This is a genomic window from Alkalilacustris brevis (genome assembly GCF_003350345.1).
In the GTDB taxonomy this organism is placed as follows: domain Bacteria; phylum Pseudomonadota; class Alphaproteobacteria; order Rhodobacterales; family Rhodobacteraceae; genus Alkalilacustris; species Alkalilacustris brevis.
Window position 1 is genome coordinate 1 of the sequence record NZ_QNVJ01000026.1, and the last position, 47,695, is coordinate 47,695.

44 protein-coding genes are annotated in these 47,695 nt (G+C 68.2%); 13 read left to right on the forward strand and 31 right to left on the reverse strand.

Translation table 11 applies throughout. The features are described from left to right. Positions 1 to 194 precede the first annotated feature (194 nt). The gene (locus DQ229_RS03655) at positions 195 to 914 is read right to left on the reverse strand and encodes an alanyl-tRNA editing protein (RefSeq protein ID WP_114964922.1); all 720 of its coding nucleotides are present in this window, start codon (positions 912 to 914) and stop codon (positions 195 to 197) included. Between the two features lie 83 nt (positions 915 to 997). Next, on the reverse strand, positions 998 to 2,029 hold the full coding sequence (locus tag DQ229_RS03660) for a cysteine synthase A (RefSeq protein ID WP_114964923.1): 1,032 nt from the start codon (positions 2,027 to 2,029) through the stop codon (positions 998 to 1,000). 249 nt (positions 2,030 to 2,278) lie between these two features. Here DQ229_RS03660 and radA point away from each other — a divergent pair, with 249 nt between their 5' ends. From radA to purF, 3 genes are all read left to right on the forward strand, one after another. Further along, the gene (radA, locus tag DQ229_RS03665; protein ID WP_114964924.1) at positions 2,279 to 3,637 is read left to right on the forward strand and encodes a DNA repair protein RadA; all 1,359 of its coding nucleotides are present in this window, start codon (positions 2,279 to 2,281) and stop codon (positions 3,635 to 3,637) included. Positions 3,638 to 3,654: 17 nt separating this feature from the next. After that, a complete protein-coding gene (locus DQ229_RS03670; RefSeq protein ID WP_114964925.1) occupies positions 3,655 to 4,215 on the forward strand; it encodes a CvpA family protein in 561 nt (186 codons plus the stop codon). A 141-nt stretch (positions 4,216 to 4,356) separates the two neighbouring features. Further along, positions 4,357 to 5,838: an amidophosphoribosyltransferase gene (purF, locus tag DQ229_RS03675; protein ID WP_114964926.1), complete on the forward strand. Its 1,482-nt coding sequence runs from the start codon at positions 4,357 to 4,359 to the stop codon at positions 5,836 to 5,838. A 262-nt stretch (positions 5,839 to 6,100) separates the two neighbouring features. Here purF and DQ229_RS03680 read toward each other — a convergent pair whose 3' ends face one another. After that, positions 6,101 to 6,718 (reverse strand): TetR family transcriptional regulator C-terminal domain-containing protein, encoded by a 618-nt coding sequence (locus DQ229_RS03680; RefSeq protein ID WP_114964927.1) that lies wholly within the window; start codon positions 6,716 to 6,718, stop codon positions 6,101 to 6,103. Further along, on the reverse strand, positions 6,715 to 7,404 hold the full coding sequence (locus tag DQ229_RS03685; protein ID WP_114964928.1) for a TetR/AcrR family transcriptional regulator: 690 nt from the start codon (positions 7,402 to 7,404) through the stop codon (positions 6,715 to 6,717). Before DQ229_RS03685 ends, DQ229_RS03680 begins: the two co-directional genes overlap by 4 nt. A 155-nt stretch (positions 7,405 to 7,559) precedes the next feature. Here DQ229_RS03685 and aptA point away from each other — a divergent pair, with 155 nt between their 5' ends. The 7 genes from aptA to DQ229_RS03720 all read left to right on the forward strand — a co-directional run bounded on the left by aptA (position 7,560) and on the right by DQ229_RS03720 (position 15,765). Further along, positions 7,560 to 8,885, forward strand: coding sequence for an omega-aminotransferase AptA (gene aptA, locus DQ229_RS03690; RefSeq protein WP_114964929.1), 1,326 nt, complete (start codon positions 7,560 to 7,562; stop codon positions 8,883 to 8,885). Between the two features lie 79 nt (positions 8,886 to 8,964). Then, a complete protein-coding gene (locus tag DQ229_RS03695) occupies positions 8,965 to 10,215 on the forward strand; it encodes a Zn-dependent hydrolase (protein ID WP_114964930.1) in 1,251 nt (416 codons plus the stop codon). Positions 10,216 to 10,324: 109 nt separating this feature from the next. Then, a complete protein-coding gene (gene hydA, locus DQ229_RS03700; RefSeq protein WP_114964931.1) occupies positions 10,325 to 11,776 on the forward strand; it encodes a dihydropyrimidinase in 1,452 nt (483 codons plus the stop codon). A gap of 65 nt (positions 11,777 to 11,841) precedes the next feature. Then, positions 11,842 to 12,639, forward strand: a complete 798-nt coding sequence (locus DQ229_RS03705; RefSeq protein WP_114964932.1) for an ABC transporter ATP-binding protein — start codon at positions 11,842 to 11,844, stop codon at positions 12,637 to 12,639. 57 nt (positions 12,640 to 12,696) lie between these two features. Beyond that, positions 12,697 to 13,596 carry an ABC transporter permease gene (locus DQ229_RS03710; protein WP_114964933.1) on the forward strand — a complete coding sequence of 300 codons (900 nt, stop codon included), beginning with the start codon at positions 12,697 to 12,699 and terminating at the stop codon, positions 13,594 to 13,596. A 296-nt stretch (positions 13,597 to 13,892) separates the two neighbouring features. After that, positions 13,893 to 14,732 carry an ABC transporter permease gene (locus DQ229_RS03715; RefSeq protein WP_114964960.1) on the forward strand — a complete coding sequence of 280 codons (840 nt, stop codon included), beginning with the start codon at positions 13,893 to 13,895 and terminating at the stop codon, positions 14,730 to 14,732. A 43-nt stretch (positions 14,733 to 14,775) separates the two neighbouring features. Then, positions 14,776 to 15,765 (forward strand): ABC transporter substrate-binding protein, encoded by a 990-nt coding sequence (locus DQ229_RS03720; protein ID WP_202909499.1) that lies wholly within the window; start codon positions 14,776 to 14,778, stop codon positions 15,763 to 15,765. A 308-nt stretch (positions 15,766 to 16,073) separates the two neighbouring features. Here DQ229_RS03720 and DQ229_RS03725 read toward each other — a convergent pair whose 3' ends face one another. The 27 genes from DQ229_RS03725 to DQ229_RS03855 all read right to left on the reverse strand — a co-directional run bounded on the left by DQ229_RS03725 (position 16,074) and on the right by DQ229_RS03855 (position 43,737). After that, positions 16,074 to 16,406: a DUF7742 family protein gene (locus tag DQ229_RS03725; RefSeq protein ID WP_114964934.1), complete on the reverse strand. Its 333-nt coding sequence runs from the start codon at positions 16,404 to 16,406 to the stop codon at positions 16,074 to 16,076. 1 nt (position 16,407) lies between these two features. Continuing rightward, entirely contained in the window at positions 16,408 to 17,118 is a 711-nt protein-coding gene (locus DQ229_RS03730) for a DUF2793 domain-containing protein (RefSeq protein ID WP_114964935.1), read from the reverse strand. Further along, positions 17,111 to 21,049, reverse strand: coding sequence for a baseplate multidomain protein megatron (locus DQ229_RS03735; protein WP_114964936.1), 3,939 nt, complete (start codon positions 21,047 to 21,049; stop codon positions 17,111 to 17,113). The genes DQ229_RS03730 and DQ229_RS03735 overlap by 8 nt, the downstream gene beginning before the upstream one ends. A gap of 25 nt (positions 21,050 to 21,074) precedes the next feature. Then, positions 21,075 to 21,521 (reverse strand): C40 family peptidase, encoded by a 447-nt coding sequence (locus tag DQ229_RS03740; protein ID WP_114964937.1) that lies wholly within the window; start codon positions 21,519 to 21,521, stop codon positions 21,075 to 21,077. Continuing rightward, positions 21,518 to 22,405 (reverse strand): DUF2163 domain-containing protein, encoded by an 888-nt coding sequence (locus tag DQ229_RS03745; protein ID WP_114964938.1) that lies wholly within the window; start codon positions 22,403 to 22,405, stop codon positions 21,518 to 21,520. Before DQ229_RS03745 ends, DQ229_RS03740 begins: the two co-directional genes overlap by 4 nt. Further along, entirely contained in the window at positions 22,402 to 23,034 is a 633-nt protein-coding gene (locus DQ229_RS03750; RefSeq protein WP_114964939.1) for a DUF2460 domain-containing protein, read from the reverse strand. The genes DQ229_RS03745 and DQ229_RS03750 overlap by 4 nt, the downstream gene beginning before the upstream one ends. Before the next feature lie 7 nt (positions 23,035 to 23,041). After that, positions 23,042 to 23,704, reverse strand: a complete 663-nt coding sequence (locus DQ229_RS03755) for a phage tail tape measure protein (RefSeq protein ID WP_114964940.1) — start codon at positions 23,702 to 23,704, stop codon at positions 23,042 to 23,044. Beyond that, entirely contained in the window at positions 23,619 to 23,918 is a 300-nt protein-coding gene (locus tag DQ229_RS03760) for a rcc01693 family protein (protein ID WP_114964941.1), read from the reverse strand. The genes DQ229_RS03755 and DQ229_RS03760 overlap by 86 nt, the downstream gene beginning before the upstream one ends. Beyond that, positions 23,915 to 24,235, reverse strand: coding sequence for a gene transfer agent family protein (locus DQ229_RS03765; RefSeq protein WP_114964942.1), 321 nt, complete (start codon positions 24,233 to 24,235; stop codon positions 23,915 to 23,917). The genes DQ229_RS03760 and DQ229_RS03765 overlap by 4 nt, the downstream gene beginning before the upstream one ends. Next, positions 24,235 to 24,648, reverse strand: a complete 414-nt coding sequence (locus DQ229_RS03770) for a phage major tail protein, TP901-1 family (protein ID WP_114964943.1) — start codon at positions 24,646 to 24,648, stop codon at positions 24,235 to 24,237. The genes DQ229_RS03765 and DQ229_RS03770 overlap by 1 nt, the downstream gene beginning before the upstream one ends. A 66-nt stretch (positions 24,649 to 24,714) precedes the next feature. Next, complete coding sequence (locus DQ229_RS03775) at positions 24,715 to 25,122, reverse strand: DUF3168 domain-containing protein (RefSeq protein WP_114964944.1); 408 nt, start codon at positions 25,120 to 25,122, stop codon at positions 24,715 to 24,717. Continuing rightward, positions 25,119 to 25,460, reverse strand: coding sequence for a head-tail adaptor protein (locus tag DQ229_RS03780; RefSeq protein WP_114964945.1), 342 nt, complete (start codon positions 25,458 to 25,460; stop codon positions 25,119 to 25,121). Before DQ229_RS03780 ends, DQ229_RS03775 begins: the two co-directional genes overlap by 4 nt. Further along, positions 25,457 to 26,059 (reverse strand): head-tail connector protein, encoded by a 603-nt coding sequence (locus tag DQ229_RS03785; protein WP_114964946.1) that lies wholly within the window; start codon positions 26,057 to 26,059, stop codon positions 25,457 to 25,459. Before DQ229_RS03785 ends, DQ229_RS03780 begins: the two co-directional genes overlap by 4 nt. Positions 26,060 to 26,232: 173 nt before the next feature. After that, positions 26,233 to 27,450 carry a phage major capsid protein gene (locus DQ229_RS03790; protein ID WP_114964947.1) on the reverse strand — a complete coding sequence of 406 codons (1,218 nt, stop codon included), beginning with the start codon at positions 27,448 to 27,450 and terminating at the stop codon, positions 26,233 to 26,235. Positions 27,451 to 27,502: 52 nt separating this feature from the next. Further along, positions 27,503 to 28,084 carry an HK97 family phage prohead protease gene (locus DQ229_RS03795; RefSeq protein WP_420796851.1) on the reverse strand — a complete coding sequence of 194 codons (582 nt, stop codon included), beginning with the start codon at positions 28,082 to 28,084 and terminating at the stop codon, positions 27,503 to 27,505. A gap of 34 nt (positions 28,085 to 28,118) precedes the next feature. After that, entirely contained in the window at positions 28,119 to 28,367 is a 249-nt protein-coding gene (locus tag DQ229_RS03800) for a GTA head formation protein, RCAP_rcc01685 family (protein ID WP_114964948.1), read from the reverse strand. Next, entirely contained in the window at positions 28,364 to 29,569 is a 1,206-nt protein-coding gene (locus DQ229_RS03805) for a phage portal protein (protein ID WP_114964949.1), read from the reverse strand. Before DQ229_RS03805 ends, DQ229_RS03800 begins: the two co-directional genes overlap by 4 nt. Before the next feature lie 317 nt (positions 29,570 to 29,886). Then, entirely contained in the window at positions 29,887 to 31,230 is a 1,344-nt protein-coding gene (locus tag DQ229_RS03810) for a DNA-packaging protein (RefSeq protein WP_114964950.1), read from the reverse strand. Continuing rightward, positions 31,157 to 31,513 carry a hypothetical protein gene (locus DQ229_RS03815; protein WP_114964951.1) on the reverse strand — a complete coding sequence of 119 codons (357 nt, stop codon included), beginning with the start codon at positions 31,511 to 31,513 and terminating at the stop codon, positions 31,157 to 31,159. The genes DQ229_RS03810 and DQ229_RS03815 overlap by 74 nt, the downstream gene beginning before the upstream one ends. 442 nt (positions 31,514 to 31,955) lie before the next feature. Continuing rightward, positions 31,956 to 33,116 carry an endolytic transglycosylase MltG gene (gene mltG / locus DQ229_RS03820; protein WP_114964952.1) on the reverse strand — a complete coding sequence of 387 codons (1,161 nt, stop codon included), beginning with the start codon at positions 33,114 to 33,116 and terminating at the stop codon, positions 31,956 to 31,958. Beyond that, on the reverse strand, positions 33,116 to 34,378 hold the full coding sequence (fabF, locus tag DQ229_RS03825; RefSeq protein WP_114964953.1) for a beta-ketoacyl-ACP synthase II: 1,263 nt from the start codon (positions 34,376 to 34,378) through the stop codon (positions 33,116 to 33,118). Before fabF ends, mltG begins: the two co-directional genes overlap by 1 nt. Before the next feature lie 119 nt (positions 34,379 to 34,497). Then, positions 34,498 to 35,844: a phosphoglucosamine mutase gene (glmM, locus tag DQ229_RS03830; protein WP_114964963.1), complete on the reverse strand. Its 1,347-nt coding sequence runs from the start codon at positions 35,842 to 35,844 to the stop codon at positions 34,498 to 34,500. Positions 35,845 to 35,866: 22 nt separating this feature from the next. Beyond that, positions 35,867 to 36,886, reverse strand: coding sequence for a dihydropteroate synthase (folP, locus tag DQ229_RS03835; RefSeq protein ID WP_114964954.1), 1,020 nt, complete (start codon positions 36,884 to 36,886; stop codon positions 35,867 to 35,869). Positions 36,887 to 37,234: 348 nt separating this feature from the next. After that, entirely contained in the window at positions 37,235 to 38,161 is a 927-nt protein-coding gene (locus tag DQ229_RS03840) for a dihydroneopterin aldolase (RefSeq protein WP_114964955.1), read from the reverse strand. A gap of 134 nt (positions 38,162 to 38,295) precedes the next feature. Continuing rightward, complete coding sequence (locus DQ229_RS03845) at positions 38,296 to 38,958, reverse strand: cell wall hydrolase (protein ID WP_238380950.1); 663 nt, start codon at positions 38,956 to 38,958, stop codon at positions 38,296 to 38,298. Positions 38,959 to 39,218: 260 nt separating this feature from the next. Then, positions 39,219 to 41,876, reverse strand: coding sequence for a putative PEP-binding protein (locus DQ229_RS03850; RefSeq protein WP_114964956.1), 2,658 nt, complete (start codon positions 41,874 to 41,876; stop codon positions 39,219 to 39,221). A gap of 97 nt (positions 41,877 to 41,973) precedes the next feature. Then, positions 41,974 to 43,737 carry a serine protease gene (locus tag DQ229_RS03855; protein ID WP_114964957.1) on the reverse strand — a complete coding sequence of 588 codons (1,764 nt, stop codon included), beginning with the start codon at positions 43,735 to 43,737 and terminating at the stop codon, positions 41,974 to 41,976. Between the two features lie 143 nt (positions 43,738 to 43,880). Between DQ229_RS03855 and DQ229_RS03860 the strand changes: the two genes are divergently transcribed. From DQ229_RS03860 to glyS, 3 genes are read left to right on the forward strand one after another with little or no spacing between them, the layout of a single operon-like run. Next, on the forward strand, positions 43,881 to 44,810 hold the full coding sequence (locus DQ229_RS03860) for a glycine--tRNA ligase subunit alpha (protein ID WP_114964958.1): 930 nt from the start codon (positions 43,881 to 43,883) through the stop codon (positions 44,808 to 44,810). Further along, complete coding sequence (locus DQ229_RS03865; protein ID WP_338014142.1) at positions 44,807 to 45,313, forward strand: DUF6446 family protein; 507 nt, start codon at positions 44,807 to 44,809, stop codon at positions 45,311 to 45,313. The genes DQ229_RS03860 and DQ229_RS03865 overlap by 4 nt, the downstream gene beginning before the upstream one ends. A 12-nt stretch (positions 45,314 to 45,325) precedes the next feature. Further along, on the forward strand, positions 45,326 to 47,575 hold the full coding sequence (gene glyS / locus DQ229_RS03870) for a glycine--tRNA ligase subunit beta (protein WP_114964959.1): 2,250 nt from the start codon (positions 45,326 to 45,328) through the stop codon (positions 47,573 to 47,575). Positions 47,576 to 47,695 lie beyond the last annotated feature (120 nt).

Sequence of the window (47,695 nt, forward strand, 5' to 3'; positions counted from 1 at the left end):
TCCCGGCAGGCGCTTCAGACGCTTCACATCTTGGAACGTAGACAGTTTCTTGAGCGCCGCGCCGGTGGCGACGTCAGGCACTGGCGCCTACCCAGGCAGGCGCTGCCCTCGGGTCTCCTCTCAAGCCGGGTTATGTAGAGGGCTCTCAATGCGATACCCCTGTGCGACCGGGCGGCAGCCAGATGCCTGCGGCGTCAGTCTTCCAGATGCAGGGTGACGCGGCGGTTCTGGCGGCCCTTCTTCTCGATCTTGCCCAGCCGCACGGCGCCTATCTCGCCGGTGCGGGCCACATGGGTGCCGCCGCAGGGCTGCAGGTCGACCTGCCCGGCGCCGCTGCCGATCCGCACCAGCCGCACCCGGCCCTGCCCCATTGGCGGCTTGACCGCCATGGTTTTCACCATCTCGGGGTTCGCGGCCAGTTCCTCATCCGTGATCCAGTCTTCGGTGACCGCAAGATCACGCGCGATCAGGTCATTGAGTGCAACCTCCAGCGCGCCCTTGTCCTCGGGCGCCTCGGGCATGTCGAAATCGAGCCGCCCCTTGCCATCGCCGATCTGCCCGCCGGTGACCGGCAGCGGGATCACCACCGAAAGCAGATGCAACGCAGTGTGCACCCGCATCAGCCGGTGCCGGCGCGCCCAGTCGAGCCGCTGCACCACTCGCGCGCCCACCGCGGGCACCGCCTGCGGCGCGGATGGCACCAGCACGATCGCGCCCTCCTCGCCCTTGACGGTGGTACCGATGCCCAGCGCGCCGCCCTCCCAGTCGAGCACGCCGGAATCGCCCGGCTGGCCGCCGCCGGTCGGGTAGAAGATGCAGCGATCGAGCACCACGCCCCCGTCGGCGGTCAGCCCGGTGACGCGCGCCTCAAGCTCGCGCTCATAGGGGGCGGAACGAAAGACAGGTTCAGTCATGCGGGGCTCCTTGCCTGATGGGTCTGGGCTGGTGGGGCTGGTGGTTCGGGCGGCAATGCCACGGGCGGGGGCTGCGCGGGTCCTCAGTCGGTGAAGACGCTGGGCAGATCGCGCGGCGCACGCGCAAGCCATTCGGGCGCGGGCAGCCCTTTCTCGCGCAGGAACTCGGGGTTGAACAGCTTGGACTGATAGCGATTCCCATAATCGCACAGCACCGTGACGATGGTGTGCCCCGGCCCCATTTCGCGTGCCATGCGCATCGCGCCGGCGATGTTGATGCCGGTCGAGCCGCCCATGCACAGCCCCTCGTGCTGCAACAGGTCGAAGACGATCGGCAGCGCCTCGCTGTCGGGGATGCAATAGCTGAAATCGGGCTTGAGCCCCTCCAGATTGGCAGTGATGCGCCCCTGCCCGATGCCCTCGGTGATCGAGCTGCCCTCGGCCTTCAGCTCGCCGGTGGTGTAGAAGCTGTGCAGCGCCGCGCCCTCCGGGTCGGCCAGGCCCATCTTCACGCCTTTGGGCTGAAGCGCCTCGGCCACGCCCGCAAGCGTGCCGCCCGAGCCCACCGCGCAGATGAAGCCATCGACCTTGCCGCAGGTCTGCTCCCAGATTTCGGGGCCGGTGGTATCGACATGGGCCTGCCGGTTGGCCACATTGTCGAACTGGTTGGCCCAGATCGCGCCATGCGGCTCCGATTTCGCCAGCGCCTCGGCCAGCCGGCCCGAATAACGCACGTAATTGTTGGGGTTACGGTAGGGCACCGCGGGCACCTGCACCAGCTCGGCACCGGCAAGGCGCAGCATGTCCTTCTTTTCCTGGCTCTGGGTCTCGGGAATCACGATCACCGTGCGATAGCCCAGCGCCGCCCCCACCAGCGCCAGCCCGATGCCGGTGTTGCCCGCCGTGCCCTCGACGATGGTGCCGCCCGGCTCCAGCAGGCCGCGCTTTTCAGCATCGCGGATGATCCAGAGCGCGGCGCGGTCCTTGACCGACTGGCCGGGGTTGAGAAACTCGGCCTTGCCCAGAATCTCGCAGCCCGTTGCCTCGCTGGCCGCCTTCAGGCGGATCAGCGGCGTGTTGCCGACGGCATCGGGAAGATCCTTGTAAACACGCATCGCACGCCCTCCTTGCTACTGCTTCCTGATAGGGGGGCACGCGCCGGAACTCAAGCGCCCTGCCCGCGCCGGTGCCCGGCTTTTCACGATCACCGCCCCTGCCGCTCACCCTGCCGCCCGTCGCACCGCCAGCCCTTCACTGTGAGAAAAATATCCCCGCCGGAGGCACCGGCGCGGGGCCAAGGGCCGCAGGCCCGCCGCGCCACCGCGCCGCTTGCCCCCGCCCGCGCGCTGGGGCACAACAGCCGCATGGCAAAACCCGGCCCCGGCTTCACCTGCTCTGCCTGCGGCGCCCCCCATCGCAAATGGGTGGGGCGCTGCGATGCCTGCGGCGCCTGGGACAGCGTGATCGAGGAGGCACCGCTGAGCACCGCGCCGCGTGCCCTTTCCGGCAAGGGCCGGCGGGTCGCGCTGAGCTCGCTTGCCGCAACCACCCCGCCGCCGCCGCGCACCGGATCGGGCATGGCCGAGCTTGACCGCGTGCTGGGCGGCGGGCTGGTCCCGGCCTCGGCCATCCTGGTGGGCGGCGATCCGGGCATCGGCAAATCCACGCTGCTGCTGCAGGCCGCCGCCAGTTTCGCGCGCGCCGGCCTCAAATGCCTGTATGTTTCCGGCGAGGAGGCCGCCGACCAGGTGCGGATGCGCGCCCGGCGGCTGGACCTTGCACAAGCGCCGGTCATGCTGGCCGCCGAGACCAACCTGCGCGACATCCTCACCACCATGGATGCCGAGCGCCCCGATCTGGTGATCATCGACTCGATCCAGACCATGTGGCTGGATACTGTGGAAAGCGCGCCGGGCTCGGTCGCGCAGGTGCGCGGTGCCGCGCATGATCTGGTCAGCTTCGCCAAGCGGCGCGGCACGGCGGTGGTGCTGGTGGGCCATGTCACCAAGGACGGCCAGATCGCCGGCCCCCGCGTGGTCGAGCACATGGTCGATTGCGTACTCTATTTCGAGGGCGAGCGCGGGCATCAGTTCCGCATCCTGCGCGCAGTCAAGAACCGCTTCGGCCCGGCAGGCGAGATCGGCGTCTTCGAGATGACCGGCGACGGCCTGGCCGAGGTGGCCAACCCCTCGGCGCTGTTTCTGTCGGAACGCGACCACCCCGCGCCCGGCTCGGTGGTGTTCGCCGGGATGGAGGGCACGCGCCCGATGCTGACCGAGATCCAGGCGCTGGTCGCCGCCTCGCCACTGGGAACGCCGCGGCGCACGGTGGTCGGGCTGGACAGTGCGCGGCTTTCCACCATCCTTGCCGTGCTCGAGGCCCGCTGCGGCATTCCCTTCGCCGGGCTTGACGTGTTTCTCAATGTCGCGGGCGGGATGCGGGTGGGCGAACCCGCCGCCGATCTGGCCGTGGCCGCCGCGCTCTTGTCGGCGCGCGAGGACATCGCGGTGCCAAACAAAACCGTGATCTTCGGCGAAATCAGCCTCTCGGGCGCGCTTCGGCCGGTGGGCCAGACAGAAAACAGGTTGAAAGAAGCCCAAAAACTTGGTTTCTCACATGCCATCGTGCCCGCGCGCAGCAAGACCGGCGACAAGGACGCCCTGCGGGTGCGCCAGATGCCCGACCTGACGGCGTTCGTGGGCGAGATGTTCGGAGCAGGCTGACCGGAGGGCGGGGCCGCATGGAAGGGTTCACATTGGTCGATGGCATCGTGGCCGGGGTCGTGCTCGTTTCGGGCATACTGGCCTATGCGCGTGGCCTTGTGCGCGAGATCATGGCGATCATGGGCTGGGTCGCGGCGGCGGCGCTGGCGTTTTTCCTGGCCCCCTCGGTCGAGCCGTTGATGCGTGAAATCCCCGTGGTCGGCGGGTTTCTTGCCGATAGCTGTGAGTTGAGCGTGATGGCAGGCTTCGCGCTTGTCTTTGCGCTGGGTCTGGTGCTGGCGGCACTGTTCACGCCGCTGTTTTCCTCTGCGGTGCGGCGCTCGGCGCTGGGCGGGGTGGACATGAGCCTGGGCTTTCTCTTCGGCGTGGCGCGCGGCGTGCTGCTGGTGGTGGTGGCGCTGATCGTCTACGAGCGCGCGATGGCGCCCGGCTCCATGCCCACGGTGGAAAGCAGCCGCTCGGCCGCGGTGCTGGGGCGGCTTCAGGGCAGCATAGAAGAAGGCGTGCCCGACGACGTGCCCAACTGGATCGTGCGCCGCTATGAGGACATGGTCGCCGGCTGCACCCCCCCGAGTTGATCCCGCCCGGCCCCGCCGCGCCCGACCGGCGCCCGCATACCGCAATCTGTCGTGACAGAGTGCAACAGCGGGGTGACATGGGGCACGCACTGGGCTAAAGGGACGCCGAACACCGCGACTGCGCGAAAGGACCAGGACGCAATGCGTCAGCTGCCCAGCCACCCGTTCGACGATGACAAGCTCAAGGAGGAATGCGGCGTATTCGGCGTGATCGGCGTGACCGACGCGGCGAATTTCGTGGCCCTCGGCCTGCACGCGCTCCAGCACCGCGGGCAGGAAGCCGGCGGCATCATCACCCATTACCCCGAAACCGGCTTTCACTCGGCGCATCGATTCGGGCTGGTGCGCGACACCTTCACCAAGACCAGCGTGATGGAAACGCTGCCCGGCTCGATCGGAATCGGGCATGTGCGCTATTCCACCGCCGGATCGAAAGGCGCCACGGCGATTCGCGACGTGCAGCCCTTCTTCGGCGAATTCGCCATGGGCGGCGCAGCGATCGCGCATAACGGCAACATCACCAACGCGGTGGCGCTCAGACGCGAGCTGATCGAACGCGGCTCGATCTTCCAGTCGAATTCCGACAGCGAATGCATCATCCACCTGATGGCCCGCTCGATCCAGAAGAACATCCCCGAGCGGATGAAAGACGCGCTGCGCCGGGTGGAAGGCGCGTTTTCGATCGTCGCGATGACGCGCACCAAGCTGATCGGCGTGCGCGACGCGCTGGGGGTGCGGCCGCTGGTGCTGGGGCAGCTTGGCGACGGCTGGGTGCTCAGCTCCGAGACCTGCGCGCTCGATATCATCGGCGCCGAATTCGTGCGCGAGGTCGAACCGGGCGAAATGGTCGTCATCAGCGCCCGGAACGGCGTCGAGAGCAGCCGCCCCTTCGAACAGAAGCGCCCGCGCTTCTGCATCTTCGAACATGTCTATTTCTCGCGCCCCGATTCGATCCTGAGCGGGCGCTCGGTTTACGAGACCCGCCGCGCCATCGGCGTGGAACTGGCGCGCGAGGCCCCCGCCGAAGCCGACATCGTCTGCCCGGTGCCCGATTCGGGCACGCCGGCGGCGATCGGCTACAGCCAGCAATCGGGCATCCCCTATGCCATGGGGATCATCCGCAACCAGTACATGGGCCGCACCTTCATCGAACCCTCTGAGCAGATCCGCAACATGGGCGTGCGCCTCAAGCTCAACGTCAACCGCGCGCTGATCCGGGGCAAGCGTGTGGTGCTGGTCGATGACAGCGTGGTGCGCGGCACCACCAGCCTGAAGATCAAGGAAATGATCCTCGACGCGGGCGCGGCCGAGGTGCATTTCCGCATCGCTTCCCCGCCGACCACCTGGCCCTGTTTCTACGGCGTCGACACGCCCGAGCGCGAAAAGCTGCTGGCCGCGACCATGACCACCGAGGAAATGCGCACCTATATCGGCGTGGACAGCCTGGCCTTCATCTCGCTCGACGGGCTTTACCGCGCCGTGGGCGAGGCGAAAGGCCGCAACAACGCCGCCCCGCAATATTGCGACGCCTGCTTCTCGGGCGAATATCCCGTCCGCCCCAGCGACATGATCGAGGCAGGCCGCATCCGCCTCAAGGAAGATCCGGTCCCCGCCGGGGAATGACGCACTCCCGGAACAACCCCGGCGAGTCCTTCCGCGGCCGGCTCAACGCTCAATTCAAGACCCGGACCGGCAGGAAGCCCGCCGCGCGCCCCTTGCCTGCGGGGGCCTCCGGCGGGGATATTTTACTCACAGTGAATTTGCGGGTGTGCGCGCCGTCTCTTCACTGTGAAGGAAATATCCGCGCCGCAGGCATCGGTGCGGCGCAGCCGCGCCGAAACCTCGGGCTCGTGCCGGGGCGGCGCGGCTTCGACTTCGGCCGCATTCACACGGCCAGAAGGCGCGAGAACAGCGTCTCCAGATAGTCTTCGGCACCGTCAAAGGGGTCGCTGTGCGGGCCGCGCACCATGCGCATCTGGGCCTCGAAATCGGCATAGTTCTGCGTCAGCGCCCAGATCGAGAAGATCAGGTGCATCGGGTCCACATCGGCGATCCGCCCGGCCTGCGCCCAGCCCCGGATCACCGCGGCCTTTTCGGCGACCAGCGCGCGCAACTCGGTGCGGATGAAGCCCTCGATCCGCGGCGCGCCCTGCAGGATCTCATTGGCGAAGAGCCGGCTTTCGCGCGGAAAGTCGCGCGACATCTGTATCTTGCGCCGCACATAAGCCAGGATTTCCGCGCGCGGCTCGCCGTCGGGGTCGATCGCGCGCAAGGGGGCAAGCCAGCTGTCCAGCAGATCGCCCAGCAGGCTGCGGTGGATGGCCTCCTTGTTGTCGAAGTAATAGAGCAGATTGGGCTTGGACAGCCCGGCCTCGGCGGCGATCTGGTCGAGCGTGGCGCCGCGGAACCCATGCTGCGAGAACACCTCGAGCGCGGCTTCCAGGATCAGTTTGCGATTGCGGCGCTGGATTCGGGTGAGCGGCGCGGCGCTGGCGGTGTTCATGGCGCGCCCTCCGCCCTGTCCCTCCCGGCGGCCTCCGGCGCCGGCGGCTCGAGCCCGATGCCGCGCAAGATGATGCCGCAGACCGTTTCGGTCGCGTCCTGCCATTGCGCATCCGACAGCGGGTGCCCGCCGTTGAGGGTTTCGATCTGGTGGGCGAAATCGGCGTAATGCTGGGTGGTTGCCCAGATCATGTAGAGAAGCCAGCGCGGCTCCACCGGGCGGATCAGCCCGGCATCGATCCAGCGCCGGATCACCGCGATGCGTGTCTCGGTCCAGTCGCGCAGCGTCACCTCGAGATAATCCTGGATGATCGGCGCGCCCTGCATCACCTCGTTGGCCCAGACTTTCGAGCCAAAGCGGTAATCGCGCGACATCTGCATCTTGCGCGCGATGTAGCGGCTGAGCGCGCGCTCGGGCGTGGCCGAGGTCTCGAAGGAATCCGCGGCCTCCAGCCAGATGTTGAAGATACGTTCGACCACGCGGCGGTAGAGCACCTCCTTGGAGGACAGGTAGTAATGCAGATTCGCCTTGGGCAGCCCGGCCTTGTCGGCGATCAGCTGCATGGTCGCGCCCCCGAAGCCGCGTTCGGCAAAGACCTGTTCGGCTGCAGCGAGGATACGGCGCTCATTCTCTTCGCGGATATCCGTCCTGCTGCCGGTTTTCGCGGCACTTTCGGTTTGGGTCATTCGGTGTCCGGTCTGCCTTGACAATCATTCTTGACTGATTGGTCAACTCTGGTAGCGTCAAGCTCGCTGCATTTCAACAGACGAAAATCCGGCACCACCGTCAAGCCTGACGCGCACAGATATGACCCAGCCGGTGCAACAGTGGAGAAACCGCCATGGCACTTGATCGCCCCAAGGTTCCGAACGACCTGAACGCGTTCTGGATGCCCTTTACCGCCAACCGGCAGTTCAAGAAGACGCCGCGCATGTTCGTGGCGGCCGAGGGGATGCACTATACCACCGCCGACGGCCGGCAGGTGCTCGATGGCACGGCGGGGCTGTGGTGCTGCAATGCCGGGCACTGCCGCCCGCGCATCACCGAGGCGATCCAGAAACAGGCGGCCCAGCTGGATTATGCCCCGGCCTTCCAGATGGGCCACCCGCTGGCCTTCGAGCTGGCCAACCGGCTGGTCGACATGGCCCCTGAGGGGATGAAGCACGCCTTCTTCACCAACTCCGGCTCCGAAAGCGTGGATACCGCGCTCAAGATCGCGCTGGCCTATCACCGCGCGCGTGGCGAAGGCAGCCGCACCCGCCTGATCGGGCGCGAGCGCGGCTATCATGGGGTGAATTTCGGCGGCATCTCGGTGGGCGGGATCGTAAACAACCGGCGCATGTTCGGCACGCTGCTGGCCGGCGTCGACCACCTGCCCCACACCCATCTGCCCGACAATGCCTGGACCCGCGGCCAGCCCGAACATGGCGCCTGGCTGGCCGAGGACCTGGAGCGCATCGTCGCGCTGCACGGGGCCGAGACCATCGCCGCCGTGATCGTGGAGCCGATGGCGGGCTCGACCGGGGTGATCCTGCCGCCAAAGGGGTATCTGGAGCGGCTGCGCGAAATCTGCACGAAGCACGGGATCCTTTTGATCTTCGACGAGGTGATCACCGGCTTCGGGCGGCTCGGGTCAAGCTTCGCGGCGGAACAATTCGGCGTGCAGCCCGACCTGATCACCCTTGCCAAGGGCTTGACCAACGGGGTCATCCCGATGGGCGCGGTGCTGGCCACCGGCGAGATACACGACGCCTTCATGCAGGGCCCCGAGCATGTGATCGAACTGTTCCACGGCTACACCTATTCGGGCAACCCGATTGCCTCGGCCGCCGGGATCGCCACGCTGGAAACCTATCGCGAGGAGGGACTGTTCGAGCGCGCGGCCGAACTCGCCCCCTATTGGGAGGACGCGCTGCACAGCCTCAAGGGCACGCGGCACGTCATCGACATCCGCAACATGGGCCTGATCGGCGCGATCGAGCTTGACCCGATTGCGGGCGCGCCCACCAAGCGCGCCTTCTCGGCCTTCCTGAAGGCTTACGAGAAGGGCGTGCTGATCCGCACCACCGGCGACATCATCGCCATGTCGCCGCCGCTGATCATCGAGAAGGAACACATCGACCAGCTTGTCGGCACGCTCAGGGACGTGCTGGAAGGGCTGGACTGAGAACGGGCGGCGCGAGAGCCGCACGACACCGGAAGGAAGGGGCCGCCAAAGAGCCCGACACAACAGCAGGAGAGTTGCCATGACGGCCCCCGCCGCCAACATGAAGATCAACGCCGACCGCCTGTGGGACGCGATCCATGAAATGGCCGAGATCGGCCCCGGTGTGGCGGGCGGCAACAACCGCCAGACGCTGACCGACGAAGACGGCATCGCCCGCGCGCTATTCCAGAAATGGTGCGAAGAGGCCGGCGGCACCATCGGCGTGGATGAAATGGGCACCATGTTCGCCCGCTTCGAGGGCACCGACGCGGCGGCCGACCCGGTCTATGTGGGCAGTCATCTCGACACCCAGCCCACCGGCGGGCGCTATGACGGGGTGCTGGGGGTGCTCGCGGGGCTGGAAATCATCCGCACGATGCGTGACCTGGGCATCAAGACCCGCCGGCCCATCGTGGTGGTCAACTGGACCAACGAGGAAGGCACGCGCTTTGCGCCTGCGATGCTGGCCTCGGGTGTCTTCGCCGGGGCGCTGGAGCGCGACTGGGCCTATGACCGCCGCGACGCCGAGGGCAAGCGCTTCGGCGACGAGCTGGAGCGCATCGGCTGGAAGGGCGACGAAAAGGTGGGCGCGCGCAAGATGCACGCCTTTTTCGAGCTGCATATCGAACAGGGCCCGATCCTTGAGGCCGAGGGCAAGGAAGTGGGCATCGTCACCCACGGCCAGGGCCTGCGCTGGGTGCAGTGCACCGTCACCGGCAAGGGCCAGCACACGGGCTCGACGCCGATGTACATGCGCCGCAATGCCGGGCGCGCGCTGGCGCGGGTGACCGAGCTGGTGCACGAGATCGCGATCGACCGCCAGCCCAACGCGGTGGGCGCGATCGGGCATATCGATGTCTATCCCAACTCGCGCAACGTGATCCCCGAGAAGGTGGTCTTCACCGTCGATTTCCGCAGCCATGTGCTGGAGACGCTGGAAGACATGGTCGAGGAGCTGCTGGAGACCGCGCCGGGCATCTGCGCCGATATCGGCGTGAAGTTCGAGGCGGAAATCGTGGGCCAGTTCGACCCGCCCGCCTTCGATGAGACCCTGCTCGCCCGCCTGCGCGACGCCGCCGGGCGGCTGGGGCTGAGCCACCGCGACCTGATCTCGGGCGCCGGCCACGATGCCTGCTGGATCAACCGCGTGGCCCCCACCGCCATGGTGATGACCCCCTGCGTCGACGGGCTGAGCCATAACGAGGCCGAGGAGATCAGCAAGGAATGGGCTGAAGCCGGCGCCAATGTGCTGATGCACGCGGTTCTGGAGACGGCGGAGGTGGTGGGGTGAATGGCATGGCGGGGGGCCAGCCCCCCGCGCCCCCCGGGATACTTCCGCCAAGAAGAAAGCAGGAGTGTGGCGCGCATCGCACTCCGTGAACTCAGGGAGATACAAGACCATGAGCACCGTTATCCGCAACGGCACCATCGTCACCCATGACCTGACATACAAGGCCGATGTAAAGGTCGAGGATGGCAAGATCGTCGAGATCGGCGCGAACCTGAAGGGCGCGCGCGAGCTTGACGCCTCGGGCTGCTATGTGATGCCCGGCGGGATCGACCCGCATACCCATCTGGAGATGCCCTTCATGGGCACCTATTCCTCGGATGATTTCGACAGCGGCACCCGCGCGGCGCTGGCCGGCGGCACCACCATGGTGATCGATTTCGCCCTGCCCCAGCCCGGCCAGGGGCTGCTCGATGCGCTGCAGATGTGGCACAACAAGTCCACCCGCGCGCATTGCGACTACAGCTACCACATGGCGGTGACATGGTGGAGCGAGCAGGTCTTTGACGAAATGGCGCAGGTGATCGGCAAGGGCATCACCAGTTTCAAGCATTTCCTCGCCTACAAGGGCGCGCTGATGGTCAATGACGACGAGCTGTTTTCCAGCTTCCGCCGGGTGGCCGAGCTGGGCGGCATCGCCATGGTCCATGCCGAGAATGGCGACGTGGTGGCCGAGCTTTCGGCGAAACTGCTGGCCGAAGGCAATGTGGGCCCCGAGGCGCATGCCTATTCGCGCCCCTCCCAGGTGGAGGGCGAGGCCACCAACCGCGCGATCATGCTGGCCGACATGGCGGGCGTGCCGCTATACGTGGTGCACACCTCCTGCGAGGAAAGCCACGAGGCCATTCGCCGCGCCCGCCAACTGGGCAAGCGGGTCTGGGGCGAGCCGCTGATCCAGCATCTGACGCTCGATGAGAGCGAGTATTTCAACCCCGACTGGGACCATGCCGCGCGGCGCGTGATGTCGCCCCCCTTCCGCAACAAGGCGCACCAGGACAGCCTGTGGAACGGGCTTCAGGCGGGGTCGCTTTCGGTGGTGGCCACGGACCACTGCGCCTTCACCACCGAGCAGAAGCGCTATGGCCTGGGCGATTTCACCAAGATCCCCAACGGCACCGGCGGGCTGGAGGACCGGATGCCGATGCTCTGGACCTATGGCGTGGGCACCGGTCGCATCACCATGAACGAATTCGTGGCGCTGACATCGACCAATGTTGCCAAGATCTTCGGCATGTATCCGAGGAAAGGCGCCATCAGTGTGGGGGCGGATGCCGATATCGTGGTCTGGGACCCTGAGGCGGAAAAGACGATCACGGCGACCGCGCAGACCTCGGCCATCGATTACAATGTCTTCGAGGGAAAGCATGTGAAGGGGCTGCCGCGCCATGTGCTCACCCGCGGGCGGCTGGCGATTGACGGTGGCGCGGCGCAACCGCAGGAAGGTCACGGCCAGTTCGTCGCGCGCGAGGCGAACGGCCCCGTCAACAAGGCCCTGTCAAGATGGAAGGCCCTGACCGCCCCGCGCCCGGTGGAACGCAAGGGCATTCCCGCATCAGGGGTCTGACCCCGGACGCCACGCCAGGCAAGCCCCGACGGGGCTTTCCCCGCCCAGCAGGAAAACGAGACGCGATGAAAGACACCCAGCCCTCCTCCGCCCCGGTCATCGAGGCCCGTGACCTCAACCTGACATTCGAGACCGCCGATGGCCCGATCCACGCCCTGCGCGATGTGAACCTGACCGTCGGAAGAGGCGATTTCGTCAGCTTCATCGGCCCGTCGGGCTGCGGCAAGACGACCTTCCTGCGGGTGATCGCCGATCTTGAGCAGCCCAGCTCGGGCGAGATCGAGGTCAACGGCATGACCCCCGATGCCGCCCGCCGCGCCCGCGCCTATGGCTATGTGTTCCAGGCTGCCGGGCTTTACCCGTGGCGCACCATCGCGGGCAATGTGAAGCTGCCGCTGGAGATCATGGGCTATTCGCGCGCCGAGCAGGAAAAGCGCGTGGCGCAGGTGCTGGAACTGGTGGAGTTGTCGGGGTTCGAGAAGAAATTTCCCTGGCAGCTTTCGGGGGGGATGCAGCAGCGCGCCTCGATCGCGCGGGCGCTGGCGTTCGATGCCGAACTTCTGCTGATGGACGAACCCTTCGGCGCTTTGGACGAGATCGTGCGCGACCGCCTGAACGAGGAGTTGCTGCGCCTCTGGGCGCGCACGCAGAAGACCATCTGTTTCGTGACCCACTCGATCCCCGAGGCGGTGTATCTTTCCACCCGGATCGTGGTGATGTCGCCGCGCCCCGGGCGGATCACCGATGTGATCGAAAGCCCGCTGCCGCGCGAGCGCCCGCTCGATATCCGCGACACGCCGGAATTCATCGAGGTGGCCCACCGCGTGCGCGAGGGCCTGCGCGAAGGGCATGGCGATGACTGAACCCGCCATTTTCGCAACCGCACGACCGGGGCATGACAGCCGGGGGGCGCGGGTCGCATGAGACAGTCGTTCTTTCCGGTTCTGACTGTCGTCGCGGTGATCGTGGCGCTCTGGTACGCGGCCTGCGTGCCGATGAACGGCCAATGGGCGCGCGACCAGGCGCAGCGCGCCGGGGTCGAACTCAGCTTTGGCGAGCTGGTGGCCGACACGCTCAGCCAGCAGCGGCCGCGCCTGCCCGCCCCGCACCAGGTGGCGGTGGAATTGTGGAATTCCACCATCGTCGAAGAGGCCACCGGGCGGCGCGGCCTGTGGAACACCGGCAGCCTGTCGAACCGCTCGCTGATCTATCACGGCTGGATCACGCTTTCGGCCACGCTGCTAGGCTTTGCCATCGGCACCGGGCTGGGGATCGTGCTGGCCATCGGCATCGTGCACAACCGCGCGATGGACCAGTCGGTCATGCCCTGGGCGATTGCCAGCCAGACCATCCCGATCCTCGCCATCGCGCCGATGATCATCGTGGTGATGAATGCCATCGGCATCACCGGGCTGATCCCCAAGGCCATCATCTCGGCCTATCTGTCGTTCTTTCCCGTGGTGGTGGGCATGGTGAAAGGGTTGCGCGCCCCCGACGGGATGCAGCTCGACCTGCTGAAAACCTATAACGCCACGCGGGCCGAGACCTTTGCCAAGCTGCGCTGGCCCTCGTCGATGCCCTATCTCTTCGCCTCGCTCAAGGTGGGCATCGCCGCCGCCATCGTCGGCGCCATCGTGGCCGAGTTGCCCACCGGTGCGGTGGCGGGGCTGGGCGCGCGGCTGCTGTCGGGCAGCTATTACGGGCAGACGATCCAGATCTGGTCAGCGCTGTTTGCCGCGGCGATCCTGGCGGCTTCGCTTGTGGCGCTGATCGGGCTGGCCCAACGCATCACGCTTGGACGCATGGGGATGGACCGATGAGCAGCACGAGCGCCCCCCTTCCCGCCACCCCGCAAGTGCGCGCCGGTCGGATGCAGTTCTGGGGCATGGCGCTGTGCACCCTGCTGGCTGCCGCACTGGCCCCGGCAGCCGCCGGCACAGCGCCGCCCTTCACCGCCATCAGCGGGCTGATCCTGGCCGCTGTCGCCGCCTTCATGGGCAGCCGCCGCCTGCCCCTGGCCCCGGCGCTGGCGCTTGCGGGCGCCGGACTGATCCTGGCCATGGCCAGCCTTGTGCTCGCGGCCGCGCCGCCCGCCAGCGCGCCCTTCTGGCTGGCCATGGCGGCCACCTGGCTGGGGCTGTGGATGTATGTGGCCTGGCTGGCCGATCTGAACCTGCGCGCCCCGGCACTGGCGCGCGCGCGCAGCCTTGCCACGCCCGCGATCTTCGGCGCGACGCTTCTGTGGCTGTGGGAGGTGGGCGTGAGTGCCGGCGGCGTGGCGCGGGTGATCCTGCCCGCGCCCAGCGTGATCGCCGAGCGCTTCGCCCGCTCCACCGACATCCTTTGGATCGATTTCGTGCAGACCATCGTCAAGGGCGCCTTTTCAGGCTTCGCCATCGGCGTGGGCGCGGCGCTGGTCTTCGCGGTGTTCGTCGACCGCTCGCCGTTTCTCAAGCGCGGGCTGCTGCCGGTGGGCAATTTCGTGGCCGCCCTGCCGATCATCGGCACCGCTCCGATCATGGTGATGTGGTTCGGCTTTGACTGGCCGTCCAAGGCCGCGGTGGTGGTGGCGATGGTGTTCTTTCCGATGCTGGTCAACACCGTGCAGGGCCTCGCCGCTTCGGGGGCCATGCAACGCGACCTGATGCGCACCTGGTCGGCCAGCTACTGGCAGAGCCTGTGGCACCTGCGGTTGCCCGCCGCGATGCCCTTCATCTTCAACGGGCTCAAGATCTGTTCGACTCTGGCCATGATCGGGGCCATCGTTGCCGAGTTCTTCGGCTCCCCGACCCGTGGCATGGGCTTCCGCATCTCGACCGAAGTCGGGCGCTTGCAACTCGACATGGTCTGGGCGGAAATAACCGTGGCGGCGATCGCCGGATCGGCGTTCTACGGTCTTTGGGCCGTGCTCGAAAAACGGGTGACATTCTGGCACCCCTCGCAGCGCGGACGATAATCAAGCAGCCCGTATCCAGGGCATCAACAAGGAGGTCATTGAAATGAACACGAAACGGATCGGAGGGCTGGCACTCGCCAGCACGATGCTGGCCGGCACGGCCTGGGCCGATGACGTGACCCTGCAGCTCAAATGGGTCACGCAGGCGCAGTTCGCGGGCTACTATGTCGCGCTCGAGAACGGCTATTTCGACGACGAGGGCCTCAATGTCACGATCCGCCCCGGCGGACCCGACATCGCACCCCCACAGGTGATCGCCGGCGGCGGCGCCGATGTGATCGTCGAATGGATGCCCGCGGCGCTGGCCGCGCGCGAGGCCGGGCTGCCGCTGGTCAACATCGCGCAGCCGTTCAAATCCTCGGGCATGATGCTCACCTGTCTGCGCGACACCGGCGTCACCGGGCCAGAGGATTTCCCCGGCCGCACCCTGGGCGTGTGGTTCTTCGGCAATGAATACCCGTTCCTGAGCTGGATGAGCACACTGGGCATCCCGACCGAGGGCGGAGCCGACGGCGTGGAGGTGCTGCGCCAGGGCTTCAACGTCGATCCGCTGTTGCAGCGCCAGGCCGACTGCATCAGCACCATGACCTATAACGAATACTGGCAGGTGATCGACGCCGGCATCGCCGAAGACGAACTGATCAACTTCAAGTATGAGGATCAGGGCGTGGCGACGCTGGAGGATGGGCTCTGGGTTCTGGAGGACAACCTCGAGGATCCCAATTTCGTCGATCGCATGGCCCGCTTCGTGCGCGCCTCCATGCGCGGCTGGGACTGGGCCGCCGAGAACCCCGAGGAAGCCGCGCTCATCGTGCTCGACTACGATGAAACCGGCGCCCAGCAGGAGCACCACCAGATCCGCATGATGGGCGAGGTCGCGCTGCTGACCCAAGGCTCCAACGGCAGCCTCGACCCCGACGACTACGAGCGCACCGTGCAGACCCTGCTCGGTGGCGGTTCTGATCCGGTCATCACCGCGCATCCCGGCGACGCCGCCTGGACCAGCGCCGTCACCGACCAGGCCTTCCAGTAAGGAAACCGCACTCAGGGCCGGTCATCATGGCCGGCCCTGTTCTGCCCCTCGGGCGGGGCCTCTGTCCCCCTTGCCAGGGCGCTTGAATTTGGAGTCTGAACACCTCGAAAGGAGGTCAAAGGCTTCTGCATGACACGGCACCTTGCCCACCGGCCCGCCCGGCGGCAACGCCGGGCAGCGCCTGCCTGCCCCCCGGCAGGCGCTTCAGACGCTTCACATTTTGTAACGTAGATAGTTTCTTGAGCGCCGCGCCGATGGCGCCGTCAGGCACTGGCGCCTACCCAGGCAGGCGCTGCCCTCGGTCCTTTTCACGGTGCCGTGTCATGCAGAGGCCTCTCAAATGCGATAGCCCTGCCGCCCTTGCGCCGCGCCTCCAGCAGCCCCTCGATCACATCGCGCAGACAGGCCAGATATTCGGCATCCTCGGGCAACGGCTCGGGCGCCTGCGGCTGGCGGCTTGCGGCGTCCATCAGGCTGCCATTGCCGTAAAGCGGATGCGCCCGCCCGCACCGCAACCGGTGGGCATCCGCCAGCCGCGCCGCCGCGATCAGAACCTGAATACGCTCGCGCCGCGCCGCACGGGGCAGCCGCAGCAGCACCCGCGCCGCCGCCACGATATCGCCATGCAGCACCGGGCGCATGTCACATACCCGGCAGGCCGGGCTCGTAGAAATGCACTGCCAGCCGCACGCGCCCGCCAGTGAACTCGCCGCCCAGCGCGCTCAGCACCAGCGGCGCGGGCGCGTAATAGGCCATCGGCGCGCCCAGCAACCCGCGCGCGAAAGACCCTTCCTCAATCCCCAGCCCGCTGCCGAAACGGTCGCTCGCGCCGGGGTTGCCCAATTCCCAGCCTGTCGCGGTGCCGGTGATCTCCTCGACCACGCGTGCGGTGACGGCAAACACCATCACATTGGCCGGGATCGGCACCCCCGACTCCGAGACAGGCCCCGCCTCCACCTCATGCTCAAGGCTCAGCACCCGAAAGAACGACCCCGCGCCATAATCCCCCAGCGCGAGCAGACTGCCGCGCCAGGCATTGCCGTCATGCACGGCCTCGACCCCCTCGTCGGCGATCCAGGCCCGCCACCCGGCGCGCGGCGTGACGAACACCCAGCCGCCATTGGCGAAGACGGCAACCTTGCCTGCCTGCCCGCCCCAGTCGTTCACCGCGCCGCCGGGCACCGCATAGACCAGCCCTTCGCTTTGTGTGGGCGGCGGCGTCGCGGTGCTGCGCGATTGCAGCACAAGCTGGGCCAGGGCATCCAGCCGCGCGAAGGACTCGTTCACCGTCACATGCTTTTGCGCCTGCGCGGGCTGCACCAGGGGCAGCGCGAAATTCGTCGTCTCACTCATCGATCTCTATCTCCGTGAAGGGTCCTGCGCCGAAACGCTGCGATACCTGCGCCACCGCGATGCGGAACGGCGCGACAGCCCCGTCGCTGGCCTGCAAGGCGGCGCCATAGCTCCAGAAGGGCGCGGAAAGATCCACCTCGCGCAGCACCGCCTGCCCCGAAAGCACACGCAGCAGATAGCGCTCGCTTTCCTCGCCCAGCGGCACATCCACCCCTTCCCAGCTGTCGCCGTCGATCCGCGTGCGCCGCAGCCAGGCCACATCCAGCGGCCCGCCCGGCACCCGCCGCGCGCGCAGATGCACCGGCGCATAGGGCCGCAGCCCGATCCCCGCGAATGCCTCGCTGCGCTCCACATAGCTGGCATCGTCCAGCGGCCGCAGCGCCGGCCCGATCCGATAGCTGCGCGCCAGCCCCCGCGCCGAGGCGGGCAGCGCAACCTGCGCCAGCGCCGCATCCACGCGCACCACGATACTGCCGGGCCGCCAGAGATCGGGCATGGCGGCATCGCTGCCCAACTGCCCGCGCAGCCGCAGCCGCAGATCATAGCGATCCAGCCCCACCATCTCGGCCTCGGCAAACTGGAAAAGCTCCCAGTTGCCGCTGCTGCCATCGCCAATGGCCATCAGGTTGGCGCCCTGCAACACCTCGCCCATGCTGCGCGAGACCAGCGCCGCACCGCTCATCCGCACCCGCAGCGCAGGGCCCCTGTCCCAGCGGCCAGGCCGCGCACGCACCAGCGCCGTCTCGCTTACCCCGATGGCCGCGCGCCGCTCGATCACTCCGTTGAGCGTGAAATCCCCGCCCGCAGCCGCCTCGAACACCGCAACCGATCCCGGCCAGGGCGAGGCCGTCACCGCCAGATGCGGCGCATGCGCCACCTCGTCGCCCGTCATCAGCGGCAGGTCCAGAAACACCGGAAAGACCGGCACAGGCGGCTGGAAGGGGCGCAGCGCAACGCGGTCGCCGCCCTGATCTGCGCGCCGGTAAAGCCCGGGTTCCACTCGCAGAGCCTCGGCCTCGCGCGCCTCGCCCAGGTCCAGCCGGTCGATCCGCCAGAGCCGCCGCTGCGCCCCCGCCCCCAGCGCCACCACATCGCCCGCGCCCAGCGGCGATGAAGGCGGCAGGGCAAACCGCGCCGTGTCCCGCGCCACTCGCGCCTCGGCCAGCCAGCGCTCGACGATCCCGCGCGCCTCGCTGCGCAGGAACACCATCGGCAGCTCGCTCTGCGCCACGCTGACGGTATCCTCGTCGGGAAACACCGCCTCGATGGCGCGGATGTCGAAATCCGCCTCGGCCTCCACATGCAGCAGCCGCACGCGGCCCGCCACCTCGGCCTGCGGCGCGCGCACAAGCTCCAGCGCGCCGCCCTCGCCGCGCGCCACCAACTCGCCCGCAGGCACGGCGCCCGCCTCGCGCCCGTCGCGCTTGACAAAGCGCAGCACGCCGCCGCGCTCAACAGCCTCGAACCCATGCGCCAGCATCAGCCCCTGCAACTTGCCGCGCCCGGTCTCCATGCTGTTGGCCGCATAACCGCGCACCAGCCCGTGCAGCCCAGATACATCGTAATGCGCCACGCCGGCACGCGCGCAGATCTCGGCCACCACGTTGTCCAGCGGCTGCGCCGCGCTGCGCCCGGTGATCCAGTGCCCGCGCGCCCAGTTTCCGCCGTCGCTCCACAATTCCTCAAGCGCCGGAAAATGCGGAAAAGGCCGCGCATCCCAGGCCCAGACATGCGCGCGCGCCATGTCCACCATCGGCCCGGCGTAGAGGTCCGATTCAGGGTTGTTCGCCGGACCACCCCAATAGGCGATCATCGCGCGGTGGTACTGAAGCTGGATCAGATCGTCGCGCCGGCCATCCGAATAAACAGGCAGGCGCGACTCCGAAGACTTCGGGTCAAGGAACTTGTTCGGCTCGTTCGTGCCCTTGTCGATCGCCGCGCACCCCAGTTCGGTGAACCAGAAGGGTTTTGATCGCGGCACCCACGCCGTTGGCTCCTCCACGCGCGCGCCGTCGATCCGGTCATGGTGCAGGTTCTCCCACCAGCCGCGCAAATCCTTGTAGCGCCAGACCCAGTGCTCGCCATAAGCGCCGTCATTGATCGGCGTGCGCCGCTGCGCATCGCGATCGGCCTGGCTGGCGTAATACCAGTCATACCCCTCACCGCCGGCGACATTGGCCTTGAGGTAATCGAGGCAGTAAATCGCCCCCCAATGGGCATCGAGATGCCCCTCACCATCGCGCCAGTCGGAAAGCGGCATGTAATTGTCGATGCCGATGAAATCGACATTCTCATCCGCCCAGAACGGATCGAGATGGAAATACCGGTTCCCTTCCGGGCTTTGATACCCGAAATACTCCGACCAGTCGGCGGCATAGCTGATCTTGACCTCGGGCCCCAGAATGCCGCGCACATCCGCAGCAAGTGCGCGCAGCGCGGCCACCACCGGAAAGCTGTCAGCCGCGCCGCGCAACTGCGTCAGCCCGCGCATCTCCGAGCCCACGCAAAACGCACCGACTCCGCCTGCGGCCTTGGCCAGCCAGGCGTAATGCAGGATGAAGCGGCGATAGCTCCACTCATCCGGGCCGGCATAGACGACCTCGCCCCCCGACAGCGCGAAATCCCCCGGCTGGGCGGTGCCGAAAAACGCTGCGACCTCGGCCTCCACCGCTGCACTACGGTCCGGCGAACCCTCCCGCCCCGGCGCGACCGAGGCGGTGATCCGCCCCCGCCAGGGCAGCACCGGCTGCCCCTCGGCCCCTGTCCACGGGTCGAGCAGCGTGTTGCCGGCCATCTGCTCCATCAGGATGAACGGGTAGAACAGCACCGCCTGTCCGGCCTCGCGCAGTGCGATGATCGCCTCGATCACCGACTGGTCGGTCGGCGTGCCGCCGTAGACCGGGCGGCCGTCCAGCTTCGCGATTTCCTCGGCCCCCGCGCGTGCCAGGCCCGAGACCCGCCAGGGCATCTCCGCCGCGTCATGGTCGCGCGATTCCACCTTGGGCCGCAGGCTGCACATCCCACAGCGCAGATCATCCCCGAACCAAGACACCACCAGCGCGACCGAACCGCAGTTGGGCAATTCCGTCCCCAGCGCCTCCACCGACAGCGCCATGTCGCTGCGCCCCGAGGCCGTGTTGGCGTTGATCGTGGCGGCCTCGCCCAGCCCGGCAGGCACCGGCGCCTCTGCCCCCGGCAGCCCGTAGCGCAGCGTCACCGGAGTCGTGGCCAGCGCATATTCACCCGTGCCCGGCATCAGCGCCACGGCGCGCACGCCCTGGCTCAGATCGGGCGCCGGGCCCGCAGATGCCGGGCGCATGACCTCGAAGGTGAATTGCGGCACCCGGTTGCCAAAGCGCCCCAGGTCCAGATCCTCGAACACCACATAGGCAATGCCGCGATAGGCCGGCACCTGCCCCGCACCTTCCACGGCCTCGATTTTGGGGTCGGGCAACTGCCCCTCGCCGCCGCGATAGACGCGCATCTCAAGCGTATCGCGGGCAATCTCCTCGCCATCGGCCCAGATGCGCCCCACTCCCGCGATCTCGCCCTCGCACAGCGCCACCGCCAGGCTGATCGAATAGCTGTAATCGCGCACCCGCGTGCTGGGCGCGCCCTTGCCGCCCCCCCCCACGCGCCGGGTCGAGACCTGCTCCAGAAAGCGCGACGCCCAGATCACCTGCCCGCCAATGCGCATCCGGCCCCAGACCTGCGGCACCGCGCCCCCCTCGCCCGCGCCGGTCAGGCGCAGCCGGTCCAGCCGCGGGCCGTCCACCACCTCCGAGCCCGAGCCAAGCAGCCGCTGGTCGATTACGCGGCCCAGCGTTGCGCCAACGGCGCGGCCGATCACCGCCCCCGACAGCCCCAGCACCGCGCCGCCAAAGCCCGAGCCGATCGCCGCGCCCACGGCCCCAAGCACGATCGTTGCCATTCCATCCCTCCCCGCTGGGAAAACTTCAGTTCAGTGGAAAGCGAAACCGCGCCGCCACCCGGCGCCGCCAGGGCGCGGAAAGCGCGTTTTCCACCACCCCATGCCGCGAATAGGCATGGATGAATGTCGGCGCGGTGCCGACTCGGCTCTGCACCCCCAGATGCCCCGCAGGCGCCCCCGCCCGCATCCGGAACACCAGCAGATCGCCCGGCGCCTCGCCCGTAGCGGGCCGGAAATGCCGCGCCAGCGCATCCAGCAGCAGCTCGCCCTGCGCACCCTCGGCCCAGCCCGGCCCGTAGGGCGGCACGGCGGCAGGCTCCGCCCCCAGCAACTCGCGCCAGAGCCCCCGCACCAGCCCCAGGCAATCGCACCCCGCCCCGCGCAGCGCCGCCTGATGCCGATAGGGCGTGCCGATCCAGCGCCGCGCGGCCTCGGCCACATGCGCGCCCGCATGTATCCGCTCCGGCGTCATCGCTTGCGGCTGCCGCCGTCATTGCCGCCATCCTCGCGCGGCACGGCAAGCAGCCAGTCCTCACCCGGGATGTCTGGAAATCCGCGGAAGTTCAGAAAGTTGGCGAATTTCAGACGGCAGGTTTCGGCGCGCTTGTCACAGCCGGCCTCAAGGCGCAGCCGATCCCCCGGCGACAAGGGCGCGGCAAATTCCTGCCAAAGGGTGATCTCGCGCAACCCGTCAGGCCCCGCGCCCTCGGGATCGGCCTTGACCAGCCCGACCAGCCCCTCCGCTTCGCCGCACAGCACCGTCACACGGCCCTTCTCGAACCAGCGCGCATCGAACCCCGCCAGCCCGCTGAGCCGCAGCACCGCGGGCCTGGGCAGCGTGACCAGTTCGGCCTCTGCGCTGAACCCCGATTGCGTCGTGTCGAACCGGCAGCCCGCATCGCCCAGCACTGCCGTGCACTCGGCCTGAAAGATGCGCCCGACCGGCTGGCCCAGCGGCTCGGTCAACCCGCGCAACTCGGCGCGGAACGCGCCCCCGCTGCGCGCCACCTCGCCAAGGCTGCCCCGGAACACAAGCGCGCGCTGCGCCACGTCGGCCCAGTTCACCTGCCAGATGCACAACCCGGCCCCGTCATAGCGCCCGGCCAGCAGATCGGCCTCGGTCAGGGCGGCAGAACTCAGCGCGCCCAGCGCCTCGGAATTGTCCACCGCCAGCCCGGTGGATTGCTGCAGCGCCCGCGCCGTCAAACCGCTGTCGGCGCGAAAGGTGATGCCCTCAAAGACCAGATCGCGGTCATGGTCGGTAAACCCCTGCACCGTCCCGTCGCGCCGCGTGATCGCCCAGGCCCGTGCCGTGGTCGTGGCCCCGCCCGCAAGATGTTCCTGCAAATCGTTCATACCCGTATCTCCACCACCGGCACGCGCGGCACCTCGCCAGCCTGGAAATTCGCCACCGAAACCTGGATGGCATCCGTGTCGAACCGCACCGGCACGTCGAACTCGAACCCCGCCGTCACTTCTGCACCCGGCGCGGGCGCGGTGGTGAAAATCACCTCGCCCCGCGTCGCATCCACAGTGTAATGCACGCCCTCAGCCAGCGGATCGCCCGCCAGCGCCACCTGCACACTGCCCGCCACCGGCTTGGCGATGGGCCGGTGATAGACCTGCCCGCCCGAAACATAGGCCTTGCGCAGCGCGAACACTCGCCGCACCCCGTCACCCAACCCCAGCGACTGATCCTCCGGCGTGACCGGGCGCGAGGCCGGGGCCGAGCGATAATCAGCCCAGTCCTTCCAGCGAAACCCGTGCAGCTGGCCCGCGCGTGCCTCGAAGAAGGCAATCAATGCCTCCACATCATCAAGGCTGCGCAACCCCATGCCTGCGTCATAGCGCCTGCGCGCATCGGCCCAGGGGGTGTTGCGCTCCTCAAAGCCGTTGGCCAGCGTCACAATCTCGGTGCGCCGCTCGGGCCCGCCCAGGCTGCCGAAACTCAGCGAGGCGGGAAATCTGACTTCGTGAAATGCCATGTCTGCCTCACCTGTTGCGCTGGCCGCGTGCCAGCAACCGGCCCATCTGCGCCGCTATCTGCGCCTCCGAGCGACGGAAGCCCTCCACACCCGGGGTGCTCACGTTGATCACCACGCTCACCGGCCGCGCCGCGCCCCCGCCATCGGCGCGCACGCCCAGCCGCCCGTCGGGGCCGCGCGCCAGCGGCATGATCGCCTCTGGCCCGGCCTCGCCCATCAGCCCGGTGCGCCCGCCCCGCATCGGAAAGGCCACCGGCCCGCTGACAACCCCGCCCTGGGCAAAGGGCATGACCCGGCCTTGCGCGAAACCGCCGCCCTGGCCGAAAGGCACCAGCGCCGAGACCGCCCCCTGCACGCCCTGGGCCAGTGCTCCGCCCACCGCGTTTTGCACCGGGCGCATGGCGACGGCGTAGAAGGACTCGCTCATCGCCCGCGCCACCTGGCGCAGCGCATCCGACAGGCGCATCCCGTCAAAGGCCACCCCGTCAAAGGCCCGGCGCAAACTACCGCCGAGTGACTGCGAAAGCGTGCCCACCTCACGCCCGGTCAGAACCAGACTGCGGCCCATGCGCTGCAACTCGCCGTCAAAGGCCGCCGCCATCCCCTGCGCTCCGGCGAGGCTGGTCTCCAGCGCCGCGATCCGCTCGCCCAGATCCTCCAGATCCGCCATGCTCCGCTCCTTTCAGTGTATCGGGAAACCGCGCCGCCAGTTCTTCCAGCCGCCGGCGCGACAGGGGCAGCGGCCCCGCCTCAAGCCCCAGCATCAGCCGCAACTCGGCCGGGCTCAGCGCCCAGAAATCGCGCGGCGCCAGCCCCAGACGCCCGACCCCTGCCCGCATCAGGCCCGCCCAGTCGAAACACTCCGTATCGGGACCGCCGCTCATGCCTCGCCCGGCAAGGCAAAGGCCCGCGCCAGCAGCAGCGCAGCCACCCGCGCAGCTTCCACCGGGCCGCCCCTGATCTCGGCGCAGCGCAGATCCTCAGCCGTGCCATCCCAGCCGCCACCGCGCAGCCCCGCCACGATCAGCGCCAGCACATCGCGGGTCGAGAACCGCCCCGCCTCGAACCGCTCGACCAGCGCCACCAGCGTGTCGGCCTCGAGCGCGGCCTCCAGCTCGGCCAGCGCGCCCAGCGTCAGCTTCAGCACATGGCGCCGGCCATCGAGCCACAGCGCCACCTCGCCTGCATGGGGATTGGCCATCACAGCGCCACGAAGCTCAGCGCGCCAGCCGAAGCCAGGCTCAGCTCATAGCTGGCCTCGCCGTTATGGCTGCCCGCATATTCCAACCCGGTGATCTGGAACGGCCCCTCGATGGTGCCGAAATCGGGGATCACCACCTGGCACAGCGGCACCTCGCCATCGAAGAACGCCTGCCGCGCGCGCTCATCCGTGCCCGCGTCGCGAAACACGCCCGAGCCCGAGATCGCCGCGCTCTTCACGCCGGCCCCGCCCAGCAGTTCGCGCCAGCCGCCCTGGCTTTCCAGACTGGTCACATCCACCGTCTCGGCGTTGAAACTGATGCGCGTGGCGCGCAGCCCCGCGATGGTCACGAACTGCCCCGTGCCGTTCATGTCCATCTTGACCAGAAGGTCCTTGCCGCTCTGAACACTCATGTCTGCCTCTCTCCATCCTCATAGCGCCGCCTTGCGCGCCACGCCTGTTGTCACCGCCTCGCGCGGTCAATCCTCGACCCGCGCCCGAAAGGTCATGTCGATACGCCGCACCTCGCCCTGCGCCGCCTGCCGCGCGGTGGCGCGCAGAAAGCCCAGGCTCACCAGCCGCCCGCGCATCAATGTCAGCGGCGCATCGACCAGCGCGTCCGACACCGCTGCCGCGATCGCCTTGGCCGCCAGGAAACCGCTGGCATCGGTGACCACGCTCACCGTGAACCGATGCTCGGCCCCGCCGCCCGATATGTCCGCGCGGTCGAACGCCTCTTCGGGACCCAGCAGCACAAAGGTGCCAGGCGGCGTGCCAGGCGGCACCGCGTCATGGATCGCCCCGCCCACCAGCGCGTCCAGCGCGGCATCCTGCACCAACCGCTGAAACACCGCCGCCTGAAGCGCGGCCGTCACCCCATAGCTCATGCCGGCTCCTCCTCGACGCAGTAGCAGGTCAGATACGCCCCGCGCGTGTCGGCCTCGGCCACGGCAAGAATGCGAAACACCCGCGCGCCTTCGCGCAGGCGCTGGTCGGGCCGGGGCCGCGCCAGCGCACCCGGCGGCGCCATCGGCACGGTGATCCGCCACGGGATGCGCCCCACCGGCACCACCCCGCCCAAGCGCGCGCCGCGCCCCGTACCCGCGCGCAACTCGGCCCAGAGCGTGCCCAGCACCGCCCAGCCCTGCGTGAACCCGCCCGCGCCATCGGCCACCGTTTCGGGGGCCTCCAGCACCAGCCGCCGGGTCAGACGCGGCGCGCTCATGCCGCGCCCCCACCGCCCAGGCTGCGCACAGTGCGCCAGCGCTCGATCAGGGACATCACGCCAAAAGGAACGGCCGAACCGGCGGCGCCCGTGGCCTGGCGGGTCTCGTGATACTGGGCCGCCAGCAGCATCACCGCCTGCGCCAGATCGGGCGGCAGATCATCCCAGGCCGGCCCGAAACCGGCCTCGAAGACAATCTCGACAGCGCCGCCCGAAGGCACTGCCGGCAACAGCCATCCGCTGGCGCACAGGCGCGGGCGATGCATGTCCGGCTCCAGCCGGTAGCGCGCCGGATCCACCACGGACTCGGCGCCGTCGCTGGACACCATCACCACCTGCGTCACCGCCAGGATTGGCGCCAGCGGCAGGCTCTGTGCCTGCCCACCGCGCCAATGCGACAGCCGCAGCCGGAACTCCCGCGCCAGAAGAACCTTGGATATCCGCGCCTCGATCGCCGCCAGCGCGGCACGCAGATACTGCTCCAGCAGCGCATCCTGGCCCCCGTCATCGGCAAAGCCAGCACCAAGTCGCAGATGTTCCTTGAACGCCGCCAGCGGCAGCACCCCGGCAGCAACCGGGCTTTCTTCGCTCAGCATCATGGGTGGAAACCTCCATCGCTGCCTGTTGGAAAAAGGCGCGGGCACGCAACCTCCGTATCGCTCGAACGGAAGGGGAGCAGCCAGATGACACGAAGGATGAAACCCGCGTGCCCGCACCGGCCCGGCCGGGGGCTTCCCGGCCGGGGCCATCGCCCGCCATCACCCCGAAGGGATCAGAACTCGGCGAATTTCAGCAGCTTGATCGCCTTGAAATCGCTCACATCGCCGCCCACGCGCTTGGTGGCATAGAACAGCACATGCGGCTTGGCGCTGAAAGGGTCGCGCAGCACCCGCAAATCGGGCCGCTCGGCGATGGTGTACCCGGCGCGGAAATTGCCGAACGCCACGGCGCAGGCGCCGGGCGCGATGTCGGGCATGTCCTCGGCGATCAGCACCGGATAGCCCATCAGCCGCGCCGGCTCGGCCGCGGCCAGCCCGTCCGACCACAGGAAGCGCCCGTCGGCATCCTTCATCTTGCGCACCGCGCCCGCGGTTTTCGAGTTCATCACGAACACCGCCCCCGCGCGGTAGGGCGCCTCCAGCGCATAGACCAGATCAACAATCGCGTCCGAGGCATTCACCGAGGCAAAATCGCCGCTGTTGCCAGTCGCGATATAGCCCAGATTGCCCCATTCCCAGAGGTCGTTATCCACCTGGGCATGGTCCAGGAAACCGCGCGGCTTGTCGGCGCCATCGCCATGGATGAAGGCCGCCGCCTCGGCGCGCGCGAAACGGTCCGCGATCCGGGCCGCCAGCCATCCCTCGATATCGAAGGCACTGTCATCGAGCAGCCGCTGGCTGGCCTTGGGCATCGCCGAAAGCTCGTGCAGCGGGATCGCGATGCGGTCGATCAGCGGCGTGGCGCTCTCGTTCACCGGGTCGGCCTCGCTCGACCAGCCGGTGCCCATCTCGCTGTGATCGACCAGCACGTCGAACGAGGTCGCCTCGACATTCACGACACTGGAAATCGCCCGCAGCGAAGCCGTCGCATGCAGCACTCCGCGAATGGCCTCGGCGGTCTCCGGGTCCACCAGATAGCCCCCTTCGGCGGCCACGGCGGTGGTCATCCCCTTGGCCTCCAGCGCAAGCCCGCGCAGCCCGTCATCGTCGCCCGAGCGCAGATAGGCCTCAAACGCCTTGCGATGCGGAGCCTCGGCCTCATGCCCGGTCGAAAGCACGGGGCGCGTGATGGCAGCGCTGGCGGCTGCGGCAGTCTTGCGGTCAATCATGGTGAGTCGTTCTTCCTGTTGTTTCAGCCTGGTGTTGATCTCGGCCTGAAGCGCCGAGAACTCGTCCAGAAACCCGCCCAGCGCGGATTTCACCTCTGCCGCCTCGCGCGGCTGGCCGGGCACATCGCGCCCGCCCGCGGCTTTCGCCTCGATCCTGGTCATGTCGTCATCCTGCTCTGAAGAAAGGGAAGTTTTCAGCCTGCGCGGGTGCGGCTCAACACCCGGTCAGATTGCGGCGGGCCGCTACCAGCGCCCCGGTCAGATCGCGCAGCAATGCACAGGCCTCGGCCTGCGGCGCGGGCATAGTCTTGCCGGCCACGCGGGCATCGGGCAACATCGGAAAGGTGACAAGCGACACCTCCCACAGTTCCACCTCGACCAGCCGCCGCCCGCCCTGCCCGTCGCGCTCGGCCCGCACCGTGCGATAGCCGATCGACAACCCGTCAATCGCACCAGCCGCCACCAGCGCCAGCGCCTCGCGCCCGCGTGCCACATCGGTCAGAAGCCGCCCCCTGACCCAGAGGCCGCGCGCATCCTCGCCCACCTCGTCCCACACCCCGATGGGCTGCGCCGGATCGTGCTGCCACAGCATCTTGACCTGCCCGCCCCGCGCCTTCAGCGCCGCCAGCGAGGCCTCGTAAGCCCCCGGCATCACCACATCGCCGCCCCGGTCGCGCCGCCCGAAAACCGAGGCATAGCCCGAAAGTGCGCTGCCATCGCTCAGCACCAGACCGGCCTCGGGGCGGTGAAACTTGTGCTCAAGCACGCAGCCTTCCGTCATCGGCATTTCCGTCATGCGTGTTCCGTCCTTTCCAGATAATCCGGCGTGCTCACGGCGCGCCCAATGCCGCCAGATAAGGGCTGCCCATCTGCGCCAGCACCGCCGCCGCCACCCCGTAGGCGGCCAGCCATAACCGCCGCTCCAACCGCTCCAGCGCGCCCTCGATCCGGCCCAACCGGTATTCCAGCCCCTGCCAGCGCTCCTCGGCCACGCGCTCGTTGGCCTCGATCCGCGCATGGGCCGCATCGAAACTGTCATAGAGATAGCGCGAGCCTCCCACCGGTCGCCGCGGGCTCATTCCTCCTCCGGCGCCGCCGGCGGCAGGCCCAGCAGCGCGCGCTTCTCAGCCGCCGTCAGGAACACCGCCTCGCCCACCCGGCGCCAGTGCTGGTCGCGCTCCGCGGCCAACGCGGGCACCTGGTCCAGATCGGGCCGCAGCTCGACCGCCTCGCCCGAATGTCCCGCAAGCCAATGCGCCACCGCCGCCGTCACCCGACTGACCAGCGGCACCACCGTCAGCCGGTAGAAGGCGCGGTTGGCCTCCTGGTAATTGGCGTAGGTCGCATCCCCCGGTATCCCCAGCAGCATCGGCGGCACGCCAAAGGCCACGGCAATCTCACGCGCTGCGGCCTCTTTGGTCTTCTGGAACTCCATGTCCGAAGGCGAGAACCCCATCGGCTTCCAGTCAAGCCCGCCTTCCAGCAACATCGGCCGCCCGGCATTGCGCGCGCCCTGATGATGCGCCTCCATCTCGCTCAACAGCCGGTCATACTGATCGGGCGAAAGCGCCGCCTGCCCGTCGGCTCCCTTGTAGACGATCGCGCCCGAAGGCCGCGCCGCATTGTCCAGCAACGCCTTCGACCAGCGCGAGGCCGCATTGTGCACATCCACCGCATTGGCCGCGGCCTCCATCGGCGACAAACCGTAATGGTCATCGAGCGGGTGAAAGCTGCGGATATGGCAGATCGGCGCGGCCTCTTCGCGCATCGCAAAGCGGTGTTTGCGCCCGCCCACTGCATATTCGAACGCAACGGGCCAGCCGTCATTGCCGGGGATCACCCGCATCCGGTCGCTGCGCAATACATGCAGCTCGGCCGGCAGCGCACCCTCCGGCCCCGCGACGGCCTCGACATAGGCATTTCCCGCAAGCAGAAGCTGCGCGTACAGCGCCTCGAAGAAATCCGCACCACCCTGTACCGGGTTCGGGCGGCGGATCAGGCTCAGGATCGGATGCATGTCATAGCGGCACTGGCAGTCCTGCAACACCAGCGGCAGCGCGGCGGCGGCCTCGGCGATCAGCCGCACCGCGCGAAACCCGACCGGGTTGCCCTGGAACCCCGTGCGCACCAGACTCGCGCCATCACGCGCGCTCCAGACCGGGCGCACCGCCGCCACGGCGCCCGCCGCCCAGCCCGCAGGCCGCCCCGCCGTCAACGGCCCCACGGCCGAAGCCTTGGCCTCGGGCGCCTCCCTGGTGCCCTTGCGAAGAAAATCGAACATGCGAAAAGCTCCTTGTGTCAGCGCGGCAGACCGTCCGAACCGGCAGCCCGCAAGCTAGCTCCAATTGGTTGAAATCCTGCCGCTCCGGCGTTCGGTGGGCGTTGCATGACGAGATGCAGCCAACTCGTCCCCGAAAACCCGGCACTCTCGGAAACAGCGGATGTCGGAGCGGCTACGCCGCTCCGAAGCCTCCGGCGGGGATATTTCTTTCACAGTGAATTTGCAGGTGCGCCCCATCCCTTCACTGTGAGAAAAATATCCGCGCCGCAGGCCCCCGCAGGCCAAAGGCGGGCGGCTGGCCCATTTGGGGGGTTGCCCTACAGCGTCCTCAGCCGCGGCCGTCGCCATTGCGCCGCCGGCACCAGCATCAGCTCGGTCAGCGCCCAGACCAGCGCATCCACCCGGTCGGGGCTGCCGCGCCCCAGATAGCCGCGCGCCGTCATCTGCGTCATCTGCTCTTCCAGCACGCCCAGATCGCGCAGATGTGCCACCCGCCTCTGCTCGTAGAGCGCGGCCACCGGCTCGGCCCGCGCCGCCTTCCCGCGTGAGGCCCGCACGGCCCGGTATGGCACCATGGGATCGACCTGCCGCACCACCGCTTCGACCAGGTCGCCACCCTGGTTGACCTCGGCCACCAGCCGCTCGGCGCCATGGCGGTGAAAGGCCGCCACGGCCGCTTCGGCCCAGCGCTGCGGGCTCGCACCGCTGACGCTGGCATCCTCCAGCACCCAGGCGCGCCAGTCCTGCGGCGGCCCCTCGGTCAGCGCCCCGGCCACCACGATCCCACAGGAATCCGAACGTCCGTGCCCCGTCACCGACGGATCGACCGCCACCACCACGCGCGACAGGCGCGGCGCATGCGCCACGCGGCCGGCCTCGAACATCGCCCCGCGCCAGAGCGCGCCCTCGGCATCTTCCAGCAGCACGCCCTCCAGCTCCTGCCTGCCCAGCCGCGTGCCTCCGTATCGTGCCTGCATTTCTTCCAGGAACGAGGGCGCGAGCCAGGCACGGTTAGCCTCAGTCGGGGCATGGGTCTGCACGGTGCTCGGATTGGCCAGCAGCGTCTTGAGCACCCCCACATTGCGCGGAGTCGTGGTCACCACCTGGCGCGGATGCCGGCCCAGCCGCAACGCGAATTGCAGCATGTCCCAGGTTTCCTCGGCACGCTTCCACTTGGCCAACTCATCGATCCAGGCCGCATCGAATTGCGGGCCCCGCAGGTTCTCGGGTTCCTGCGCCGAAAAGGCCTGCGCCACCGCCCCGTTGGGCCAGACCAGCCGCCGCCGCGTGGCCTCCCATTTCGGGCGCCGGTCGGGGGGCGAGCAGGCCATGATCCCGCTCGGCCCCATCACCATCACTTCCCGCACCTGATCAAAGGTCTCGCCCACCAGCGCCACGCATCTGGCCCGTCCAGGCTCCAGCGGGCGCGCGCCCTCGACCTCGGCGCGCACCCATTCCGCCCCGGCGCGCGTCTTGCCGGCACCGCGCCCGCCCAGGATCACCCAGCTTCGCCAATCACCCTCGGGCGGCGTTTGATGCGGCAGCGCCCAGAACTCGAACAGCCACGGCAGCGCCGCAAGCGCCCTGTCACTCAGGCTTTCCAGAAAAGCGGTCTGGGTCTGCGGCGGCGCGCAGGCAAGCCAGCCTGCGCCCGATCTCATCGCGTGCCGCGGCAAGGTCGAGCGCGGCATCGGGAGCGTCCCCGCCCCCGCCTGAATTGCGTCGGAGTTTTTCAACCTTGTGCCTTTCCTCGAATGCCATCACCAGCGCGCGGCGCAACTCGCGCTGCTCGCGAATCAGGTCGTCGATCCTGCCGAATTCACCCTGCCTGACCCGGCCCAGCACCTCATGCAGTGCCGCGACCGTCGCGGTCAGCGCAGCCTCGCTCGCCGCAACCAGCGCTTCGCCGGTGGCGTTCCCTTTCGGGTCCTTGCCGTCTGTCATGTAAGCCAGTCTGCCCCTCATGCTGCTCCGCACGAGCGAAATGAAAAAGCGGCGCCGGGTTTGCCCCGGGCCGCTTGCCCACCTCTTCCAGCTTGCCCGAACATATACCAAAAGGCGTTCGCAGAGTCAAATTCTCGCGGCAAGGTTGCGCGCAACACCACCGTTCGCACCCCCTTCCCGGATCGCTCCAAGGCATTGATATTGTGCAACTATTCACCAACCTCCACGCTCCATACGTTGTCCCGGCCCATGCGGGCCAGAAGCAGCGCTGTGCAACCGATATCGTCCGATAGCCTGGCAAGCACTTCGGACACAGCCCGGCAACCCCTCCCCTTCACTGTGGCGAAAATATCCTCGGGGGGTCCGGGGGGCAGACGGCCCCCCGGTCCAGCCCCTCACCCGGGCGCCCGCCCCCCGCGCAGGAGGCCCACCCCACCAGCCGCTACTCCTGCGGCGCGTTGCGCTCCGCCTCGATCTGCCGCCAGCGCGCCACCGCACGGTTGTGATCAGCCAGGTTGGTCGAGAACGTGTGCCCTCCCGTGCCATCGGCCACGAAATAGAGGTAAGGCGTATCATCGGGGTCCAGCGCTGCGGCAATGCTCGCCCGGCCGGGGTTGGCGATCGGCGTCGGCGGCAGCCCGTCGATCTGATAGGTGTTATAGGGCGTTGGCGTGTCCAGCTCGCTGCGTCGCAAGCCGCGCCCCAATGTGCCGCGCCCCTCGGTCACGCCATAGATCACCGTGGGATCGGTCTGCAACCGCATCGGCACCCGCAGCCGGTTGACGAAGACGCTGGCGACCTGCCGCCGCTCGTCGGAAACGCTGGTTTCCTTTTCGATGATCGAGGCCAGGATCAGCGCCTCCTCCGGCGTCGTGATCGGCAGATCCTCTGCCCGCGCCTCCCAGAGCTCTTCCAGAATCGCCGCCTGCCGCGCCTGCATCCGCTCGATCAGCGCCGCCCGCTCGGCCCCGCGCACCACCTCATAGCTGTCGGGCGCGAGGCTGCCCTCGGCCGGAATATCCGCGATCTCGCCACTCAGGAACGGCGCGGCGCGCAGCGCCTCCACCACCTGCCAGCTTGTCACGCCTTCGGCCAGGGTCACGCGAAAGCGCGCATCCTCCTCGGCGGTCCGTTCAGCATATTCCTCAGGCACTTCCTCGACATCGTATGGAAATGCCAACACCTCGACAAAGCGCCCGCTCTCCGGATCCACCTCGCGCAGCTGGGTATCGGCCCGCGTCACCCCGATGCGGAAATTGACCTCGGTGCCGCAGGTGCTGGCCCCGCCCCGGGTGAGGATGTCCAGGATTTCCTCCATCGAGGCGCCGGGCGGCACCAGATACGACCCAAACCGCAGCGCCTCGGCCCTGCCGGTGTAATTGGCCCCCACGCGGAACACCCGCGCATGGCTGATCGCGCCCTCTTCCTCAAGCTGCCGTGCCACCGCCGGCAACGAGGCGCCGCGCTCCACCCGCAGGCAGATCGCCTGTTCCAGCGGCCCTTCGCTCGTGAATTCGCGCTGGCCCCAGGCGATGATCCCCGCCACCACCAGCAGCCCGGCGATCACCAGTGTCAGGACATTCGCCGCGATATGGCGCGCCATCAGCCCTCCGCTTTTCCGAGCACCAGCGTCGCGTTGGTGCCGCCAAAGCCGAACGAATTGGACAGCGCCACGCGAATATCGCGCGCGCGTGCCCCGTTCGGTGCAAGATCAAGCTTCGGCGTGACCGCGGGGTTGTCCAGGTTGATCGTCGGCGGCGCGACCTGATCGCGGATCGCCAGCATGCAGAAGATCGCCTCGACCGCGCCAGCCGCGCCCAGAAGATGCCCGATCGAGGATTTGGTCGAACTCATCGTCGCCCGCGCCGCCGCATCGCCCATCAGCCGCTCCACTGCGGCCAGCTCGATCGTGTCGGCCATGGTCGAGGTGCCATGCGCATTGATGTAATCCACGTCATCGGGCGTCAGCCCCGCCCGCTTCAGCGCCGCCTGCATCGCGCGATACCCCCCGTCGCCATCCTCGGACGGCGCAGTGATATGATAGGCATCACCCGAAAGCCCGTAGCCCAGAACCTCGGCATAAATCTTCGCACCGCGCGCCCGGGCGTGTTCCAGTTCTTCCAGTATCACCACACCCGCGCCCTCGCCCATCACAAAGCCGTCACGCTCGACGTCATAGGGGCGCGAGGCAGTTTGCGGCGCATCGCCGCGCTTGGTCGACAGCGCCTTGCAGGCGTTGAATCCGGCAATGCCGATCTCGCAGATCGGGCTCTCAGTGCCCCCGGCCACCATCACATCGGCATCGCCCCACTGGATCAGCCGCGCGGCATCGCCGATCGCATGAGCGCCGGTCGAGCAGGCCGTCACCACCGAATGGTTCGGCCCCTTGAACCCGTAGCGGATGCTCACCTGCCCCGAGGCCAGGTTGATCAGCGCGCCAGGAATGAAGAAGGGCGACACACGGCGCGGCCCACGCTCCTTGAGCAGCAGCGCCGTGTCGGCGATGGTGGAAAGTCCACCTATCCCCGACCCGATCATCACCCCGGTGCGCAGCCGCGATTCCTCGTCCTCGGGCGTCCAGTCGGCATCGCGCACCGCCTGCTCGGCCGCCGCCATCGCGTAAAGGATGAACTCATCGACCTTGCGCGCCTCTTTCGGCTCCATCCAGTCATCGGGGTTGAAGGTGCCGTTCGTACCATCGCCACGCGGGATTTCGCAGGCATAGGTGGTGGCCAGATGGCTCGCGTCAAAGCGCGAGATCGCGCCCGCCCCCGACTCCCCGGCCAGAAGTCGGCGCCAGGTTTCCTCGACACCGCAGGCCAGCGGGCTGACCATGCCCAGCCCCGTCACCACCACTCGACGCATGTTCCGTCCTCCGCCTTCTGTTGCCGTGCGTTCGCCGCGCCCGGTAATACACAGCTTTCGCGTGCAGGAAAAGCCTGTGGTGAGGCCGCGCGCCCGGCCCGGGCGCGTGCCTGGGCCGCTCAGCGTGCGCTGTCGGCCTGCATCTCCCCGGCCAGCCCCTCGACCACCTCGCGCAGCAGCGCATCGTCCTCGCATTCGGCCATCACCCGCACCAGCGGCTCGGTGCCCGAACGGCGGATCAGCAGCCTGCCACGGCCCTTCAGCCGCGCTTCGGCCTCGGCGATGCGGGCCTGGATCGCGGGCGTTTCCAGCGGGTTATGCCCCGGCGCATAGGCCACGTTGCGCAGCATCTGCGGCACCGGCTCGAAGCTGCGCGCCAGTTCCGAGGCCCGCTGCCCGGTGCTGACCATCGCCGCGATGAACTGCAACCCCGCGATCAGCCCGTCGCCGGTGGTGGCGTAATCGGTCATCACGATATGGCCCGACTGCTCGCCGCCCAGGTTCCAGCCGCCCCGGCGCATCGCCTCGACCACATAGCGGTCGCCCACCGGAGTGCGTTCCAGCCGCAGCCCCATGCCTTCCAGGTAGCGCTCAAGCCCCAGGTTCGACATCACCGTCGCCACCAGCGTGCTGTCGCGCAACTGGCCGCTTTCGGCCCAGAGCCGGGCGAACAGCCCCATGATCTGGTCGCCATCGGCCACCGCGCCGGTCTCATCGAGAATCATGATGCGGTCGGCATCACCATCAAGGCAGATGCCCAGGTCCGCGCCTTCGCGGCGCACCGCCTCGGCAGCGGCCGCCGTGTCGGTCGATCCGCAGCCCTTGTTGATGTTGAACCCGTTGGGCGCGACGCCCAGCGCGATCACCTCGGCGCCCAGTTCCCACAATACTTCGGGCGCCGCGCGATAGGCCGCGCCATGGGCGCAATCGACCACCACCTTCAGCCCCGAGAGCTGCCCGCGCACCGGAAATGTCGTCTTGGCATATTCGACATAGCGGCCAAGGCCGTCGTCGATGCGCAGCGCGCGCCCGATATCGGCGGGGGCGGCCGGGGCGATTTCCCCCTCGAGGATCTCCTCGATGCGCAGTTCGGCCTCGTCCGACAGCTTGAACCCGTCAGGCCCGAAGAATTTGATGCCGTTATCGTGGTGCGGGTTGTGGCTGGCCGATATCATGATCCCCAGATCGGCCCGCATCGAGCGCGTCAGAAACCCCACCGCCGGCGTCGGCACCGGCCCCAGCAGCAGCACGTTCATCCCCGTCGAGGTCAGCCCCGCCGTCAGCGCATTCTCCAGCATGTAGCCCGAGCGGCGCGTGTCCTTGCCGATCACGACGCGGTGGCGGTTCTGCCCGTCACCCCGGAAATACTGGCCCGCCGCCGCGCCGAGGCGCAGCGCGATATCGGCGGTCATCGGGTAGCTGTTGGCGCGGCCGCGCACGCCGTCGGTTCCGAAAAGTTTGCGCATCGGCGCATCATCCTGCATCAGTTCACTCGCCCCCTTCATCAAGCTCCACGGCCCGCCAGAGCTGCACCGCCTGCACTGTCTCGGCCACGTCATGGACCCGCAGGATCTGCACCCCCTGCCCCAGTGCCCCCAGTGCCACCGCTACCGACCCCGGCGTGCGGGCGGCGCCGGCGGGCGCGCCGCTGATCGCCCCGATGAACCGCTTGCGCGAGGCGCCCAGCAATACCGGGCACCCCAGCCCGTGAAACAGCGCGATCCCCCGCAGCAGCGCCAGGTTGTGCGCCACCGTCTTGCCGAAGCCGATGCCGGGATCGACGATCAGCCGTGCCCGGTCGATACCCGCAGCCTCGGCCATGGCGACCCGTTCGGCAAGGAAATCATAGACATCAAGCAGCACATCGCCGTAGCGCGGGTAATCCTGCATAGTGGCCGGGTCGCCTTGCGCATGCATCAGGCAGACCGGCACGCCCGCCTGCGCGGCCCATGCCCCCAGCGCCGGATCATAGCCCAGCGCAGCCACATCGTTGAGGATACCCGCACCCGCCGCGCGTGCGGCCTCGGCCACCGCCACCTTGCGCGTGTCGATCGACACCGGCAGCGTGACGCCTTCGCGCCGCAGCGCCTCGATGACCGGCGCGGTGCGGCGGATTTCCTCGTCCAAAGGCACGTCCCGCGCGCCCGGGCGGGTCGATTCGCCGCCCACGTCCAGGATGTCGGCGCCCGCCTGCGCCATCGCGCACGCATGGGCCAGCCCGGCCCCATCCGCGAAATGCGCGCCGCCATCCGAGAAACTGTCAGGCGTGACGTTGAGAATGCCCATCACCCGCGGGCGGTTCATGGCAAGCCCGGCGACGGCGGCACGCGGCGCGGTCAGGCGCGCGCGCCAGTCCTCGGGCAGATCAGCGGCGGGGATCACCTCGGGCGGGGCGCCGCGGCGCAACCGCTCAACCCGGTCAAACCAGCACCAGCCGCCGGCCAGTGTCAGCGCATCCGCCGGGCGGCGGGGGTCGGTGCGACAAAGGGGGCGGTAATAGGTCTGCATGGCAGGTCAATTACGCAGCACACCGGGCCTTGGCAAGCATTGGCGGGATTGATCGAGCCGCAACGCGCAAGGTCTGGTGTTTCGCCGGCGGGCAGGCGGTCGCGTGGCCGGCGCATCATCGCCCCCAAATCCGCCTTTCACTGAGGCGTGATCGGCTCTGGCTGATACATCCCCATATGCTGGCGCGTTGCGCGGCGGGGCTGCGGCCCTTGGCCGCGAGCCAATGCCTCCGGTGGGGATACTTTTGCCAAGAAGAAGAAAACGCACATGTTTTCAGGGACGCGAAGGAAGCCGCCAAGCGCGGTGGGGAGGCAGGAGCGGCAGGCCCGGCGCCCGCCCTGGCAAGCGTCAGAGCGGCTCCTGCGCAACAGGCACGCGGCTTCCCGCCGGGGGGCGGGCCGCCCCGCCCAGCACCACCAGCCGCTCGGCGGCCAGCGTCTCGGCCAGCCAGAGCGCCAGCGCCACGGCGTTGCGCGGGCTGGCCGAAGGGCCATCAACCGCATCGAGCACCAGCTTCGACGGTGCCCAGACGATCATCTGCCCCTGCTTCATCGCCCAGTCGATTTCCGTGCGGCTTTGCACCACCACGCAGCGGCGGTCGCGTCCGGCCAGAACCCAGGCGTTCTGCTCGATCGCCAGAAGGTCGATGCGGCGCTGCGCTGCGGGCACGCGGGCCTCGGGTAGCGCGCCCTCGGGCAGCCCCACGCACAGGATCACCGGCAGCCCCTGCGCCTGAAGCCGGTCAAGATGCGCGGGCAGGCCGGGCGCGGCGATGGCCTCGTTCGACAGGTAAACCACCAACGGGTGCAGCATGGCCCCTGGCGCGCCATCCTCCGCCACCGCCCGCACCGGCGCGTGCGCCCGCGCGCGCGCGATCTCGACGCCCAGCGCACCGGGCCCACGATCGAGCTTTTCGATCCGCACGAAAACCCGCATCGCCTGTGGCTCCGCCAGGATGCGCTCGGCCACCCGTTCCGAAAGCGTCTCCAGAAGGTTCACCCGTTCGGCCGACAGCTCGGCCGCGATCGCCTCGGTAATGCGGTCGTAAGACAGGATGCGGTCGACATCGTCCTGCAAGGGCTCGGGGTGCGGGCGCACCTCGACCACGATGTTGAAGCGCAGCCGCTGGGTGGTGCCGCGCTCGGCCTGGAAGGCACCGATCTCGGCCTCCACGACATGATCGCGCAGGCTGATCCGATCGCGCGGCATCGCCGGGGCAGTGGCGCTGGCCCGCTCTTCCGGGTGGGCGAAGGCAAGGCGGATGTCAGTCGTCATGGCGCCGGCTCCGGCAGAGAGGGCCGGCCAGGGGCTGCCACCGGCCGGAAGGAAAAGCAGATCGTCCCCGTGTTTCCAGAAAAGCCTGCCCGAGGCAAGCGGGAGTTTGCCGCGCCCGCGGCGCGCCGCAGCCTTCAGTTCGCGCTCAGCCGCGTGGGCTCGCGGTAGAACAGATGCGCACCGATCCGCGCGGTGCGGTCCAGCCGGGCCGCCCAGCCGGGGCTGACGGCGACAGTATGAAAATGCGTGGCCTCGCTCGTCAGGTCGCGCGGCGCGCCGTCCTTCATCAGCCGGGCGATGCGCCGGGCGATGTCATAGGCATCGGATTCGCTGATCCGGTCGGAATTGCCATCGCAGGTAAAGGAGAACTGGCAACCGCTGCTACGCTGTGCGCCCTGGTTGACCACACCGCAGATGGTGTCGGGATAGCTGGCCGACTCGACACGATTGAGCACCACTGCGGCCACCGCGAACTGCCCGGTGATACCTTCGCCGCGCGCCTCGAAATAGAGCGCCCGCGCCAGGCAGGCCAGTTCCTCGCCGCCTTCGGGTTCGGGCAGCGCGCGCAGCCAGCCGGCATCGAAGCGGTTTGCGAATTCTTCCGCCGCGCTGCCGCGCGCGGGCGTCAGGATGCGTTCGACATGATTGCGCCGGACCGACCGCATCGCAGCCTGTTCCTGCCCCATCAACGCGGCAACCCTGAGTTCCGCGGCCGTCCCGGCCGTATCGGCCAGCGCAGCAGTAACAAGCGACAGGCCCAGCCCGAGGCCGAGCGTGACAGCCCTGATCTTGTGCATTTTAGCCCCCAGTCTTTCCGGCAAAGGCAGGGCCCCTGCCCGCGAAATCGCCGGGGGATTAACAAATCCTTACCGAAAGGTCCACCCGGGTGGGCGGATGGCGCGGCGGGCCTGCGGCCCTTTACCCCGCGCCAGTGCCTTCGGCGGGATATTTTTGCCAAGAAGAAGGCGCGCGCTGTCGGGGAGCGAACGGAACCGCGCAGGGGTCTGCGACGGGCCTGCCGGCCCTTGATTCCGCGCCAGTAGGCAAGAACAGCCGTTCAGCGCAGCGGAAGCGGCCTTGTGCGGGGGCTGGGCATTCCCTTTTCGCGCAACGCCAGTTGCGCCGCCGCCAGCCGTGCCACCGGCACCCGGAAGGACGAGCACGAGACGTAATCGAACCCCGCCTTGCGGCAGAACTCGATCGATTCCGGATTGCCGCCATGTTCGCCGCAGATCGAAAGCGTCAAGTCGGCCCGCGCCTTGCGCCCGCGTTCGGCGGCAATCAGCAGAAACTCGCCCACCCCATCCACATCGAGGATATGGAACGGGTCTTCGGTAAAGACCCCGCGCTGCACATAGGTGTGCATGAAGCGCCCGGCATCGTCGCGCGACAGGCCATAGGTCATTTGCGTCAGGTCATTGGTGCCGAAGCTGAGAAAGGATGCGTGCTGCGCGATCTCGCCGGCGCGCAGGGCTGCGCGCGGGGTCTCGACCATGACACCGAGGCGATAGTCGAAATCCGCACCGAGTTCCATGCGCACCGATGCGGCCACGGCATCGATGCGGGCCTTGACGATCTCGACCTCACGCTTGGCCGACACCAGCGGGATCATGATTTCGGGCACAATGGGCGCGCCGTTGCGGCTGGCCTCGACGGTGGCCTCGAAGATCGCGCGGGCCTGCATGTCGTAGATTTCTGGCAGGGTGATGCCCAGCCGCACCCCGCGCATCCCCAGCATCGGGTTGAACTCGGCCAGCGCCTCGGCCCGACGGATGATTTCCGAAAGCGGGCGGTCCAGCGCGTCGGCCAGGTTGCGCAGACCCTCGCGCCCGTGGGGAAGGAACTCGTGCAGCGGCGGGTCAAACAGCCGGATGCAGACAGGCAGGCCCTGCATGATCCCGAAAAGGCGTGTGAAATCAGCCCGCTGCATGGGCAGAAGGCGATCAAGCGCGGCGCGCCGGTCCTCCGAGGTGTCGGCGAAGATCATCTCGCGCATCACGGTGAGGCGGTCTTCCTCGAAGAACATGTGTTCGGTGCGGCACAGCCCGATCCCCTCGGCCTCGAACCCGCGGGCGAGGCGGGCGTCGGCGGGCGTGTCGGCATTGGCGCGGACGCCGATATCGCGGAACGCGTCAGCCCAGGACAGAAGCAGCCGAAAGGCATCGTCCAACGCCGGCTCCAGCAGCGCGGCGGCGCCGGCCAGAACCTCGCCGCGCGTGGCGTCGATGGTGATCAGGTCGCCCTCGCGAAAGCTGCGCCCGTCGCCCGCGACGACCTTGCCCGCATGGGCGTCGATCCGCAGCCCCGAGGCCCCCACCACGCAGGGCAGGCCCAGGCCGCGCCCGATCACCGCGGCATGGCTGGTCATGCCGCCCCTTTCGGTCAGCACTGCCGAGGCCGCATGCATCCCGCGGATATCCTCGGGCGTGGTCTCGCGGCGCACCAGGATGCACGGCTCGCCCCGCGCCGCGCTGGCCTGCGCGGCGGCCGAGGTGAACACGATTCGCCCCTGTGCGGCGCCGGGGCTTGCGCCGATGCCGCGCGCCACCGGATCGCGCCGCGCCGCCGGATCGACCTGCGGATGCAGCAGCTCTGACAGCGCGGCGGGTTCGACACGCACCACCGCCTCTTCGCGGCTGATGATCCCGTCTTCGGCCAGCGCCACCGCAATGCGCACTGCCGCGCGCGACGCGCGCGGCATCTTCACCGCATCGAGCACCCAGAGCTTGCCGTCTTCCAGCGTGAACTCGATCTGCATTTCCTCGCGCAGGCCGGCGCGGGCGCATTTGCCGTATTCCATGAGCCGGGCGAAGACCTCGGGTGCAAGTTCCTCCAGCGAAGGGCCGCGCGGGTCGCGGGTGAGATAGAGCGCGCCCCCGCCCTCGCGCACCGACACCCGGCCCTGGACCTGGGCCTGAAAGCGCCCTGTCACCTGCGGTTGCCCCGTGGTGCTGTCGGCAAACTGGATCACGCCCGAGCCGCTGTTGCCGCTGCCCACGCCCAGCGCCATGGCCTGCACCACGAGGCCCAGGCCCGCCTCGGCCGGCGCGCCCTTGGCCTGGCGCAGAAGCCGCGCCGATGTCCCCTCCCAGGCGCGCGCCATCGAGCGCAGAACCTCGGTGAGTTGCTGCGCGGGGTCTTGCGGAAACGACTCGTCCATCTCGGCCTCGTAGGCCGCAAGCGCGCGCGCGAGCGCGGCCTCGCTGGGCGGGGCGGGTTCGAAAAGGTCGGGGTCGAGCCGCGCCACATGGGTGGAATAGAGCTGCACGAAATGCATATAGAGCGCCGTCGCCGCCTCGGCGCCGTGCACCTTGGCCAGCGCGGCGCGGCGGGATTCGTTCATGCCGATGTTGAGGATCGTGCCCGGCCCGCCCCAATCGGGGTTTTCCGAACTGGGCCGCACCGAAACCAGCTGCCCTTCGCCGAAATGTGCCAGAAGCCCGGCAGTGTCGGGCAGGTTGCCCGCGGCGATCGCCCGCACGGTGTCGAAAGGCAGCGCCACGGTTTGCGGCACCGGCATTTCCAGCCGCACCAGCCGCTGCAGGCATTTCGCGCGCCAGCCATGCGTTTCCGAGGCGATCTTCGCCTTTGGCGTCAGCTCGGTGAACTGGGCGATCTGTCGGTGTTGCTGCACTGCGGCACTCCTTATGGGCGTGCAGCATACGCCATCGCGCCGACGAGGCAAGCGAGGATGCCCGGCGCGGGAGACCCGCATGGGCGCGCGCACGGGCGGACGAACACGGGGCGGGCAAACACGGGGGGCCTCACTCGCGCGGGCTCGCCCGGCCGGCCTGGGCCACGCCGCGGCGCGCCTATTCCCAGCAGGAGGCCCGCACCGTCATGTCGGCGGCCAGCAGGCTGATTTCCTCGGGCTGCAGGGCCTCGGCCCGCTCAAGCGAGGCAGGGCGGATACCATTGCCAGGCAGTGCCGCGTGAATCGCCTGCCCCGCCAGCGCAAAGCGCACATCCGGCGGCAGTTGGCGCCCTTCGAACACATCGGGCGGCAGCAGCATTCCCAGCACGGCGCCGGTGCGGTCAAAGACCGGGCCACCGATATCGCCTTCCATCGCGTCGATGGACAGCCGCCGCAGCATGGCCTCGCCCTTCAGCCCCTCCAGCCCGGTCAGGCTGCCGAAGGTCAGGGTCGGGCGCGACAGCAGGTCGTCGAAGGGAAACCCGGCAAGGATCACCTCGTCATGCAGTTCGGGCGGGCGCGCGGGGAAACTGGCAAAAGCCAGCGGTGCAAGCTCTTCGGCCGGTTCAAGCACCAGCAGGCCCAGATCGGCGTCATGCAGGACGATGCTGGCCTCGTGGCGGTCGTCGATGGTCAGCCGCCGGCAGCCATCGGCCAGCGAGGCGCTTGTCACGACAACGCCGGTGGGGCCAACGTAAAATCCGGTGCGCGACCTCAGCGGGCGCCGCACCTCGAGACCGGCCAGCAACTCGCTGCGCTGCACCTCGGAAAGCGGCTGGCCCAGCCCGTCGGGCAGAGTGCCGCCGAAGGGGGCAAAGCTGGCTTCCATTTCCGCAAGAATGCGCTCGGCGCGGCGATCCTGCTCGGGCGACCAGATCAGGCTGTAGCCCTTGACCTGCCCGTTGCGGTATTCGGCATAGCTGTGCGAGCGCAGGCTGCCGCTCTGCCCGGTCAGGACGAAGGAATTGCTGCGGCGTTCGCGGTAGCCTTCGGGTGGCACGATCTCGAGCGTCTGCATGATCTCGTAAAGGCCGAACAGCGTGGCCAGACTGCCTTCCTGGCTGATCAGCAGCACCTGAACGCCGCTGCCGTCGCGCGCGGTGTAATGGGCAAAGGGGGCCTCGTGCCGGTCAAACTCGACCAGCCCCATGGGCAGGGTGATCTCGATGCCCGCCGCTTCGTCGCGCTGGGTCTCGAAGCCGAAGGCGCCCTGTTCGGCAGCGTAGGTGGCCAGCAGTTCGGCCCGCTGCGCGGTGGTCAGCACCCCCGTGGGCTGATACCCGCGATCTTCCTGCCAGGCCGTCATCGCCGCGCGGGTGCCGGGGCCGAAGGAGGCATCGATCGCCAGGTCGTAAAACCCCTTCCATTGCAGTGCGGTCTGTATTTCGACGCGTTGGTCGCGGCCAAGCTGCGCCTCGCTGGCGCGGGCCTGGGCCAGCGTCTCCTGCGGGGCGGTCTCCGGCGCAGGCTCGGGCTGCGGCGCAGAAAGTGCGGGCGCCTCGGGCTGCGGGGCCGGCGCATCGGCGCGCGCGCCTTCTGCGGGCCAGAACCGTTCGCCATAGCGGGTGGAGGGCTGCACATAGGCATCGGCGGGGATCATCTGCGTGGCCTGCAATGCGCGGCGTTCGGCATCGGCGGCATCGCGGTCGGGAAAGGGGCCAAGCGCGATCGCATACCACCCACTCTGCACCAGCCGGTAGCCATGCACATTATCGAACCAATCCGCGTAACGCTCGGCAAACTCCAGCCCGCGCGACAGGGTCGGATGCGCCTCGACCTGAAGATAGATGCGTTCATTCTGCTGCGCCGAAGCGGCGAAACCGGCAATGAACAATGTGAAAAGGGCAATGGCGGCAACGGTGCGGTCAATCTGGCGTTTCACGGCTATCCCGTATCTGGCTGCGAATCTTTCGCCCGAGCCTAGCAGAGCCGCCGTCACATGCATCTCAATAATCGTTCAGGCGGCGTTGACCCCCCTGCCCAGCTTGCCTAGACAGCAAGCGCGAGCCTTCAGGAGAGAGACCAATGGCCGACAACGCCCTTGCGCGTCCGCGCAGCTTTCAGGAGATTATCCTGCGGCTTCAGACCTACTGGGCCGAAAAAGGCTGCGCGATCCTGCAGCCCTATGACATGGAGGTGGGCGCGGGCACCTTTCACCCGGCCACGACGCTGCGGGCGCTGGGGTCGCGGCCCTGGGCGGCGGCCTATGTGCAGCCCTCGCGCCGCCCGACCGACGGGCGCTATGGCGAAAACCCCAACCGGCTGCAGCACTATTACCAGTATCAGGTCATCATCAAACCCTCGCCGCCCGACCTGCAAGAGCTGTATCTCGGAAGCCTGCGCGCCATCGGCATCGACGACGCGCTGCACGACATCCGCTTTGTCGAGGACGACTGGGAAAGCCCCACCCTGGGCGCCTGGGGGCTGGGCTGGGAGGTCTGGTGCGACGGGATGGAAGTGTCGCAGTTCACCTATTTCCAGCAGGTCGGCGGGCATGATTGCCACCCTGTCTCGGGCGAGCTGACCTATGGGCTGGAACGCCTGGCGATGTATGTGCTGGGCGTCGACCACGTGATGGAGATGCCCTTCAACGCCCCCGACGCGCCGATTGCGCTGAAATACGGCGATGTCTTCCGCCAGACCGAGGAGGAATACTCGCGCTGGAACTTCGACCAGGCCGACACCGACACGCTGTTCCAGCACTTCAAGGATGCCGAAGCCGAATGCCAGCGCATCCTCGACGCGCCCGGAACCGACAAGGCCGGGCGGGCGATCATCATGGCGCACCCCGCCTACGACCAGTGCATCAAGGCCAGCCACATCTTCAACCTGCTCGATGCGCGCGGGGTCATCAGCGTGACCGAGCGACAGGCCTATATCGGCCGCGTGCGCGCACTGGCCAAGATGTGCGCCGATGCCTTCGTGCAGACCGAAGCGGGCGGGGCGGCAGCGTGATCGGGCGACTCGTGATCGTGGCGCTGCTGCTGGCCACCGTTCTGGCCGGCGGCGCGATGTATTACCTGCAGGTTTACGGCTATTATGACAGGCTGCCCGCGCAGAACAGTTTCGCCATCACCCCCGAAGGCGCCATCCAACCCGTGCCCGTCGCCGTGCATGATTTCCAGGGCATCGACTCGGGCAGTTCACCCATCCGCTACCGCGCCTGTTTCACGCTGGCCGACGCGCCCGAGGGCTTCACCCCCTACCCCGCGCCCACGCCGCTGACCGCGCCGCACTGGTTTGGCTGTTTCGATGCCGCCGCCATCGGCGCCGCGCTTGAGGGCGGCGAGGCCCGCGCCTATCTGGCGCAAGCCAACTTCACCTATGGCTTCGACCGGGTCGTGGCCGTCTTTCCCGATGGCCGAGCCTATGCCTGGCAACAGATCAACGCCTGCGGCGAGGCGCATTTCGACGGCAACCCGTTGCCGCCACACTGCCCGCCCCCGCCTTCCTCCTGAGGACAGAACAAGATGCCCGATTTGCTGATCGAACTCTTCTCCGAGGAGATCCCCGCAAGGATGCAGCCGCGCGCCCGCGAGGCACTGAAAAAGCTTGTCACCGACGGGCTGGTCGAGGCCGGGCTGACCTATGCGGCCGCGCAGGCGTTTTCGACCCCGCGGCGGCTGGCGCTGGCGGTCGAGGGGCTGTCAGACCAAAGCCCCACCCTGCGCGAGGAACGCAAGGGCCCGCGCGTGGATGCACCTGAAAAGGCGATCGAGGGCTTTCTGCGCGCCACCGGCCTTGCGCGCGAGGCGCTTGAGGTGCGCGATGAAAAGAAGGGTCAGATCTATTTCGCGGTGATCGAGCGGCCGGGCCGCCCCGCCGATGCCATCGTGGCCGAGGTGCTGGAAGGCGCGATCCGCCATTTCCCCTGGCCCAAGTCGATGCGCTGGGGTGCGGGTAGCTTGCGCTGGGTGCGCCCGCTGCATTCGATCCTGTGCATCCTGTCGGACGAGGCCGGCGCAAGGGTGGTCGATCTTGAGGTCGATGGCATCGTTGCCGGGGACACCACGCGCGGGCATCGCTTCATGGCGCCCGCGCCCTTTGCCGTCACCGGGTATGAGGATTACGCCGCGAAACTGCGCAAGGCTTATGTGGTGCTGGACGCGCAGGAACGCGCCGAACACATCCGCGCCGAAGCCGAAAGCGCGGCGTTCGCCCAGGGGCTGGAGCTGGTGCAGGATGCGGGGCTTTTGGAAGAGGTCGCGGGGCTGGTGGAATGGCCCGTGGTGCTGATGGGCGAGATCGGGGCAGAGTTCCTGGACCTGCCGCCAGAGGTGCTGCAAACCTCCATGCGCGAGCATCAGAAGTTCTTTTCGCTTCGCGACCCGAAATCGGGGCGGATTGTTCGATTTGTGACAGTGGCGAACCGCGAAACCGCCGATCACGGCGCCACCATCCTGGCCGGGAACGGCAAGGTGCTGGCTGCGCGACTTTCAGACGCCAAGTTCTTCTGGGAAAATGATTTGCGCCGGGTAAAGGCCGAAGGGCTGGAAGGCATGGCCGAGGGGCTGGCCAACGTGACCTTCCACAACAAGCTGGGCAGCCAGAAAGATCGCATAAGTAGAATCGAGGCGCTGGCGCGGGAGATCGCGCCGCTGGTCGGCGCGGACCCCGAGCAGGCCGCGCAGGCCGCCCGCGTGGCCAAGGCCGACCTGCAATCCGAGATGGTCGGCGAGTTCCCCGAGTTGCAAGGCGTGATGGGCGTCTACTACGCCCGCGCGCATGGGCTGCCCGAGGCTGTGGCGCGTGCCTGCAATGAACATTACCAGCCGCTTGGGCCATCCGACGCGGTGCCGTCCGCGCCGGTGAGCGTGGCCGTGGCGCTGGCCGACAAGATCGACACGCTGACCGGCTTCTGGGCGATTGACGAGAAACCGACGGGATCGAAAGACCCCTACGCGCTGCGACGGGCGGCGCTGGGGGTGATCCGGTTGGTGTTGGGGAATGGACTAAGTATCACGCTCAACAACGGCTTCGTCATTGGTGGTCGCCGAAACATGGCTTCGGTGCTTCGTCTAGCTGTCGATCATGTCGACAAAGAGTTCAGGTTTGAGGCACTCAAAGCTCTCGGTGTTGATGTTGAAGGTTCTGATATCTCCAAGTTACAGGCGCAATCAGCAAAGTCAGCTGACTTATTGTCAGCTGGATTTGGTCATGGAGTCCCTCCCCAAGAGTGGGAAGTTGAACGAGCAAATGACCTCCTCGCCTTCCTCCACGACCGGCTCAAGGTCCACCTGCGCGAGCAGGGCATCCGCCATGACGTGATCGACGCCTGCCTCGCCATGCCGGGAAATGACGACCTCACCCTGCTGGTCAAGCGGGCCGAGGCGCTGGCCGCCTTCCTGCAAACCGACGATGGCGAAAACCTCGTTCAAGGCTTCAGGCGCGCCAACAACATCCTCACCCAGGCCGAGGAAAAGGACGGGGTGGAATACTCCTTCGGCCCCGACCCCAAACTGGCCGACACGGACGAGGAACGCGCGCTGTTCGCCGCGCTCGACCGGGCAGAGGCCGCCATCGCCCCGGCGATGCAGGCCGAGGATTTCGCCGCCGCCATGCGCGCCATGGCCGGCCTGCGCGCGCCCATTGATGCGTTTTTCGAGGCGGTGCAGATCAACACCGACAATCAGGTGATCCGCCGCAACCGGCTGAACCTGCTGCACCGCATCCGCGAAATCTGCCTCGGCGTGGCCGATCTGCGCCGGCTGGAGGGCTGAGCGGGCGGCAGCCTCTGCATTATGGCATGTTGCGTTGAATTGATCTCGCCCGATTCTGACCAGAGGGCATGCGCTCGCCCGAGGTGGGCGCGGATGCGCCCGCCTGGGGGGCGGGCGGGC

What these genes read in the sequence shown, in the direction of transcription:
- DQ229_RS03655 (WP_114964922.1), bottom strand. Translation starts at nt 914, where the DNA reads ATGACTGAACCTGTCTTTCGTTCCGCCCCCTATGAGCGCGAGCTTGAG.
- DQ229_RS03660 (WP_114964923.1), bottom strand. Translation starts at nt 2,029, where the DNA reads ATGCGTGTTTACAAGGATCTTCCCGATGCCGTCGGCAACACGCCGCTG.
- radA (WP_114964924.1), top strand. Translation starts at nt 2,279, where the DNA reads ATGGCAAAACCCGGCCCCGGCTTCACCTGCTCTGCCTGCGGCGCCCCC.
- DQ229_RS03670 (WP_114964925.1), top strand. Translation starts at nt 3,655, where the DNA reads ATGGAAGGGTTCACATTGGTCGATGGCATCGTGGCCGGGGTCGTGCTC.
- purF (WP_114964926.1), top strand. Translation starts at nt 4,357, where the DNA reads ATGCGTCAGCTGCCCAGCCACCCGTTCGACGATGACAAGCTCAAGGAG.
- DQ229_RS03680 (WP_114964927.1), bottom strand. Translation starts at nt 6,718, where the DNA reads ATGAACACCGCCAGCGCCGCGCCGCTCACCCGAATCCAGCGCCGCAAT.
- DQ229_RS03685 (WP_114964928.1), bottom strand. Translation starts at nt 7,404, where the DNA reads ATGACCCAAACCGAAAGTGCCGCGAAAACCGGCAGCAGGACGGATATC.
- aptA (WP_114964929.1), top strand. Translation starts at nt 7,560, where the DNA reads ATGGCACTTGATCGCCCCAAGGTTCCGAACGACCTGAACGCGTTCTGG.
- DQ229_RS03695 (WP_114964930.1), top strand. Translation starts at nt 8,965, where the DNA reads ATGACGGCCCCCGCCGCCAACATGAAGATCAACGCCGACCGCCTGTGG.
- hydA (WP_114964931.1), top strand. Translation starts at nt 10,325, where the DNA reads ATGAGCACCGTTATCCGCAACGGCACCATCGTCACCCATGACCTGACA.
- DQ229_RS03705 (WP_114964932.1), top strand. Translation starts at nt 11,842, where the DNA reads ATGAAAGACACCCAGCCCTCCTCCGCCCCGGTCATCGAGGCCCGTGAC.
- DQ229_RS03710 (WP_114964933.1), top strand. Translation starts at nt 12,697, where the DNA reads ATGAGACAGTCGTTCTTTCCGGTTCTGACTGTCGTCGCGGTGATCGTG.
- DQ229_RS03715 (WP_114964960.1), top strand. Translation starts at nt 13,893, where the DNA reads ATGGCGGCCACCTGGCTGGGGCTGTGGATGTATGTGGCCTGGCTGGCC.
- DQ229_RS03720 (WP_202909499.1), top strand. Translation starts at nt 14,776, where the DNA reads ATGAACACGAAACGGATCGGAGGGCTGGCACTCGCCAGCACGATGCTG.
- DQ229_RS03725 (WP_114964934.1), bottom strand. Translation starts at nt 16,406, where the DNA reads ATGCGCCCGGTGCTGCATGGCGATATCGTGGCGGCGGCGCGGGTGCTG.
- DQ229_RS03730 (WP_114964935.1), bottom strand. Translation starts at nt 17,118, where the DNA reads ATGAGTGAGACGACGAATTTCGCGCTGCCCCTGGTGCAGCCCGCGCAG.
- DQ229_RS03735 (WP_114964936.1), bottom strand. Translation starts at nt 21,049, where the DNA reads ATGGCAACGATCGTGCTTGGGGCCGTGGGCGCGGCGATCGGCTCGGGC.
- DQ229_RS03740 (WP_114964937.1), bottom strand. Translation starts at nt 21,521, where the DNA reads ATGACGCCGGAGCGGATACATGCGGGCGCGCATGTGGCCGAGGCCGCG.
- DQ229_RS03745 (WP_114964938.1), bottom strand. Translation starts at nt 22,405, where the DNA reads ATGAACGATTTGCAGGAACATCTTGCGGGCGGGGCCACGACCACGGCA.
- DQ229_RS03750 (WP_114964939.1), bottom strand. Translation starts at nt 23,034, where the DNA reads ATGGCATTTCACGAAGTCAGATTTCCCGCCTCGCTGAGTTTCGGCAGC.
- DQ229_RS03755 (WP_114964940.1), bottom strand. Translation starts at nt 23,704, where the DNA reads ATGGCGGATCTGGAGGATCTGGGCGAGCGGATCGCGGCGCTGGAGACC.
- DQ229_RS03760 (WP_114964941.1), bottom strand. Translation starts at nt 23,918, where the DNA reads ATGAGCGGCGGTCCCGATACGGAGTGTTTCGACTGGGCGGGCCTGATG.
- DQ229_RS03765 (WP_114964942.1), bottom strand. Translation starts at nt 24,235, where the DNA reads ATGGCCAATCCCCATGCAGGCGAGGTGGCGCTGTGGCTCGATGGCCGG.
- DQ229_RS03770 (WP_114964943.1), bottom strand. Translation starts at nt 24,648, where the DNA reads ATGAGTGTTCAGAGCGGCAAGGACCTTCTGGTCAAGATGGACATGAAC.
- DQ229_RS03775 (WP_114964944.1), bottom strand. Translation starts at nt 25,122, where the DNA reads ATGAGCTATGGGGTGACGGCCGCGCTTCAGGCGGCGGTGTTTCAGCGG.
- DQ229_RS03780 (WP_114964945.1), bottom strand. Translation starts at nt 25,460, where the DNA reads ATGAGCGCGCCGCGTCTGACCCGGCGGCTGGTGCTGGAGGCCCCCGAA.
- DQ229_RS03785 (WP_114964946.1), bottom strand. Translation starts at nt 26,059, where the DNA reads ATGATGCTGAGCGAAGAAAGCCCGGTTGCTGCCGGGGTGCTGCCGCTG.
- DQ229_RS03790 (WP_114964947.1), bottom strand. Translation starts at nt 27,450, where the DNA reads ATGACCAGGATCGAGGCGAAAGCCGCGGGCGGGCGCGATGTGCCCGGC.
- DQ229_RS03795 (WP_420796851.1), bottom strand. Translation starts at nt 28,084, where the DNA reads ATGACGGAAATGCCGATGACGGAAGGCTGCGTGCTTGAGCACAAGTTT.
- DQ229_RS03800 (WP_114964948.1), bottom strand. Translation starts at nt 28,367, where the DNA reads ATGAGCCCGCGGCGACCGGTGGGAGGCTCGCGCTATCTCTATGACAGT.
- DQ229_RS03805 (WP_114964949.1), bottom strand. Translation starts at nt 29,569, where the DNA reads ATGTTCGATTTTCTTCGCAAGGGCACCAGGGAGGCGCCCGAGGCCAAG.
- DQ229_RS03810 (WP_114964950.1), bottom strand. Translation starts at nt 31,230, where the DNA reads ATGAGATCGGGCGCAGGCTGGCTTGCCTGCGCGCCGCCGCAGACCCAG.
- DQ229_RS03815 (WP_114964951.1), bottom strand. Translation starts at nt 31,513, where the DNA reads ATGACAGACGGCAAGGACCCGAAAGGGAACGCCACCGGCGAAGCGCTG.
- mltG (WP_114964952.1), bottom strand. Translation starts at nt 33,116, where the DNA reads ATGGCGCGCCATATCGCGGCGAATGTCCTGACACTGGTGATCGCCGGG.
- fabF (WP_114964953.1), bottom strand. Translation starts at nt 34,378, where the DNA reads ATGCGTCGAGTGGTGGTGACGGGGCTGGGCATGGTCAGCCCGCTGGCC.
- glmM (WP_114964963.1), bottom strand. Translation starts at nt 35,844, where the DNA reads ATGCGCAAACTTTTCGGAACCGACGGCGTGCGCGGCCGCGCCAACAGC.
- folP (WP_114964954.1), bottom strand. Translation starts at nt 36,886, where the DNA reads ATGCAGACCTATTACCGCCCCCTTTGTCGCACCGACCCCCGCCGCCCG.
- DQ229_RS03840 (WP_114964955.1), bottom strand. Translation starts at nt 38,161, where the DNA reads ATGACGACTGACATCCGCCTTGCCTTCGCCCACCCGGAAGAGCGGGCC.
- DQ229_RS03845 (WP_238380950.1), bottom strand. Translation starts at nt 38,958, where the DNA reads ATGCACAAGATCAGGGCTGTCACGCTCGGCCTCGGGCTGGGCCTGTCG.
- DQ229_RS03850 (WP_114964956.1), bottom strand. Translation starts at nt 41,876, where the DNA reads ATGCGGGTCTCCCGCGCCGGGCATCCTCGCTTGCCTCGTCGGCGCGAT.
- DQ229_RS03860 (WP_114964958.1), top strand. Translation starts at nt 43,881, where the DNA reads ATGGCCGACAACGCCCTTGCGCGTCCGCGCAGCTTTCAGGAGATTATC.
- glyS (WP_114964959.1), top strand. Translation starts at nt 45,326, where the DNA reads ATGCCCGATTTGCTGATCGAACTCTTCTCCGAGGAGATCCCCGCAAGG.